This window comes from Nocardiopsis sp. JB363 (genome assembly GCF_900143625.1).
GTDB lineage: Bacteria > Actinomycetota > Actinomycetes > Streptosporangiales > Streptosporangiaceae > Nocardiopsis.
Map to the genome: position 1 here is coordinate 1 of NZ_FRFF01000178.1, position 56,967 is coordinate 56,967.

51 protein-coding genes, 2 tRNA genes, 1 other RNA gene and 2 pseudogenes (1 of these 56 only partly in view) are annotated in these 56,967 nt (G+C 67.9%); 29 read left to right on the top strand and 27 right to left on the bottom strand.

The annotated features are described in order from the left end of the window. The first annotated feature begins 368 nt into the window (after positions 1-368). Positions 369-611: a hypothetical protein gene (locus tag BQ8420_RS27410; protein ID WP_087102699.1), complete on the top strand. Its 243-nt coding sequence runs from the start codon at positions 369-371 to the stop codon at positions 609-611. Between the two features lie 342 nt (positions 612-953). Here the strand turns inward: BQ8420_RS27410 and BQ8420_RS27415 are convergent, their stop codons facing one another. Together BQ8420_RS27415 and BQ8420_RS27420 are read right to left on the bottom strand one after the other, a co-directional pair. Then, positions 954-2,903, bottom strand: a complete 1,950-nt coding sequence (locus BQ8420_RS27415) for a heavy metal translocating P-type ATPase (RefSeq protein WP_200816121.1) — start codon at positions 2,901-2,903, stop codon at positions 954-956. A gap of 376 nt (positions 2,904-3,279) precedes the next feature. Further along, on the bottom strand, positions 3,280-3,996 hold the full coding sequence (locus BQ8420_RS27420; RefSeq protein WP_235006523.1) for a phosphatase PAP2 family protein: 717 nt from the start codon (positions 3,994-3,996) through the stop codon (positions 3,280-3,282). Positions 3,997-4,775: 779 nt separating this feature from the next. On the opposite strand from BQ8420_RS27420, the gene BQ8420_RS27425 reads away from it, so the two are divergent. The 4 genes from BQ8420_RS27425 to BQ8420_RS27440 all read left to right on the top strand — a co-directional run bounded on the left by BQ8420_RS27425 (position 4,776) and on the right by BQ8420_RS27440 (position 9,373). Continuing rightward, a complete protein-coding gene (locus BQ8420_RS27425; protein WP_087102705.1) occupies positions 4,776-5,453 on the top strand; it encodes a GntR family transcriptional regulator in 678 nt (225 codons plus the stop codon). Positions 5,454-5,932: 479 nt separating this feature from the next. Beyond that, positions 5,933-7,036: a pyruvate dehydrogenase (acetyl-transferring) E1 component subunit alpha gene (gene pdhA, locus BQ8420_RS27430; protein ID WP_087102707.1), complete on the top strand. Its 1,104-nt coding sequence runs from the start codon at positions 5,933-5,935 to the stop codon at positions 7,034-7,036. A gap of 16 nt (positions 7,037-7,052) precedes the next feature. Further along, positions 7,053-8,066, top strand: a complete 1,014-nt coding sequence (locus tag BQ8420_RS27435) for an alpha-ketoacid dehydrogenase subunit beta (RefSeq protein WP_087102709.1) — start codon at positions 7,053-7,055, stop codon at positions 8,064-8,066. Between the two features lie 11 nt (positions 8,067-8,077). After that, positions 8,078-9,373 carry a dihydrolipoamide acetyltransferase family protein gene (locus tag BQ8420_RS27440; protein ID WP_087102711.1) on the top strand — a complete coding sequence of 432 codons (1,296 nt, stop codon included), beginning with the start codon at positions 8,078-8,080 and terminating at the stop codon, positions 9,371-9,373. Positions 9,374-9,480: 107 nt separating this feature from the next. Here the strand turns inward: BQ8420_RS27440 and BQ8420_RS27445 are convergent, their stop codons facing one another. The 3 genes from BQ8420_RS27445 to BQ8420_RS27455 form a co-directional block, all read right to left on the bottom strand. Continuing rightward, positions 9,481-9,807 (bottom strand): hypothetical protein, encoded by a 327-nt coding sequence (locus BQ8420_RS27445; RefSeq protein WP_235006521.1) that lies wholly within the window; start codon positions 9,805-9,807, stop codon positions 9,481-9,483. An 80-nt stretch (positions 9,808-9,887) separates the two neighbouring features. Next, positions 9,888-10,346 (bottom strand): ATP-binding protein, encoded by a 459-nt coding sequence (locus tag BQ8420_RS27450; protein ID WP_235006524.1) that lies wholly within the window; start codon positions 10,344-10,346, stop codon positions 9,888-9,890. Positions 10,347-10,620: 274 nt separating this feature from the next. After that, complete coding sequence (locus tag BQ8420_RS27455; protein ID WP_087102717.1) at positions 10,621-11,172, bottom strand: ATP-binding protein; 552 nt, start codon at positions 11,170-11,172, stop codon at positions 10,621-10,623. Between the two features lie 304 nt (positions 11,173-11,476). On the opposite strand from BQ8420_RS27455, the gene BQ8420_RS27460 reads away from it, so the two are divergent. The 4 genes from BQ8420_RS27460 (at position 11,477) to BQ8420_RS27475 (ending at position 14,228) form a co-directional block, all read left to right on the top strand. Beyond that, positions 11,477-12,349, top strand: coding sequence for a helix-turn-helix transcriptional regulator (locus BQ8420_RS27460; protein WP_087102719.1), 873 nt, complete (start codon positions 11,477-11,479; stop codon positions 12,347-12,349). Then, the gene (locus BQ8420_RS27465; RefSeq protein WP_087102721.1) at positions 12,342-12,533 is read left to right on the top strand and encodes a DUF397 domain-containing protein; all 192 of its coding nucleotides are present in this window, start codon (positions 12,342-12,344) and stop codon (positions 12,531-12,533) included. The genes BQ8420_RS27460 and BQ8420_RS27465 overlap by 8 nt, the downstream gene beginning before the upstream one ends. A 209-nt stretch (positions 12,534-12,742) precedes the next feature. Next, complete coding sequence (locus BQ8420_RS27470) at positions 12,743-13,834, top strand: hypothetical protein (RefSeq protein WP_087102723.1); 1,092 nt, start codon at positions 12,743-12,745, stop codon at positions 13,832-13,834. A gap of 22 nt (positions 13,835-13,856) precedes the next feature. Then, positions 13,857-14,228 carry a DUF952 domain-containing protein gene (locus BQ8420_RS27475; protein ID WP_087102725.1) on the top strand — a complete coding sequence of 124 codons (372 nt, stop codon included), beginning with the start codon at positions 13,857-13,859 and terminating at the stop codon, positions 14,226-14,228. Positions 14,229-14,378: 150 nt separating this feature from the next. Here BQ8420_RS27475 and BQ8420_RS27480 read toward each other — a convergent pair whose 3' ends face one another. After that, complete coding sequence (locus BQ8420_RS27480; RefSeq protein ID WP_087102728.1) at positions 14,379-14,762, bottom strand: PLD nuclease N-terminal domain-containing protein; 384 nt, start codon at positions 14,760-14,762, stop codon at positions 14,379-14,381. Positions 14,763-15,102: 340 nt separating this feature from the next. On the opposite strand from BQ8420_RS27480, the gene BQ8420_RS27485 reads away from it, so the two are divergent. Further along, positions 15,103-15,837, top strand: a complete 735-nt coding sequence (locus BQ8420_RS27485) for a GntR family transcriptional regulator (protein ID WP_087102730.1) — start codon at positions 15,103-15,105, stop codon at positions 15,835-15,837. A 115-nt stretch (positions 15,838-15,952) separates the two neighbouring features. Here the strand turns inward: BQ8420_RS27485 and BQ8420_RS27490 are convergent, their stop codons facing one another. From BQ8420_RS27490 to BQ8420_RS27510, 5 genes are all read right to left on the bottom strand, one after another. Then, a complete protein-coding gene (locus BQ8420_RS27490) occupies positions 15,953-17,014 on the bottom strand; it encodes an aspartate-semialdehyde dehydrogenase (RefSeq protein WP_087102733.1) in 1,062 nt (353 codons plus the stop codon). Then, positions 17,011-18,282 (bottom strand): aspartate kinase, encoded by a 1,272-nt coding sequence (locus BQ8420_RS27495; RefSeq protein ID WP_087102735.1) that lies wholly within the window; start codon positions 18,280-18,282, stop codon positions 17,011-17,013. The genes BQ8420_RS27490 and BQ8420_RS27495 overlap by 4 nt, the downstream gene beginning before the upstream one ends. A 181-nt stretch (positions 18,283-18,463) precedes the next feature. Then, positions 18,464-19,063 carry a recombination mediator RecR gene (gene recR / locus BQ8420_RS27500; RefSeq protein ID WP_087102737.1) on the bottom strand — a complete coding sequence of 200 codons (600 nt, stop codon included), beginning with the start codon at positions 19,061-19,063 and terminating at the stop codon, positions 18,464-18,466. A gap of 187 nt (positions 19,064-19,250) precedes the next feature. Further along, positions 19,251-19,589, bottom strand: coding sequence for a YbaB/EbfC family nucleoid-associated protein (locus BQ8420_RS27505; protein WP_087102739.1), 339 nt, complete (start codon positions 19,587-19,589; stop codon positions 19,251-19,253). Between the two features lie 120 nt (positions 19,590-19,709). After that, positions 19,710-20,078, bottom strand: coding sequence for a MerR family transcriptional regulator (locus tag BQ8420_RS27510; protein WP_087102831.1), 369 nt, complete (start codon positions 20,076-20,078; stop codon positions 19,710-19,712). Positions 20,079-20,151: 73 nt separating this feature from the next. On the opposite strand from BQ8420_RS27510, the gene BQ8420_RS27515 reads away from it, so the two are divergent. Both BQ8420_RS27515 and BQ8420_RS27520 read left to right on the top strand, forming a co-directional pair. Next, a complete protein-coding gene (locus BQ8420_RS27515; protein WP_087102741.1) occupies positions 20,152-21,282 on the top strand; it encodes an alkene reductase in 1,131 nt (376 codons plus the stop codon). Between the two features lie 137 nt (positions 21,283-21,419). Further along, complete coding sequence (locus tag BQ8420_RS27520) at positions 21,420-22,568, top strand: methyltransferase domain-containing protein (RefSeq protein WP_087102743.1); 1,149 nt, start codon at positions 21,420-21,422, stop codon at positions 22,566-22,568. A 46-nt stretch (positions 22,569-22,614) separates the two neighbouring features. On the opposite strand, the gene BQ8420_RS27525 is transcribed toward BQ8420_RS27520, so the two are convergent. Continuing rightward, positions 22,615-22,809 (bottom strand): DUF6243 family protein, encoded by a 195-nt coding sequence (locus BQ8420_RS27525; RefSeq protein ID WP_087102745.1) that lies wholly within the window; start codon positions 22,807-22,809, stop codon positions 22,615-22,617. A gap of 115 nt (positions 22,810-22,924) precedes the next feature. Between BQ8420_RS27525 and BQ8420_RS27530 the strand changes: the two genes are divergently transcribed. Continuing rightward, positions 22,925-23,536 (top strand): TetR/AcrR family transcriptional regulator, encoded by a 612-nt coding sequence (locus tag BQ8420_RS27530; protein WP_087102748.1) that lies wholly within the window; start codon positions 22,925-22,927, stop codon positions 23,534-23,536. 37 nt (positions 23,537-23,573) lie between these two features. On the opposite strand, the gene BQ8420_RS27535 is transcribed toward BQ8420_RS27530, so the two are convergent. Both BQ8420_RS27535 and ffs read right to left on the bottom strand, forming a co-directional pair. Then, positions 23,574-25,802 (bottom strand): DNA polymerase III subunit gamma and tau, encoded by a 2,229-nt coding sequence (locus tag BQ8420_RS27535; protein ID WP_087102750.1) that lies wholly within the window; start codon positions 25,800-25,802, stop codon positions 23,574-23,576. A 118-nt stretch (positions 25,803-25,920) separates the two neighbouring features. Continuing rightward, positions 25,921-26,016: signal recognition particle sRNA small type (gene ffs / locus BQ8420_RS27540), an RNA gene on the bottom strand. Positions 26,017-26,124: 108 nt separating this feature from the next. Here ffs and BQ8420_RS27545 point away from each other — a divergent pair. After that, a tRNA-Ser gene (locus BQ8420_RS27545) sits at positions 26,125-26,209 on the top strand. Between the two features lie 178 nt (positions 26,210-26,387). Here the strand turns inward: BQ8420_RS27545 and BQ8420_RS27550 are convergent. After that, positions 26,388-28,127, bottom strand: coding sequence for a pyruvate dehydrogenase (locus BQ8420_RS27550; RefSeq protein WP_087102752.1), 1,740 nt, complete (start codon positions 28,125-28,127; stop codon positions 26,388-26,390). Between the two features lie 187 nt (positions 28,128-28,314). Here BQ8420_RS27550 and BQ8420_RS27555 point away from each other — a divergent pair, with 187 nt between their 5' ends. The 3 genes from BQ8420_RS27555 (at position 28,315) to BQ8420_RS27565 (ending at position 31,850) form a co-directional block, all read left to right on the top strand. Continuing rightward, complete coding sequence (locus BQ8420_RS27555) at positions 28,315-29,091, top strand: SGNH/GDSL hydrolase family protein (RefSeq protein WP_087102755.1); 777 nt, start codon at positions 28,315-28,317, stop codon at positions 29,089-29,091. A 121-nt stretch (positions 29,092-29,212) separates the two neighbouring features. After that, entirely contained in the window at positions 29,213-31,228 is a 2,016-nt protein-coding gene (locus tag BQ8420_RS27560; protein WP_087102758.1) for an NADPH-dependent 2,4-dienoyl-CoA reductase, read from the top strand. A 55-nt stretch (positions 31,229-31,283) separates the two neighbouring features. Then, positions 31,284-31,850, top strand: coding sequence for a PadR family transcriptional regulator (locus BQ8420_RS27565; RefSeq protein WP_087102760.1), 567 nt, complete (start codon positions 31,284-31,286; stop codon positions 31,848-31,850). A 50-nt stretch (positions 31,851-31,900) separates the two neighbouring features. Here the strand turns inward: BQ8420_RS27565 and BQ8420_RS27570 are convergent. The 4 genes from BQ8420_RS27570 to BQ8420_RS27585 form a co-directional block, all read right to left on the bottom strand. Continuing rightward, positions 31,901-31,988: transfer RNA gene (locus BQ8420_RS27570), tRNA-Ser, on the bottom strand. A gap of 10 nt (positions 31,989-31,998) precedes the next feature. Then, positions 31,999-32,454, bottom strand: a complete 456-nt coding sequence (locus tag BQ8420_RS27575; RefSeq protein WP_087102833.1) for a nucleoside deaminase — start codon at positions 32,452-32,454, stop codon at positions 31,999-32,001. Positions 32,455-32,498: 44 nt separating this feature from the next. After that, a complete protein-coding gene (locus BQ8420_RS27580) occupies positions 32,499-32,987 on the bottom strand; it encodes a tRNA adenosine deaminase-associated protein (RefSeq protein WP_087102762.1) in 489 nt (162 codons plus the stop codon). A 42-nt stretch (positions 32,988-33,029) separates the two neighbouring features. Further along, entirely contained in the window at positions 33,030-33,530 is a 501-nt protein-coding gene (locus tag BQ8420_RS27585; RefSeq protein WP_087102763.1) for a tRNA adenosine deaminase-associated protein, read from the bottom strand. A gap of 323 nt (positions 33,531-33,853) precedes the next feature. Here BQ8420_RS27585 and upp point away from each other — a divergent pair, with 323 nt between their 5' ends. The 6 genes and pseudogenes from upp to BQ8420_RS27610 all read left to right on the top strand — a co-directional run. Continuing rightward, a complete protein-coding gene (upp, locus tag BQ8420_RS27590) occupies positions 33,854-34,507 on the top strand; it encodes a uracil phosphoribosyltransferase (RefSeq protein ID WP_087102766.1) in 654 nt (217 codons plus the stop codon). A 434-nt stretch (positions 34,508-34,941) separates the two neighbouring features. Further along, positions 34,942-35,187, top strand: coding sequence for a hypothetical protein (locus BQ8420_RS27595; RefSeq protein WP_087102768.1), 246 nt, complete (start codon positions 34,942-34,944; stop codon positions 35,185-35,187). 360 nt (positions 35,188-35,547) lie between these two features. Beyond that, positions 35,548-35,712: a hypothetical protein gene (locus BQ8420_RS32480; protein WP_200816123.1), complete on the top strand. Its 165-nt coding sequence runs from the start codon at positions 35,548-35,550 to the stop codon at positions 35,710-35,712. An 18-nt stretch (positions 35,713-35,730) separates the two neighbouring features. Then, a complete protein-coding gene (locus BQ8420_RS27600) occupies positions 35,731-36,246 on the top strand; it encodes a PH domain-containing protein (RefSeq protein ID WP_087102770.1) in 516 nt (171 codons plus the stop codon). 239 nt (positions 36,247-36,485) lie between these two features. Then, positions 36,486-36,716 carry a hypothetical protein gene (locus BQ8420_RS27605; protein WP_087102772.1) on the top strand — a complete coding sequence of 77 codons (231 nt, stop codon included), beginning with the start codon at positions 36,486-36,488 and terminating at the stop codon, positions 36,714-36,716. 465 nt (positions 36,717-37,181) lie between these two features. Continuing rightward, a pseudogene (locus BQ8420_RS27610) lies at positions 37,182-38,427 on the top strand (ATP-binding cassette domain-containing protein); the annotation flags it as partial. A 74-nt stretch (positions 38,428-38,501) separates the two neighbouring features. Here BQ8420_RS27610 and dnaB read toward each other — a convergent pair. Further along, a complete protein-coding gene (dnaB, locus tag BQ8420_RS27615; protein ID WP_087102774.1) occupies positions 38,502-39,854 on the bottom strand; it encodes a replicative DNA helicase in 1,353 nt (450 codons plus the stop codon). Between the two features lie 349 nt (positions 39,855-40,203). On the opposite strand from dnaB, the gene BQ8420_RS27620 reads away from it, so the two are divergent. Continuing rightward, a complete protein-coding gene (locus BQ8420_RS27620) occupies positions 40,204-41,553 on the top strand; it encodes an MATE family efflux transporter (protein WP_087102776.1) in 1,350 nt (449 codons plus the stop codon). 204 nt (positions 41,554-41,757) lie between these two features. Here BQ8420_RS27620 and BQ8420_RS27625 read toward each other — a convergent pair whose 3' ends face one another. The 6 genes from BQ8420_RS27625 to BQ8420_RS27650 all read right to left on the bottom strand — a co-directional run bounded on the left by BQ8420_RS27625 (position 41,758) and on the right by BQ8420_RS27650 (position 47,804). Next, positions 41,758-42,591, bottom strand: a complete 834-nt coding sequence (locus BQ8420_RS27625) for a peptidoglycan recognition family protein (protein WP_087102778.1) — start codon at positions 42,589-42,591, stop codon at positions 41,758-41,760. Between the two features lie 175 nt (positions 42,592-42,766). Further along, positions 42,767-43,213: a 50S ribosomal protein L9 gene (rplI, locus tag BQ8420_RS27630; RefSeq protein ID WP_087102780.1), complete on the bottom strand. Its 447-nt coding sequence runs from the start codon at positions 43,211-43,213 to the stop codon at positions 42,767-42,769. Positions 43,214-43,240: 27 nt separating this feature from the next. Further along, positions 43,241-43,477, bottom strand: a complete 237-nt coding sequence (gene rpsR / locus BQ8420_RS27635; protein WP_087102782.1) for a 30S ribosomal protein S18 — start codon at positions 43,475-43,477, stop codon at positions 43,241-43,243. Between the two features lie 118 nt (positions 43,478-43,595). Then, positions 43,596-44,195, bottom strand: a complete 600-nt coding sequence (locus BQ8420_RS27640) for a single-stranded DNA-binding protein (protein WP_087102784.1) — start codon at positions 44,193-44,195, stop codon at positions 43,596-43,598. A gap of 117 nt (positions 44,196-44,312) precedes the next feature. After that, the gene (gene rpsF, locus BQ8420_RS27645) at positions 44,313-44,603 is read right to left on the bottom strand and encodes a 30S ribosomal protein S6 (RefSeq protein WP_087102786.1); all 291 of its coding nucleotides are present in this window, start codon (positions 44,601-44,603) and stop codon (positions 44,313-44,315) included. A 291-nt stretch (positions 44,604-44,894) separates the two neighbouring features. Continuing rightward, complete coding sequence (locus BQ8420_RS27650) at positions 44,895-47,804, bottom strand: transglycosylase domain-containing protein (RefSeq protein ID WP_200816124.1); 2,910 nt, start codon at positions 47,802-47,804, stop codon at positions 44,895-44,897. A gap of 860 nt (positions 47,805-48,664) precedes the next feature. Between BQ8420_RS27650 and BQ8420_RS27660 the strand changes: the two genes are divergently transcribed. The 3 genes and pseudogenes from BQ8420_RS27660 to BQ8420_RS27670 all read left to right on the top strand — a co-directional run bounded on the left by BQ8420_RS27660 (position 48,665) and on the right by BQ8420_RS27670 (position 51,925). Continuing rightward, entirely contained in the window at positions 48,665-49,735 is a 1,071-nt protein-coding gene (locus BQ8420_RS27660; protein WP_087102788.1) for an inositol-3-phosphate synthase, read from the top strand. Positions 49,736-49,825: 90 nt separating this feature from the next. Continuing rightward, a complete protein-coding gene (locus tag BQ8420_RS27665) occupies positions 49,826-51,121 on the top strand; it encodes an MFS transporter (protein ID WP_087102790.1) in 1,296 nt (431 codons plus the stop codon). Positions 51,122-51,218: 97 nt separating this feature from the next. Beyond that, a pseudogene (locus BQ8420_RS27670) lies at positions 51,219-51,925 on the top strand (class I SAM-dependent methyltransferase). A 58-nt stretch (positions 51,926-51,983) separates the two neighbouring features. Here the strand turns inward: BQ8420_RS27670 and BQ8420_RS27675 are convergent. Further along, entirely contained in the window at positions 51,984-53,477 is a 1,494-nt protein-coding gene (locus BQ8420_RS27675; RefSeq protein ID WP_087102792.1) for a CCA tRNA nucleotidyltransferase, read from the bottom strand. Positions 53,478-53,817: 340 nt separating this feature from the next. Between BQ8420_RS27675 and BQ8420_RS27680 the strand changes: the two genes are divergently transcribed. Together BQ8420_RS27680 and murJ are read left to right on the top strand one after the other, a co-directional pair. Next, on the top strand, positions 53,818-56,340 hold the full coding sequence (locus BQ8420_RS27680; RefSeq protein WP_087102793.1) for a DUF6049 family protein: 2,523 nt from the start codon (positions 53,818-53,820) through the stop codon (positions 56,338-56,340). Positions 56,341-56,500: 160 nt separating this feature from the next. Further along, positions 56,501-56,967 carry the beginning of a murein biosynthesis integral membrane protein MurJ gene (gene murJ, locus BQ8420_RS27685; RefSeq protein ID WP_087102795.1) on the top strand. Its footprint extends 1,462 nt past the window's final position, so 467 of the gene's 1,929 nt are visible here — the first part of the coding sequence; its start codon is at positions 56,501-56,503; its stop codon lies beyond the right edge, outside the window.

Genomic DNA, 56,967 nt, shown 5'->3' on the forward strand with positions numbered 1-56,967 from the left:
GATTTCCACCCCAGGCCGACTGACCAGCGAAGATCCCACAAACTTAGCGGCATTGCGCCCATGCCTGCTTCCCCCTATGGCTGAGCGGCCTTACGCCGGGATGCAACCCATCTCCGCGCGCCCTAGCGGCACTCCCTATGCGGGCAAATACGAATGTATCTCTTTACCTCGACTTGATGCGGTCTTCAGTTAGCCTGGCGACGTCGGTCTTGGCACGAAGCGATCGGCTCAGATTCGATTCAGGGCCCCCGAGCGCCGCCCTGCGAACTATTGGGAAGCGAGACATCGAGGCTTCTCACTGTTCGATGGTGCATTTCTCTTGATTGCACCGGCCGCTACCCCTTCGTATAGCACCAGAGTGAGGTTTTATGAAGTCCTGGCGTTCTCTTGCCGCCGCCGGTTTCGTCGCAGTCGCCGCCGCGGTCGTTCTTCCGCTGAGCGCGGGCACCGCGTCCGCCGCGGAGGCCGATTGGGACGTGGTCGGCGGCGCCCCCGGCACGATGGACGAATGCATCGCCGAAGCCAAGGAGTACCTGGCTGAGCCGTACGTGGACTACACCGAGTGGAAGTGCGAAACCAGTGATGGCTCCTGGACGCTCTTCGCTCGCTAGTCGCGCTGGTTCGAGAACAGCCGATCTCTCGTGAAAGCCTCTGCTGCGATGTGCCTTCGCAGCAGAGGCTTTTCATTTCCTCCAGTATTTCCCGGACAGTGGGGTCGGACGGATACCGGCAGGACGAGGGCCGACGTCCTGTTGCGCCGAGGCCATCGAAGTGTGGGCAGCGCGATGCCGGCGGAGACCGGACTCCCCCGATACAGCCACGATGCGCCATAGGAGCAAGGCGTGTCACCTCTGGTTTCCACAGGCTGTGGATAACTTCGACTCGCCACCCAATGCGCTGGGTACATCACGAAGGCATCGGTCTCCAGCCCTGGAAACCGGGGTTCGGCGGGGTCAGTCGGCGGGGCGCAGGTCGAGCCCTCTCAACAACTGCGCGTTGAGCGCGACGATGATGGTCGACAGGCTCATCAACACCGCACCTACAGCCGGCGCCAGGACGAACCCGATCGGGGCCAGGACACCGGCGGCCAAGGGCACCGCGACGACGTTGTACCCCGCCGCCCAGACCAGGTTCTGGATCATCTTCCGGTAGCCCGCCTTGGACAGTCTCCGGACGGAGACCACACCTCGCGGATCATCCGAGGCCAGCACCACCCCGGCGGACTCGATGGCCACGTCCGTACCCGCACCGATGGCGATACCGACATCGGCACGAGCGAGGGCGGGAGCGTCGTTGACCCCGTCCCCCACCATCGCCACCCGGTGGCCGCGCTCCTGAAGATCGCGAACGACCGCGTCCTTCTGGTCGGGCAACACCTGAGCGAACACCTCATCGAGACCGAGCTTGGCCGCGACGGTGTCGGCCACGTTACGAGCGTCACCGGTCACGATGGCCACCCGCACTCCCTGTTCCTTGAGCTGTCGGACGGCGGAGGCGGATTCGGGTCGGATCTCGTCGGCCAGGGCCAACGCCCCGATGACGGCGCCATCGTCGATCACGTGCAGCACGGTCGAACCCTGGTCCCGCCAGGGGCGGGTGCGTTCGGCCAGGTCCTCGGGTTCGGTGAGACCCAGTGACTCCAGCAAGGCGGGACCGCCCACGTGCACGTCGATCCCGTCCACGGTTCCCCGAACGCCACGTCCGGGCAGCGAGTGGAAGTCCGTGGCCCTGGGAACCTCGCCGGCCTCGCGGGCCGCGTGGACGATCGCCTTCGCCGAGGGGTGCTCCGAGTCGGCCTCGACGGCGCCGGCCAGGGACAACATGCGCTCGGGTGACTCGCCGTCCAGGGCGGTCAGGCCCAGGACCGCGGGCGTGCCCTTGGTGAGGGTGCCGGTCTTGTCGAACAGCACCGTGTCCACGAGGCGGGTGCGCTCCAGGGACAGCCGGTCCTTGACCAGGATGCCGTTGCGCGCGGACAGGGTCGTGGAGATCGCGATGACCAGCGGAATCGCCAGGCCCAGCGCGTGGGGGCAGGCGATCACCAGCACCGTGACGGTCCGTTCGACCGCCTGGCTCGAATCCCCGAGGAGCAATCCCCAGACGAGGGCGGTGATGACCGCCGCGGACAGGGCGAACCAGAACAGCAGCCCGGCGGCCCGGTCGGCTAGTGCTTGGGAACGCGAGCGTGACTCCTGCGCCTCGGAGACCAGCCGCTGGATGCCGGCGAGGGTGGTGTCGTCGCCGACGGCGTCCACACGAACCCGCAGGGCGGAGTCGGTGGCGACGGTGCCCGCGACCACACGGTCGCCATCGGTACGAGTGACGGTGCGGGACTCACCGGTGATCATCGATTCGTCGACGGCCGCACGCCCCCGGACGACGGTGCCGTCGGCGGGCACGCGTCCCCCTGAACGGACCAGGACGGTGTCGCCGGTCGCCAGGTCCGAGATGGCGATCTCCTCGACCTCGCCGTCGGCGCCGACCCGTTCGGTCTGGTCGGGCAGGAGTTCGGCGAGCGCCTCCAACGCGCCCGAGGCCTGACCGAGTGCCCGCATCTCCAGCCAGTGGCCGAGCAGCATCACCACGACCAGGAGGACGAGCTCCCACCAGAAGTCGAGCTCCATGCCGACCACACCGAACGTGGCGAGCAGGCTGGAGCCGAAGGCGACCGTGATCGCCATGGCGACCAGCGTCATCATGCCCGGCTTGCGGTCGCGCAGTTCGGAGGGCACGCCGGCGAGGAAGGGCCACCCGCCGTAGAGGAAGACCACGGTGCCCAGGAGCGGAGGTATCCAGGTGAGCGTGTCGGGAACGTCGTAGCCGAGCCATCCGGCGACCATGTGACTGGTGAACACCACGGGGACGCTCAGGAGCAGGCTCCACCAGAACCGGTTGCGGAACATGGCGGCGTGGTCGCCATGGCCACCGTGACCGCCGTGACCGCCGTGGGACCCGTGCCCACCATGGTCACCCTGGGTTCCGTGGCCATCGTGGGCTTCCTGGCCGCCGTGATCACCGTGGTCCCCGTGACCACTACCGTGATCGTGACCCGTGTGGTCGGGGTGGTCGTGGTCGCCTGTGTTCATAGGTACCTTTCTTCCCCCGAGAACCCCCGACCATGGGTGGTTTCGGGACGAATGTCCGCGATAGCGCGCTCTTCCCTCTACAACAGATACCCCTAGGGGGTATTCCGAATCCAGGGGTGTGGACCAGCGAAAGGGGCGCCCGTCGATCTCCTCGACGGACGCCCCCACGTTTCCCTGTGCTCTGCTGTCCGGTCTAGGCCGCGACCTCGGATTCCTTGCCGTACCAGGGCCACCATTGCGTGGTGTGCCCGTGCGGGATCATCCGGTCCAGGCGGATCGTCAGCCGCAACGCGAACGCTCCGGCGATCATCCCGGCCAACAGGTCCGTGAACCAGTGGAATTGCAGGTAGATCGACACGGTCGACTGGAGTAACGCGATGCCCACGATGCAGTACGCCAGGCGTTTGATGATGTGCGGTCGGGCCGCGCCGAACCTGATGATGAGGAACAGCACCAGCCCGTAGATAAGGATCGCGTTGGCCCCGTGCCCCGAGGGGAAGGCCACGTTCCCCGCACCGGCGAAGAAGTCCGGGTCGTGGTACTTGGCGTGACCCCGGTGGATGAACAGCTTCATCACCGAGACCATCGACATCACCCCGAAGACGCCGCCCGCCCCCAGAATGATCGGCCGCCAGCTCCGGTGCCAGTAGGCCAGCTGGACCGCGGTCACGCCGAGGACCGGCAGGGCCACGTAACGGGAGGCCACGTTGTCGGGCCAGTAGATCAGTGGTTCGCGCAGCGCGTCCCAGTAGGGCCGATGCGCCTCGTTGAGGAAGTTGTCGACCGGGTGGAGCGGCCCCGCCGCGAGCATCGTCACGACGATGAGCGCCACGAAGAACATGATCGCGAGACGGTCCGAGGCGAGCCCCCAGGCGATCTCGCTCACACTCGGCCACTTCACCGCGCGCACGACGGGCGGCCCCGGGGCGAGCTCATTGGCCGGTACCACGGGTATGGGGCCGCTGTAGGGGCCGGGCTCGGGTCTGCGCCGTTCCGGCTCGTCGGGCGAAGGTGTCTGTTTGGACCGTGCGTGCCGGGTCCTCGAAGAATGCGTCATGTGCTCAGTGCTGTCTCACACGTCGTGGGCTTGCCTGTGGCACTTCTGAGGCGTGGGGGGACGGGCTAGCCGCGGTTGTCGGGACTGGTTCTGACGTCCTCGGGGTCGACTCCTGGTGCCGGTAACGTACCGAGGGGTATTTCTCCCCCGCACCTGGTTCGACGACCGAACCTTCAGGCTGGTTCACGATGTTCGCGACCGGCTTTTCACAGGTTCGGTATTCCGAGACGAAAACAGATCGTCGTCGATGTATCCCACCCGCGCCAGTCCCCACTCCCGTTCTGTTCACGCAGGTCAGTCGGCATCTTGGGCCATGGTCGTGACGTCCACTACTTTCCATCCGACCTTTTCCAGATATCGCCGACAAACGAGCCTACCCGGACAGACCATGTTATTGGCGCTACCACGTCCCAAGTGTGATCCTTCTACCTTGGACTTTGCCGGAGTCCCCCCTGTCCGATCCGACCGCTTCACCTGGGCGCGATCCGTTCGTGAGGTTTTCGTTAGCGTGCTGTGCCCGAGCGTCCGGTCGACCCGTCCATGTGTGGCACTCTTCAAAGAGCTTGTCAGACAGTGGTGTGCGTAGGCCTGAACGCCGGTCGCACCCGGGACGGAGAATGGAAGGGCCCTGGATGGTCGACCTCCCGCAGTTGCCGGATGATCCCTCGAAACTGGCCCGTGAGCCGTTGAGGGAGCAGATCCGGCAGGTTCTGGTCGAGGGCCTGTTGTCGGGTCGTTGGCAGCCGGGCGAGCGCATCGTCGAACGTCGGATCGCCACCGAGCTCAAGGTGAGCCAGGCCCCGGTCCGCGAGGCCCTACGCGAGCTGGAGACCCTGCGTCTCATCGAGACGGTGCCCAACAAGGGGGCCAGGGTCAGGGCGTTCGGTGCCCAGGACATGGCGGAGATCTACCCCGTGCGCGCCGGCTTGGAGCTGGTCGCCGCGCAGTTGGCCGCGCCACGCCTGGCCGAGGATCCGTCCCCACTGGAACGCGAGGTGGAGGCCCTGCGCGGCGCGACCGCCAGGGGCGACGTCACCGACCAGATCCGGCACAGCGTGGAATTCCACCGCGAGGTCGTGCGGGCCGCGAACAACAGCGTGCTCCTGCACACCTGGGAATCCCTGGGCGTGGAGGTGTGGACCGCGCTCTCGGTGCGGTGGCTCGACATGGAGCTGCACGCCAAGGCGGCCGACCACGCCCAGATCACCCAGGCGTTCCGTGACTCGGACCCGGCCGTCGGCCAAATGCTCAGCGACCACGTCATGAACTACGTCGAGGCGGCGCTGAAGACCCACGAGGGCCGACGCTGAGCGTCGCCGCTCCCCTGTGATCGCCGCCCGGGATCTGGGACCAACCGGGTGTTGTGCACCGAACTTCGGGTATCTCCCCTAAAGTTGTATTGATCGATCATCGATCAGAACGTAGAGTGTGCGCGACACACGTCACACCGCTACACGCGTACGCCCTGGTGGTACGAGGTCGTTCATCCGGCCGGTGAACGAACTCGGACGACCTCACGGCGCATGCTTACCGCCCTCCAGACCGGGAAGCAATGCCCTCAAGGGTTTCGGCGCGACAACTGCACACGCGACCCGACTCGCTTCGCGTCCACACGCGGGCCCAGCCACGGCCCCGGCGGACGCTCCCCGCAACAGCCACGGTGTCGCCACCGAATGAGCCCGGCGGCGACACACGCTCGGGCCACGCCTGACAGCGGGGCCCGAGCGGGCCAGGCCACCCGACCCACAGGCCGGGAGGGCGGGCCTTCTCGTACGTAGAAAGGCACAACATGGCTGACACGGCCAAGCCGAAGGGCGGCAGCGCCCGGGCCTCCACGGCCAAGCGGCGTACCCGCAAGGACACGACCGGTCTCGAAAACGAGAAGCCGGAGACCCTCCTCGACTACTACCGCCAGATGCTCTTCATCCGGCGCTTCGAGGAGCGCACCGGCCAGGCCTACACTCAGGCCCGGATCGGCGGTTACTGCCACCTCAACCTCGGTGAGGAGGCCACCGTCGTCGGTCTGATGACGGCCCTCCAGCAGCGCGACTACCTGTTCACGAACTACCGTGACCACGGGTACGCGATCGGCAAGGGCATGGACCCCAAGCGGGTCATGGCCGAGCTCTACGGACGCGTCGACGGCGTGGCCAAGGGCTGGGGCGGATCGATGCACATGTACGACACCGAGACCCGCATGCTCGGTGGCTACGGCATCGTCGGCGGACAGTTGCCGCTGGCCGCCGGCGCGGCCCTGGCCGTCACCTACCGCGGTGGCGACGAGGTCGTCATGTGCCAGATGGGCGACGGCACCACCAACATCGGCGCCTGGCACGAGTCCCTCAACCTCGCCAAGCTGTGGAACCTGCCCGTCGTGTTCGTGGTGATCAACAACTTCACCGGCATGGGCACCACCGTGGACATGGCCTCCGCCGAACCCGATCTGTACAAGCGCGGCGCCGCCTTCCGTATGGAGGGCGAGCGGGTGGACGGCCGCGACGTCCTGGCCGTGCGCGACACCGCCGCCAAGCTGGTCGAGCGCGCCCGCGAGGAGCAGACCCCGTTCCTGCTGGAGGCCTGGAGCTACCGGCAGAAGGGCCACTCCGTCGTCGACCCCGCCAAGTACCGCACCGAGGAACAGAAGGACGAGGCGCGGTCCGACGAGAACGACCCGATCACGATCTTCGACGCCCAACTGACCAAGGCCGGCATCCTCACGGACGAACTCCGCGACGAGATCGCCGCCTCCGTCAAGGCCGAGGTCGCCGAGGCCGCCGACTTCGCGGAGAACAGCCCGAAGCCGGACCCGTCCACGCTCTTCGATTACACGTACGCCACCCCGGTTCCCAACGAGTCGCGGCGCATGCCCGCCGACCCGGTGTTCGCGGAGTAGGGAAGGAACCAGTCACATGTCCGTGATCACATACCGTCAGGCTCTGCGGGACACGCTGCGCGCCGAGATGGTGCGCGACGAGAACGTCCTCGTCATCGGCGAGGAGATCGGCGTCTTCGAGGGCTCCTACAAGATCACCGAGGGCCTCCTCAAGGAGTTCGGCCCCCGGCGCGTCAAGGACACCCCGATCGCCGAAGAGGGCTTCGTCGGCGCGGCCGTCGGCGCCGCCATGCTCGGCCTGCGTCCGGTCGTCGAGCTCATGACGATCAACTTCTCCCTGATCGCCATCGACCAGATCATCAACCACGCCGCCAAGATCTACGGGATGTTCGGCGGCCAGACCAGTGTTCCCCTGGTCATCCGCACCCCCGGAGGCGGCGGCCAGCAGCTGGGCGCGACCCACTCCCAGAACATCGAGCTGTTCTACTCCTTCATCCCCGGCCTCAAGGTGATGGCTCCCAGCACCCCGGCCGAGGCCTCCTCGATGCTTCGCGCGGCCATCCGCGACGACGACCCCGTCCTGTTCCTGGAGAACCTGGGCCTGTACAACTCCAAGGGCGAGGTCCCCGACGACTACGCCGAGCCCGAGAACACCAAGGCCGCCACCATCGGCCGCGCCGCGGTGACCCGTGAGGGCAGCGACATCACGCTGATCGGTTACTCCCGGATGGCCACGGTGGCCACCAAGGTCGCCGAGCAGCTGGCCGAGGAGGACATCAGCGTCGAGGTCGTCGACCTGCGCAGCCTGCGTCCGCTGGACCGGCAGACCTTCGTGGACTCGGTCAAGAAGACCGGTTCCGCGGTCATCTGCGAGGACGACTGGCTGACCTACGGGATCGGCGCGGAGATCGCCGCCTCCATCCAGGAGGGGGCCTTCGACTACCTGGACGCACCGGTCCGTCGAGTGGCCATGGCGGAGGTGCCGATGCCCTACGCCAAGCCGCTGGAGACCGCGGCCCTGCCATCGGTCGAGTCGATCAGCACCGTGATCAAGGAGACCCTGAGCGCCGTCGGCAAACGGGTCGGGTAGAGGGAGATTCAATGAGCGAGATCCACATGCCGCGCCTCTCCGACACCATGGAGGAAGGCGTCATCTCCACCTGGGTGAAGAAGGTGGGGGACAAGGTCACCTCCGGTGACGTGCTGGTCGAGATCGAGACCGACAAGGCCGTCATGGAGTACGAGGCCTACGAGGACGGCTTCCTGGTCAAGCAGATCGCCTCCGAGGGCGACACCGTGGCCATCGGTGAGGTCATCGGTCACATCGGCGACTCCCCGGACGCGGTGCCCGAGGAGTCCGGTGGCTCGGACGCCCCCGCGGCCGAGGAGAAGGCCGCCGAGCCCGAGGCTCAGGAGGAGAGCGAGGAGAAGCCCGCCGAGGCGGCCCCCGCCGCTCCCGCCGCCACGGAAGGCGACGGTGACGGCCCGCGTCCGCGCACCTCCCCGCTGGCCCGCAGGTTGGCCAAGGAGTACGGCCTGGACATCACCAAGGTCCAGGGGTCCGGTCCCAAGGGTCGGGTCGTGCGCGCCGACATCGAGGCCGCCGCCAAGGACGGGTACGCCGCTCAGGACGCCCCCGCCGCCGAGGAGAAGGCCGCCCCGAGCGCGCCCGCCAAGGCATCCCCGGGTCAGTCCTTCGACGACGGTCGCGATTCCGAGGAGCTCAAGACCAGCAACGTGCGCAAGGTGATCGCGCGCCGGCTGACCGAGAGCAAGCAGACGGTCCCGCACTTCTACCTGCGCCGTGCGATCGACGCCGAGGCCCTCAAGGCCTTCCGTGCCCAGATCAACGAGCAGCTGTCGAGCACGGGCGTGAAGATCAGCTTCAACGACCTGATCGTCAAGGCGTGCGCCACCGCGCTCAAGCTCCACCCGGCGGTCAACACCTCCTGGATGGACGACAAGCTGGTCCAGCACCACCGCGTCAACGTCGGTGTGGCGGTGGCGGTCGAAGCCGGTCTGGTCGTTCCGGTGCTGCACGACACGGACAAGTCCACGCTGTCGGACATCTCCACCCGCACACGTGAGCTGGCCGGCAAGGCCCGCGACAACAAGCTCAAGCCACAGGAGATGAGCGGCGGCACGTTCAGCGTGTCCAACCTGGGCATGTTCGGCGTGGACAGCTTCTCCGCGGTGATCAACCCGCCCGAGGCCGCGATCCTGGCCGTGGGCGCCATGCGTCCGGAGCCGACTGTCGTGGACGGTGAGGTGCGGGTGCACAACCGCATCTCCCTGGAACTGTCCGTGGACCACCGTGCGGTGGACGGCGCCGTCGGCGCCGCGTTCCTCAAGGACCTCGCTGAGATCCTTGAGCAGCCCATGCGGATCATCCTGTAACACGTGGTACGCAGAACGTCCCGACCGGAGTTTCTTCCGGCCGGGACGTTCTGCGTTCTGCGCCACCCAGAACTTATCCACACCCTGTGGACGAAGTTCCAACGCGCCTACAGCAGCAGTCCAGCGACCTGGCTGATCACCATCCCGGCGGCCAACGCCATCCCGTAGGTCAGCGTCGCCGCAGCCCAGCCACCCCGCCAACGCGGAGCCCGGTGACGACCGCGAGGCTTGCGTGGCGGGAACGGATCGGGGTCGACCTCGACCCGGTTCGCCGCCCTGACCTCCCGCTCGGCCTGTTCCCGGCGTTCCTTCGCCACGATCATCCAGTGCGGGAGCTGGCCGTGTTCGAGCCGGTAGGCGACCCTGGGGTTTCCCACCATCTGCCGCAGGAGGCGCTGTTCCCGTTCTTCCCGGGTCTCCGGAAGAGCACTCACCCGGGTAGGTGCCGGAGTTCGGGTGAAGCGGGCTCCCCGAGGTGCGTCCAGCACTGACCGAACCCTCATGTCCACGGCGGTCACCGCTCACCACCGCCCAGCACGAACTCGGCCCACACGGCCGTGCCCAGATCCGAGCAGAACGGGAGCGGGACGACCGGGTAGCTGCCCCACCTGTCGGCGAGCGACTCCACCATCAACAGGCCACGGCCGCGCTCGGCGCTCAGCCACTCCTGCCCTGTGCGATGGATCGGGATCTCCGGAGCGGACTCACGGGTTCCGTCGTCCACGACCACCAGGCGCAGCACACCGGGTTCGGACTCGAAGAGCGCCCGCAACACCCGGCCGCCCCTCTCACCGGAGCGCGTGTGCTCGATCGAGTTGGCGGCGATCTCGCTGACGCACAGCGTCGCCGTCTCGACCAGGTCCTCTCCGAACCCGGCCAGGTCGGTGCGAAGATCCGCGCGCACCGTACTCATCAAAGAGAGGTGTCCCGGGTAGATCCGTGCCTGCCAGCGGGCAGGGCTCAGATAAGGCATGATGGTCATGTCGACAACTCGCTTTCTTAACGGATCTGCTTGTCGGCCTGCTCTGGGGGTGTTCGCGCACCCGCCAGAGCTTTTCTCTTCCGTCTCCTCGGCTACGAGGCGTCGGTGTGCAGGTCAGCGCCTGGCCGTGATCGTGTGCCCACAGTGGCGGCAGGTGGCTGTCGCCGTGTTGCCGCGTTTCACGGGCGGTTGGTCAGGGATGTAGTCGTGCCCAGAAGTGCTCGTGCACCGGGTCTGGTTGTCCATACCGCTTCCGGGGCTCCCTTTAGCGGTGGTTCCAGGGGCTGTCCGCCAGGTCGTAGGGCAGGGTGAACCACACCTTGCGGGTGAAGGGAATGCCGTTGTCTCCCCACTCCGAGGCCAGGGCGTCGATCAGCGCCAACCCCCGCCCAGCCTTGACCTGGGCGTCCAGGCCACGCGGATCAGCCTTCAGGTATCGGGGGTCGTCAGGGTCGAATGACTCCACCGGTCTGCCCAGGTCCCGGCAGGTCAGCCGAAGCCCGTCCCGCAGGCGCTCGCACGTGAGGGTGTAGTAGCCGAACCTCTCTCCCGAGCGCGTGTGCCGGATCGCGTTGGCGGCCAGCTCGCTGCCCAACAGGGTGAACAGATACCGGTAGTCGGCGTCCTGCCGCTCGGCGCAAGCGGCCAGAAAGGCGCGCACCAGCGGCATCTGGAGCGGACCGCCCCCGAACTCGTAACGCCGATTCCGGAACGGGGCCCGTCCGGAGTTCGGATCGAAGTAGTGCCGGTACTTGGACTGCACCATCGCCAGCAAAGGCACTGTCACCTCGGGCAGGTCCAACGTCGCCCCGTTCATACCCCCACCCCCGAAGCCCGTTGCCAAGGCTCCCCGGTCCCAGAGGCCATGGCCACACCGCACCAGTCCTGAATGACGAAGCGGCGCACCCTGGAAGCCCGCCGCCTCCAGAACAGATTTCTCAGAACACCGAAGACTGGCACTAGGGACGGGCTAGCGTCTCCACCATCAAAGAAGTACACCTGACGATCACCTCACTGTGCGTCTTCACTTGAACACATGAAATCATGAAGTAAAATCGCTTGCAATAGAAAACATGTAATCTTCATGGAACGCGGACAGTCATCGGCGTTACACTCGCCGCATGGATCGCCGCACACACTCCCCAACCGTCCGCCTGCGCAGGCTCGCCAGGCACCTGCGCCGAGCCCGAGAAGACACAGGACGCGGGCTCACCGAAGCCGCCAAGCTCCTCGGCTGGTCGGGACCGAAGCTCGGGCGCCTGGAATCCGCGAGCACCCGACGCATCACCCCGGGCGATCTTGACAAGCTCGCTGAGCTCTACGGCATCGACGCAGGGATGCTTGCCGAGTGGCACGCCCTCGCCACCCAGGCGAAGGAGCGGGGCTGGTGGGCGAAGTACAAGAAGTCGGGAGTGTTCACCGACGACCTACCGGACTTCGAAGCTGAGGCGTCCGCGATCCGAACCTACGAGTCCCAGGTAATCCCCGGTCTCCTTCAGACTCCGGACTACGCGGAAGCCCTGCTGCGTGGCGGACAGGCGCACGAAGATGACGCCATCGCGGCGCGCGTGGACGCCAGGATGCAACGGCAGCAGATTCTGCACCGGCATGAGCCCCCCACCTTCTGGGCGATCATCGACGAAGCCGCACTCCGTCGCGTGGTCGGGTCACCCGAGGTCATGCACGCCCAGTTCGATCACCTTGCACGTATGGCCACCCGATCGGGTGTGACGATCCAGGTGCTTCCGAACTCTGTTGGGGCACACGCTGCGAACACCGGCGCCATCCTCTTGATGGACTACGCCGAACCTCTCGACCCGTCATTGGCCTATGTCGAAACCTACGCTGCAAGCCTGTTCCTTGAGGAGCCGGACGAGGTAGCCCATATCCTGGAAGTATTCAGCCATGCCTCAGCCTCCGCCCTTACGGGGGATGTGTCCGCTGAAGCCTTCCGGACCCACCTCGCCACGCTAGGAAACACTGCTGATGAATGAGACGACGTCCTTGAACTTCCGCAAGTCGAGCTACAGCGGTAGCGGGAACAACTGCGTCGAGATCGCGGACGTCCCCGGGGCCTCGGCAGTACGCGACACCCAGAACCGGCAGGCCGGGCACCTGCTCTTCCCCGGCACGGAGTGGACGGCCCTCCTCACCGCTGCCCGCACCGACCACGCCTGAAGCCGCCCACCCCAACGTGGACGGCGCCGTCGGCGCCGCGTTCCTCAAGGACCTCGCGGAGATCCTCGAAGAGCCCATGCGGATCATCCTGTAGGTCATCGGCGACGCTTCGTGCGTCGGCGAAGTCGAACGCCCCGGTCGGGCCCTCCGGCCGGGGCGTTCGTCATAGCCGGCATGATCGACGCATCACCATGGAAAGGCCGCACAGTATGACGAACCACCTCTGGTCCGCCGAGCGGATCAGCGCCCTCGGCACGCTGCTCTGGAATGTCGACCCCGGGAAGTGGACCGAGGCCGACCTGTCTCGGATGGCGGTCGAACAGGGCTGGCGCTGGGAGGCCGGAGAGTGGGGGCCGATCCTGCGCACACGCTCCTACGGTGACGCGTGGTTGCGCCCGGTCGACGACTTCATGGAGATCCACGTGACCCGCGAGGAGTACGTGGGCCTGCACTTCCCGTTGGGGCGGGTCGGAACCGGGGCACGGGAACAGGTCGAGGCGTTCCGTGACGCGGGCCGTGCCCTGCGCCAGGGGTTGGGCGAACCGAACGTCATCGGTTCCGACGACGAGAGCCCCTTCCATGGTGAGATCCCCTACTGGGGCGCCCCCTTCCTGCGCTGGCGCCGGAGCGATCACAGCCTGGACCTGCGAGCCGGCCGCGATGGCCCGATCCTGTGCCTGGTCCCGACCTCCCCCGCCGAGGGTTGGTACTGGTACCAGCGTGAGCACGGGGGTGATGTGACCGCCGGTTTCCTCGGGGTGTCCATGACCGGCGACGTCGGCGGCATGTCCATCGCGGGAATCACCCGATTCGACGACTGGAAGCCCTACGCGCGCCGGTTGGTCGACGTCTTTCGCGACATGCCGGCGGAACTGACCGCGATGGACCACGAACGTTCCTTCGGCTTCCACGGTCGCTTCCCCGGTGAGGAGGGCGGGCCCTGGGTCTTCCACTTCGAATTCGGCGAGCACGTGTGCCTGGGCCTGGACCAGGTCGCGGCCGACGCACTGCGAAACGATCCCGAGGCGCCCGACCCGGAAGAGTTCGGCTGGGTCGAGGCCACCGCGGAACGCCATCTGGAGATGGACGTCACCCACGTCTCTCCCGCCTACCGCTTCGACGAGGTCAACGCGGTGCGCCTGGCGATGCTCGTGTTGGAGACCGCCGAAGCCCTGGGGATCCGCACCCCCGAGGACCTCTCCCTGACCGACAGCGGCGACACCGTCCCGATGCCCGGCGGTGGGTGGCGTGAGGCCTATCGGGTCAGCGACTACGGGCTCTGTGTCACCGGCAACCCCTGATCCGGGCGGGTACCGTCCGCCCATGAGCCTTGTACTGCACCTGACCGAGCTCTCCCGGTGGTCGACCGGCGGGGACATCGAAGCCGCGTCCTTGGACACCGAGGGATACCTCCACGCCTCCCCCGACGAGGCGACCATGCTCGCCGTGGCGAACGCCTTCTACACCGCCCCCGCCGAGCCCTTGGTGGTCCTGGTGGTGGAGACCGACCTGGTGGACGCCGAGGTCCGGTGGGAGGCCGCCGCCCCCGAGCCCCCGCCCGGTGTGGGCTCCGACGTGCGCTTTCCCCACCTCTACGGTCCGATCCCCCGCCGCGCCGTGACGTCGCTGCTGCGACCCGTCCGTGACCCGCGGGGGCGCTACACGGCGTTGACGGAGAGCCATCCCACCTCGTGAGTGCGAGGTCGACCGGTCAACGACACGGGAAGTCGACATGGGGACACAGTGACTTGGCGACTCGGAGACACGACGACGTGCCGACATGACGAAGGGCTTGTCCACAGGCTGTGGACAAGCCCTTCGCTCCAACACTCGGGTCGGGTCGGCTCAGACGCGGCCTAGCCCGACCTGGTCGGGCACGATGTTGCTGTGCTGGCCGACACTGGTGGGGATCGTGTGGCGGGCCAGCCCCCTGTCGATCCCGAGGAACCGGTTCAGGTGGCCCTTCTTGCCGACCACGAACCAGGCGATCGCCCCGAACAGGGGGAACCAGAGGATGAAGATCACCCACAGGAGCTTGCCCCCACCCGAGGTGTCCTCGTTGGTGAGGGCTGAGACGACCGCCGCGATCACCATCACCACGGCCGCGATGAAGGCGAGACCGATGAGGACACCGGTGATCCCGCCCATCCAGGCGATCATCGGGCCGTTGCTGTCCGCCAGTTGGGCCAACCGCTCCAACCGCGGCGACTCAGACAGGTTCGTGATCATGGCTCCCCCAAGCATGATGTGGCTAACCTGATACACAGGGTAATAATCAGGGTGATCGGGGGAGTACATTCCTTCGGTTACGGGCGTTTCCTCTCCCCGCCCGCACGGGTTCCGATTCCGTCGTTCCCTCGCGGTCGGAATCCACAACTTTTCGGTAGCGCCCCCCACCAGGCCTTTCCACTGCTTTACTGGTGCCATGGGCGAGCTTCGGCGATCTGGCAGCTTCATTCCGTCCCTCCGACCCCCGTCCGGCACCGCCGGGGAAACCGACACCCACGACCCCCGAATCACAAGAGCCCGCACTCACCCGGGGACCTCCACCCCAAGGGTCCGGTGAACAGTGGCCAGGCGACCCCGATACCTCTGGCTGGCCGAACAACTGCGCACCCCCATCCTCAGCGGGGAGATGACCCCGGGAACCCGGTTGCCCTCACGCACCCGCCTGGCCCGCTCCTACCGGGTCAGCGAACAGATCTCCCGCACGGCGCTACGGCTCCTGGTCACCGAGGGCCTCGTCGAGTCCCGCCCCGGATCCGGGTACTTCGTCCGCGCCGTACCCGAGGTGTTCCGGCTCTCGCGCACCGACGCCACCTCCGGCTCCGGGCTGGGCGGACTCAGCCGCGAACGGGTCGGCACCGCACAAGAGCGCAGCTCCGGTCGGCTCAGCGCCCGACTGCGTCTACGTGACGGCGACCCCGTGTACCGGACCACCTCTCGCGGCCTGACCGGTGACCGATCGGTCACCCTGCACCTCTCGTGGGAACCGGCGGTCCTGACCGCCGGAACCCTGCGCACCCCCTTCGACTCCGTCGACGTGGGCCCCCTGGACCGGCTCGGCGCCGTGGGCCACCGCGTCGACCGCGTCGTGGAGGAAGTCGGGATCCGCACCCTGCACGACTCCGAGGCCGCCCTGCTCGACATCCCGCCCGGGGTTCCCGTCCTCGTCGTGGAACGGACCCACTTCAGCGGTGACCGCCCCGTGGAGACCTCCGACCTCATCGGCTCCGCCGAGCAGTGTCGACTTCTCTACAAACTGTCGCTCGCCCGTCCTCGCGGCCCCGGCCCCCCGACCTGACCCGGACACGACGAAGGGCGGTGGCCCGTCTCTCCCACAGGAGGAACGAACCACCGCCCTCAGGTCACACCCGCCAGGTCCGGCGTCCGGAAAGGACGCCCGAACGGGCCGTCGGTCAGGCCTGGCCGAACTCCTTGGCGACGACCTCGGCGATCTGCGCGGTGTTCAGCGCGGCGCCCTTACGCAGGTTGTCCCCGCACAGGAACAGGTCCAGCGACTTCGGGTCGTCGATCGACTGGCGGATACGGCCGACCCAGGTCGGGTCGGTGCCCACCACGTCGTTCGGGGTCGGGAACTCGCCCTTGGCGGGGTCGTCCAGGACCTCGACACCCTCGGCGGCACCCAGCAGCTTGCGGGCGTCGTCGGCCGCGACCTCGCTGTCGAAGGTCGCGTGCACGACCAGCGAGTGCGTGGTGATCACCGGAACGCGGACACAGGTCGCGGAGACCTTCAGGTCCGGCAGGCCCAGGATCTTGCGGGACTCGTTGCGAACCTTCAGTTCCTCGGAGGACCAGCCGTCGTCCTTGAGCGAACCCGCCCACGGCACGACGTTGAAGGCCAGCGGTGCCGGGAACGGGCCGAGCTCGTCCACGGCCGCACGCATGTCGCCCGTGTTGTCACCGAGGGTGCGGTCCCCCGCGGCCTTGGCCATCTGGTCGCGCAGGACGTCGATGCCCTCCTGGCCGGCACCGGAGGCGGCCTGGTAGGAGGAGACCACGAGCTCCTTGACGCCGTAGGTGCGGTGCAGGGCACCGATCGCCACGATCATCGAGAGGGTGGTGCAGTTCGGGTTGGCGATGATGCCGCGCGGACGGTCGCGGACCTGCTCCGAGTTGACCTCGGGCACCACCAGCGGGACGTCCGGGTCGAGCCGGAACGCGCCGGAGTTGTCGACGGCGACCGCGCCACGGGAGGCGGCGATCGGCGCCCACTCCTTGGACACCTCGTCCGGTACGTCGAACATGGCGACGTCGACGCCGTCGAAGACCTCGGGGGCCAGGGCCTGGACCACGACGTCCTCGCCGCGCACGCTCAGGACCTTGCCGGCGCTGCGCGCGGAGGCGACCAGACGGATCTCGCCCCACACGTTCTCGCGCTGGGTGAGGATCTCACGCATGACGGTGCCGACCGCGCCGGTCGCACCGACCAGGGCGAGGGTGGGAAGACGGTTGCTCATCGGCCGGTACCTCCATAGACGACAGCTTCGACCTGGTCGGCGTCGAGCTGGAACTCACTGTGCGCGGCCTGGACCGCGGCGTCGACCTGGTCTTCCTCGACGATGACCGAGATGCGGATCTCCGAGGTGGAGATCATCTCGACGTTGGTGCCGGAAGTGGCGATCGAATCGAAGAAGCGGGCGGTCACACCCGGGTAGGAACGCATGCCGGCGCCGATCAGCGAGACCTTGCCGATCTTGTCGTCGTAGCGCAGGGAGTCGTAACCGACCTTGTCCTGGACCTTCTTCAGCGCGTCCACGGCCTGCTTGCCGGATTCCTTGGGCGCGGTGAAGGAGATGTCGGTGCGGGAGGTGGAGACCGCCGACACGTTCTGCACGATCATGTCGATGTTGATCTCGGCGTCCGCGAGCGCCTTGAAGATCGTCGCGGCCTCACCGACCTTGTCGGGGACACCGACGACGGTGATCTTGGCTTCGCTCCGGTCGAAAGAGACCCCGGAGATGATCGGCTGTTCCATGCCTTCGCTTTCCTCGACTTCCGAAACGATCCACGTGCCGGGCTTCTGGCTGAACGACGAGCGGACGTGCAGGGGAATGTTGAACTGGCGCGCGTACTCGACGCAGCGCAGGTGCAGGATCTTGGTACCGCTGGCGGCCATCTCCAGCATCTCCTCGTAGGAGATCTGCGGGATGCGCTGAGCGGTGGGCACGACACGCGGGTCGGCGGTGAAGACGCCGTCCACGTCGCTGTAGATCTCGCAGGCGTCGGCGTTGAGCGCGCCCGCGAGGGCGACGGCGGTGGTGTCGGAACCGCCGCGACCCAGGGACGTGATGTCCTTCGTGTCCTGGGAGACGCCCTGGAAACCGGCGACGATGCAGATCGCACCCTCACCCACGGCTTCCTGGATGCGCCCGGGTGTCACGTCGATGATCTTGGCGTTGCCGTGCAACGACGTGGTGATGACTCCGGCCTGGGAGCCGGTGAAGGATCGAGCCTCGTACCCGAGGTTCTCGATGGCCATGGCCACGAGTGCCATGGACATGCGCTCACCCGCGGTGACGAGCATGTCGAGCTCGCGGGCGGGCGGCATCGGAGAGACCTGTTCGGCCAGGTCCAGCAGTTCGTCGGTCGTGTCGCCCATCGCGGAGACGACGACCACGACGTCATGTCCCGCCTTTTTCTGAGCCACGATCCTTTGGGCTACTCGCTTGATGGCTTCCGCGTCTGCCACGGAAGACCCACCGTACTTCTGCACGATTAGGGCCACGATCGATGCTCCTGAGGAGTTGGGATCAAGACAATTCACAAGGGAGTGTAGTCGGCGACGCCGCACCGTACCCGGTCCGACCTGCGGTGGAAGGGCGTGGCGTCTTGACACACCAGCGATCGGGCCTACCCGCTCGAACGGAGGTTACTCATATTTCGCCCCCATTACGGGCAAATGTGAGTTAGAACTCCAGGCTTCGGCGACCTTCGAAGGCACGACCCAGGGTGACCTCATCGGCGTACTCAAGGTCGCCGCCGACGGGCAGACCGCTGGCCAGACGGGTGACTTTCAGGCCCATCGGTTTGACCAACCGCGCCAGATAGGTCGCGGTGGCCTCCCCTTCCAGGTTGGGGTCGGTCGCCAGGATCAGCTCGGTCACCTGGCCGTCGGCCAAGCGGGTCATGAGCTCCTTGACGCGCAGGTCGTCCGGGCCGACGCCCTCGATGGGGCTGATGGCGCCCCCGAGCACGTGGTAGCGGCCCCGGAACTCCCGGGTGCGCTCGATGGCGACGACGTCCTTGGACTCCTCCACGACGCAGATGATCGCGGCGTCGCGGCGAGCGTCACGGCAGATTCGGCACTCGGTCTCTTCGGCGACGTTGCCGCAGATGGAGCAGAAGCGGACCCGCTCCTTGACCTCGACGAGTGCGTTGACCAAGCGCTTGACGTCCGCGTGTTCGGCGGACAGCAGGTGGAAGGCGATGCGTTGCGCGCTCTTCGGACCGACGCCGGGCAACCGCCCCAGCTCGTCGATCAGATTCTGAACCGCGCCTTCGTACATGCCTACCCACTCGGTCGGAACCGGGACTGACCCGGCGGGGCCGTTGCCGCCCCTTGTCACCCCCACCGTATCGGGGGGCGATGACCTCTTCGGACCGTGGGCCGAGGAAAGGGTGTGTCACGGCCGCACCGCCCCGGTTCTGTCACCGGAGCGGTGCCTGCGAACGAGTTCGGCCGTTTCGACTCCTCTAGAAGCCGGGAAGTCCGGGGATGCCCCCACCGCCGGGCATGCCCTCGGTCAGCGGGCCCATCTTCTCCTGCTGGAGACGCTCGACCTGCGCCTCGGCGTCGCGGATGGCCGCCAGGACCAGGTCCGCGATGGTCTGGGCGGTCTCCTCCGCGTCGGTGGGATCGACGGCCTTGGGGTCGACGGTGATGTCCTCGACCTGACCGCGTCCGCTCAGCTTGACCTTGACCAGGCCACCACCGGAGGTGCCCTCGACTTCGGCCTCCTCCAGGTCCTGCTGAGCTTCCACAAGCTGCTGCTGCATCTGCTGGGCCTGCTGGAGCAGGGCCTGCATGTCCATTCCGCCAGGGTTCACGGCCGTCTCCTCGCCGCACTCGAGGTGCTGGGTCTTTCCGGATGTCACTTGTCTGTGAGCGTAGTCGGTACATCCGGCGCCGTTCGCGCGCGAACGGCGCGAATCTCAGGCACCGGCCACGGCGACCCGCCCCCCGTTCCGCTCGATGACCCGGTCGAGGGCCTCCCTGGTGCGTTCGAGTTCGTGGATGGAGCGGGACATGCGTTCGCGTTCGGCGCACAGCCAGTCGAGAAGGTCCGGCGCCGGGCCGCCCTCTTCCCGCGAGTACATGCACGGCAACAGCCTTCGGATGGTGTCCGTTCCGATGCCGGCGCCGAGAAGGCACCGGATCCGGTCAACTCGTTCGACGGCTTCCTCCCCGTACTCCCGATGACCACCCGTGGTGCGCTCGGAGGAGAGCAGCCCCTGTTCCTCGTAGTAGCGCAGGGAACGGGGGCTCGCCCCGCTCCGCGTGGAGAGCTCCCCGATCCGCATCGATCCCACCATCATGTGACTCCGCCCACGAACCCTTGAAACTGACATTGATGTCAGATTCTACGCTCCGGACATGGACACCGAACGACAGAGCACAGGACCGCTTCTCGACACCTACGAACTGGGTGGACTGCACCTTCCCAACCGGGTCGTCATGGCCCCGATGACCCGCCTGCGCGCGGACCACCACGGGGTACCCACCGACCTCATGGCGACCTACTACGCACAGCGCGCCGGAGCCGGACTCATCGTCTCCGAGGGTGTCGCCCCCAGCGTCGACGGACGGCAGTACCTGACCGAACCCGGCCTCCACACCGAGGTGCAGGTGGAGGGGTGGCGCCGAGTCACCGACGCCGTCCACGGCGCGGGCGGCCGGATCTTCGCCCAGCTCATGCACGCCGGTCGCGGCGGGCATCCCGCCAACCGGCCCGATGGCGGAACCCCCGTGGCCCCGTCGGTCGTGCCGCGCACCGACCTCGTCCACACTCTCGACGGCAAGGTGGAACCGGTCGCCCCACGGGCCATGACGATCCCGGAGATCACGGCGGCCGTCACCGACCACGCGGAGGCGGCACGGGCCGCCATGCGCGCAGGCTTCGACGGCGTGGAGATCCACGGGGCCAACGGGTACCTGCCGCACCAGTTCCTGGCCGACAACACCAACCTGCGCACGGACGCCTACGGCGGCGATACCACCGGCCGGATCCGGTTCACGGTGGAGGTCACCGAGGCGGTCGCCGACGCGGTGGGCGCCGATCGAGTGGGGTTGCGGCTCTCGCCCGGCAACCGGCAGTTCGAGATGGTCGAGCGGGATCCAGGTCCCGTGTACCGACGGCTATTGCGGGCGATCTCCCCGTTGGGCCTGGCCTACCTGCACGTGACCGAGGACCGGGACCATCCCGCGCTGGCCGAGGCTCGCCGGAACTGGCACGGCACCCTGGTGGGCAACACCGGGGAGCACGTGGAGACCACCCCGGAGGGAGCCGCCGCCCTGATCACCGAGGGGCGCGCCGACCTGGTCTCGGTGGGCCGGCCCTACATCTCCAACCCCGACGTGGTGGAACGTGTCGCGGCCGGTGTCCCCTGGGCAGGGATCAGGGAGAAGGAGTTCCGCTACACGTCCGGCCCGCGCGGGTACGTGGACTATCCGAGGCACGGGGAGCGACCCCGTCACGGGGAGGACTTGGTCGCACCGTTGACCTGATTTCACCTGCGAAAAGGCCGAAGAGAGGCACGAGGGGCACCGTCGGTTGACATGATGGCCGACGGGGCCCTCGACCCCTTCGGTGTTCTCCTACACCACATTCGACCAGCGACGACGACCAGGGGACTGAGGAAGTGTTGACCGCAAGGGAGCGCAACTCGGCACTGATCGAGGCGATCATCGCGGACGGCACGTTGAGGGACGCCGCCCTCGTGGAGGCGTTCCGCTCCGTGCCCCGCCACCTGTTCATCCCGGAATCGGGCGCGGTGACCGCGCGCGGCGGCAGGCTGAGCGCCGAGGGGAATCCGGATCGTTGGCTGGCCGCCGTCTACGCGGACAACGCCATCGTCACCCGTTTGGAGGGGCCGGAGGTACCTCGGCAACGCGGCTCCCAGCAGGGCCCCGCCACCTCGTGCAGCTCGGCGCCGACCGTGCTCGCACGGATGCTGGAGCTGGCCGACCTCGCCAACGGTCAGCGGGTGCTGGAGGTGGGCACCGGAACCGGTTGGAACACGGCGTTGCTCGCCCACCGGCTCGGCGATCGGGCCGTGACCTCGCTGGAGATCGACGACCGACTGCTGGCGGCGGCCCGCCAAGCCCTGCACGGCGCCGGGCTGTCGCCCGCCACCCACCTGTCGGACGGCCACGACGGGCACTCCGGCGACGCACCCTACGACCGGATCATCAGTCTCTGCGGGGTGCGCCGGGTACCGAGGGCCTGGTTGGAGCAGGTGACCGAGGGCGGACTGGTCGTGTGCCCGTGGGGTCTGTTGGAGAGCGCGGGGGTGCTCATGCGCCTCGAACGTCGAGCCGGGGGCACGGCGCTGGGTCGGTTCCACGGAGGTGTGGGGTTCATGGCGCTGCGCACGCCGGGCTCCTCGCCGTCACCGGTACGCGACGCCGGGCAGCAACCCGACGAATACCGCCTCACCCAGGAGGACCCGGTCTCGCCCCTGCTGACCTTCGCGCCCGCGTTCGCCCTGTCGGTGATGGTGCCGGACTGGCGGATGCGGCGGCGCTGGATCGGCACCGGGTCGGGGCTGTGGCTGTGCGACCGCCGGGGCGAGTCCTGGGTGCGGATCTACCCCTACGGCACCTCGTGGATGGTCGAACAGGGCGGTCCGCGAAGCATCTGGGACGAGTTCGAGGACGCCTTGGAGCTTTGGGCGGGCCTGGGTCGACCGGAGCCGAACCGGTTCGGGCTGGCGGTGGACCCCGACGGCGGTCAACGGTTGTGGTTGGACGACCCCGACGGGCGCTCCTGGCCGTTGGGGCCCCCGATCTGAGGCCCATCGGTCCGTGGTTCGCCCACCCGAGGCCCATCCGATCCGGTCACGAACGCTCTTCGGAGGCCTCGTTCCTCGGAGCGATGTTCTTCTCCCGGAACCTGCGCAGCAGTTCCTCCTTGTTCTCACGGGCATTCCCCGTGGGCCCGCCCTTGGCTCCGGCCTTGCCACCGCGCAGCGTGGAACGGGCGACGTTGGTCCGTTGCCCGCCCATGCCGAGCATGTTGTTGTTCTTCGCCACGGTGTCCTCCTATCCGAATAAGGCGAGACGTTGCGTCTCGCGTAAAGGATTCCCCTTGATCATAGCGACGTCAAGACGAGACGTCTCGTCATTTTCGAGCCACTACCTTGGAACCATGGCCGACAACACCGCCGAACGCACCCGACGGACACCGGACCCCCGTCGCCGCAGCCAACGCGCGCGCAACGCCATCATCGACGCCGCCGCCGACCTCTTGGGCGAGGTCGGTTACGCCAGGCTGACGATGGAGGCCATCGCCGCCCGCGCCCGGGTCGGTAAACAGACCATCTACCGATGGTGGCCCTCCAAGGCCGCCGTGGTCTTCGACGTGTTCACCCGGCTCACCGGAGCCGTGGCCGGAGATCCGCTGCCCGACACCGGTGACCTGGCCGCCGACCTCAAGACCGTCTTCCGCGCCACCGCCGACGAGTTCGCCGATCCCACGATGGACCGCACCACCCGGGCCTTCACCGCGGAGATCCAGAACGACGAAGAGTTCGCTCATGCGGTCCATGAGCGCCTGACCAGGCCCAACGCCGAAGCGTTCCGGGAGCGCCTGCGTGCGGCGCAGGACCGCGGCCAGATCCGCACCGACGTCGACCTGGACCTGGCCGTGGAGATGTTCAACGGACCCTTCCAACACCGGTGGCTGCTGCGCACCGGGACGATCGACCACGCGTACAGCGACGCCCTGGTCGACACGGTCCTGCGCGCGTTGCGGCCCTGACCCTCCGCCGGCGGGGCACCCACCGGCGAAGCGAGGATCACAGCCCTCCGGGCGCCCCGTGTTCGATCTCCTCGATCAGCTTGCCGCCGAGTTCGGTCTCGATGAGGACGGTTCCGCCACCGGTTCCGCCCGTGGCGTTGGAGGCACCGTTGGACGCGGCGCCCTGGTGCGGGCCGACCGCCGAAGGAGCGGCGTTGGTCGACGCGTTGTTCATGGACGGGCCGCCGTCGGATTCGGCCGGTGACGGACGCGGTCCGGACGTCTCCTCGGGACGCGCGCCCCGATCACCCTGGCCGTTCCCACCCTGGGCGCCACCGCGGGTCGGCGCCGTGGCCCCGTGGTCTTCTGGAGGCGGAGCGGCCGCCGCGTCCTCATAGGGGTCCGGCGGCGGTTCCGGACGGTCGCTGAGCAGCCGTTCCGGTGGAGGGCCCGCCGGTCGCGCCGACCCCGCGGCCTGCTCCGGCGGCGCCGCCGGGGCAGCGGACCCGGACGGGGGCTGCCCGGGGGAGGCGTCCCATCCGGCGGGTTCGGCCGGTCGCGGTGCGGGCTGGGGTCGCCGTGCCTGTGCGGCACCACCCGCCAGCGAGGGGGCCACACGCACCTCGGCGCCCAACACCTGCTGGATCGCCGCGGCGACGACCTGGTCGCTGCCGCTGTTACTGAAGCCCTTGGCCTCGTTGGGCTTGTTGAAGCCCAACAGCACGGTGTTGCCCTCGACCCCGACCGGCTGCACGTCGCTTCCGTGCAGCATCATCCAGGTGAACCGCCGACGGCCCTTGACCGCTTCCATGATCTGATGCCAGGCGCCCTGGAGGCGACCGAAGTCCACGGGGCCACCGCCCCCACCGGCGGGCGCGTTCTGCGAGGCCGCCTGGGGACGGGAGGGCGCTGGGGCGTCCCAGCCCGAGGGCTCGTTACTTCCGGACGGGCGCGAGGCCGGTTCCGCGGGCCGCGCCGGTTCGGGCCGCGCGGCCTGCGGGGCCGGGGCGGCCGGGGGCTGCTGAACCGGTGCCGGGGCCGGTGCCGGTGGAGCCGGGGCCGCGGGCACCTGAGCCGCCGGTGCCGCCGGAGCCTGCGCCCCGGACGTCGCCGGAGCCACCGCCCCGGAGGCCAACCTGCGCTCCATCTGTTCCAGCCGGGCCAGCAGCGCGGTCTGGTCGCCGTCGGTGGCGGGCAGCAGGATGCGTGAACACAGCAGCTCAAGGAGCAGGCGCGGCGCGGTGGCGCCCCGCATCTCCGTGAGCCCCTGGTTGAGGACCTCCGCGGCCCGGGACAGCTCCGCCGGCCCCAGCCGCGAAGCCTGTTCCTTCATCTGCTCCACCGACTCCGGAGAGACGTTGACCAGGCCCTTGTCGATGGCGTCCGGAACCGCGGCGAGCACCACCAGGTCACGGAAGCGCTCCAGCAGGTCGGTGGTGAAACGGCGCGGATCGTTACCGCCCTCCACCACCCGGTCCACCAGACCGAACACGGCGGCGCCGTCGCGTGCGCCCAAAGAGTCGACCATCTCGCCGAGCAGACTGGAGTCGGTGTAGCCCAGCAGGGACACGGCGCCCTCACGGGTGATGCCGCCCTCGTCCGAACCGGCGATCAGCTGGTCCAGGACGGAAAGGGTGTCGCGCGCCGAGCCCGCGCCCGCGCGCACCACCAGCGGAAGCGCGGCCGGGTCGTAGGACACCTCCTCCTGCTTGAGGAGGTCCTCCATGAGCTCCTTGAGGGTGCTCGGCGGGATGAGACGGAAGGGGTAGTGGTGGGTCCGCGAACGGATCGTGCCGATGACCTTCTCGGGTTCGGTGGTCGCGAACACGAACTTCAGGTGCGGCGGGGGTTCCTCGACGAGTTTGAGCAGCGCGTTGAAACCCTCTCGGGTCACCATGTGCGCCTCGTCGATGATGTAGATCTTGTAGCGCGAGCTGACCGGCGCGAAGAAGGCCCGTTCGCGCAGGTCACGTGCGTCGTCGACACCACCGTGGGAAGCGGCGTCGATCTCGATCACGTCGAGGCTGCCGCCGCCGTCGGGGGCGAGCGCCACACAGGAGCCGCAGGTTCCGCAGGGGTCCGGGGTCGGTCCCTGCTCACAGTTGAGGGAGCGCGCGAGGATGCGCGCGCTGGTGGTCTTGCCACAACCACGCGGTCCGCTGAAGAGGTAGGCGTGGTTGATGCGTCCGCTCCGCAGCGCCTGGCGCAGCGGGTCGGTCACGTGTTCCTGGCCGCGCACCTCACCGAACGTCGCGGGACGATACTTGCGGTACAGCGCGATGCTCACGGTGTGATCACTCCCCTGGTCCCTGCCACGATCCCATTCAACCCTCTGGGAGTGACAACTCGCGCCGGGTCGGGGAAACCGGGAGGGGGCGGATCCGGGGCGGGTACCCCCGAAAACAAAAAAGGACCCCCCGCGCACCCGCCAGAGCCCACTTATCCTTGCTGCCTTCCGGCCCTGGGGAGGTTCATAGGGTGACGCCGCACGAGGGGTCTGCCTCAGAGTGTATCCGAAGCCGGCACTGCTCCCGCAACCTCCATCGAAGCGAGTTCCCACGAGGATCACCCGTTCGAAGCACCCGCCCAAAGCCTGTACAGTTGCTCTCGGAGGATTCGCCTAGTGGCCTAGGGCGCACGCTTGGAAAGCGTGTTGGGGGCAACCCCTCAAGGGTTCGAATCCCTTATCCTCCGCCGAGCGGCCCGTTCTGGTCGACGACTCACGTCGTCTTCCCGGACGGGCCGTAATTTTTTCCCAGGGGGACGACCCCCTGGAACCCCCGCCAAGCAGGCCCATCAGGGCGGACGAAGGCCCCGATCGCAACGCGATCGGGGCCTTCGTCGTTTTCGGAGCCGATCCGGGGCCGGACGGTCAGGGCCGGGGGATGTTGCGGAGGTTGGATCGGGCGAGGTCGATCATCGCGCCCACTCCGCCCTGGAGGACCGTTCGTCCCGCCGAGAGGGCGAACCCGGTGATCTGGTCGGCGGTGATCCGCGAGGGCACCGACAGCGCGTTCGGGTCGGTGATCACGTCCACCAGCACCGGCCCGTCGTCCGACAGGGCGTCCTCCAGCGCCGCTCGTACCTCGCGGGGGTCCTCCACCCGGATCGACCGCATGCCCACGGCCTCGGCCACCGCCGCGTAGTCCACCGGCGGATGGTCGGTCTGAAAGGCCGGCATGCCGTCCACCATCATCTCCAGCCGCACCATGCCGAGCGAGGAGTTGTTGAACACCACCGTCGTGATCGGCAGGCCGTGCTGCTGGACGGTGATCAGCTCACCGAGGAGCATGCTCAGGCCGCCGTCCCCGGACATGGAGACGATCCGGCGGCCCGGGGCCGCGTAGGCGGCGCCGATCGCGTGCGGCAGGGCGTTGGCCATGGTGCCGTGGGTGAAGGAACCGATGACGCGCCGGCTGCCGTTCGGGGTGACGTACCGGGCCGCCCACACGTTGTTCATGCCGGTGTCGACGGTGAAGACGGCGTCGTCGGGCGCGGCCTCATCGAGGTGGCGGGCCACGTACTCGGGGTGGATCGGGGTGTGGTCCTCGATGTTCTTGGTGTAGGCGTCCACCACCCGGGTCAGGGCGCGTTCGTGCCGGCGGAGCATCTCGTCGAGGAAGCGCACGTCGCTCTTGGCACGGACCACCGGACGCAGGGCACGCAGGGTGGCGGCGACGTCGCCCTGCACCCCCAGTTTCAGGGGGACGCGACGGCCCAGCCGACGCGGGTCGTGGTCCACCTGGACGACGTTCTTCTTGGGCAGGAAGTCGTCGTAGGGAAAGTCGCAGCCCAGCAGGATGGTGAGGTCGGCCTCTTGGAGGGCGTCGTAGCAGGCCCCATAGCCGAGAAGGCCGATCATGCCGACGTCGTGGGGGTTGTCGTACTGGATCCATTCCTTGCCGCGCAGGGTGTGCCCGACCGGGGCCTTGAGCTTCCCGGCGAGCTCGATGACCTCCTCGTGTGCGCCGCGGACCCCGGCACCGCAGAACAGGGCGACCTTGTCGGCCTCGTTGATCCGCCGGGCAAGCTCGCGCACGTCGTCCTCACCGGGCCAGGCCGTGGCGCTGCCGGCGGTGACGGGGGTGTCGTCGGCGGGACCGTTCGCCTTCTGCCCGGCGACGTCACCGGGCAGGACGAGGACGGCCACGCCGGGAGTTCCGAGGGCGTGCTGGACGGCCACACGTGCCAGACGGGGCATCTGGTCCGGATGGGTGACGAGTTCACGGAACTCGGTGACGTCGGCGAAGAGCCGCTCGGGGTGGGTCTCCTGGAAGAAGCCGGTACCGATCTGGTGTGAGGGGATGTGCGAGGCGAGGGCCAGCACGGGCGCCCCGCTGCGCTGAGCGTCGTAGAGCCCTTGGATCAGGTGGGTGTTGCCGGGGCCGCAGGAGCCCGCGCACACCGCGAGCCGACCGTCGATCTGCGCCTGAGCGGCGGCGGCGAAGGCCGCGGTCTCCTCGTTGCGGACGTGGATCCATTCGATGCCGTCGACCTCACGCACCGCGTCCACCACCGGGTTGAGGCTGTCCCCCACCACCCCGTAGATCCGGGTGACCCCGGCGGCGATCAGGGTGCGGACGAGCTGTTCGGCGACGGTGTTCCTGCTCAAGACGGACCTCCCGGAGACGCGGTACGACCGGGGACGCGCGCCCCCGTCCAACGCTAGGAGTGCCCTACCCCGATCGCCCGCACCGCCACACCACGAGGGAAGGCCCGCCCGCGTCGCCCCTCCCCCCGCGAGACGACTCCGAGACGGAGGAGTAGTTTGCCTGAGGACCGAAGAAAGGGGACCCGGTATGCGGTGGGACGGGGATCTGCGTTATGTCGCCCTCGGCGACAGCCAGACCGAGGGTGTCGGCGACGGTGACGAGAGCACGGGTTATCGGGGGTGGGCCGACCGGTTCGCCGAACACATGGTCGAGGCCGGAGCCCGGGTCGAATACGCCAACCTGGCGGTACGCGGCCGCTTGGCCGGACAGGTGCGCGCCGAACAGTTGGAACAGGCGCTGGCACTGCGTCCGGACGTCGCGACGGTGTTCGCGGGGGTCAACGACCTGATCCGCCCCGGGTACGACCCCGACATCGTGGTCGGTCACCTGGAGACGATGTTCGCCGAGCTGACCGCCGCGGGCGCCAAAGTCGCCACCCTGACCTTCCCGGACATCACGAAGATCGCCCCTCTGACCAGGCCGCTGCTGCCGCGGGTCCTGGACTTCAACGACCGGGTGCGCGCCGCCGCCGCCCGCCACGACGTCGCGGTGGCCGACTGCTTCCGCCACGCGGTCTCCACGGACCGCCGGCTGTGGGCCCCGGACCGGTTGCACTGCTCCTCCGAGGGACACCGGAGGATCGCCGGGGCGGTGGCCCACGCGATGGAGCTGCCGGGCGCGGACATCACCTGGGCCGACCCGCTTCCCCCGTTGCGCTCTCCGGCCGCCGTGACCCGGATGTACGACGAGGTCACCTGGTTGGGTTCGTTCCTGGGTCCCTGGGTCGCACGCCGGATCCGTGGTCGTTCCTCCGGTGACGGTCGTGTCGCCAAGCGTCCCGAACTCCTTCCGCTGATTCCCTGACCGACCCTGGTCGGTCCCCGTCCTTTCTCGGAGGCGGAATCTCGATATCTTTTGCAACTTGTTGCATAATGAGGAGAGGTCGGCCGGACACCGACCGAGAGGCCCCGCGCGAGGAGAGACGATGAGCGACTACCCCCACCTTCTGGAACCCCTGGACCTGGGTTTCACCACCCTTGAGAACCGCGTGATCATGGGTTCCATGCACGTCGGATTGGAGGAGGCCCCCAACGGTTTCGAGAGGATGGCCGCCTTCTACGCCGAACGTGCCCGCGGCGGCGTCGGCCTGATCGTCACCGGTGGCATCGCCCCCAACCCCGAGGGCGCCACCTACACCGGCAGCGCCAAACTCACCAACGACGAGGAGGTCGCCGAACACCGCCTCATCACCGAGGCCGTGCACCGCGACGGCGGCCGGATCGCCATGCAGATCCTGCACACCGGCCGCTACGCCTTCAGTGAGGACTCCGTCTCCGCCAGCGCCGTCCAGGCGCCGATCAACCCCTTCGTGCCGCACGCCCTCACCGATGAGGAGATCGAGCGCACCATCGAGGACTTCGCCCGCTGCGCCGAACTCGCCCAGCGCGCCGGGTACGACGGCGTCGAGGTCATGGGCTCCGAGGGCTACCTCATCAACCAGTTCATCGCCCCCGCCACCAACAAGCGCGAGGACCGCTGGGGCGGCTCCTTCGAGAACCGGACTCGTCTGCCCCTGGAAATCCTCCGCCGGGTCCGCGAGCGCGTGGGCACCGACTTCATCGTCATCTACCGTCTGTCCATGCTGGACCTGGTCCCCGACGGATCCACCTTCGACGAGGTCGTCGAACTCGGCCGTCTGGTGGAGAACGCCGGCGCCGACATCATCAACACCGGCATCGGCTGGCACGAGGCCCGCGTGCCCACCATCGCCACTTCCGTGCCGCGCGGCGCCTACACCTGGATCACCGAGCGGCTCAAGAAGGAACTGTCCGTCCCGCTGGTGGCGGTCAACCGCATCAACACCCCCGAGGTCGCCGAACGCATCATCGCCGACGGCCAGGCCGATATGGTCTCCCTCGCCCGTCCGATGCTCGCCGACGCCGACTTCGTCGCCAAGGCCGCGGCGGGCGCCGCCGAGGAGATCAACACCTGCATCGGCTGCAACCAGGCCTGCCTGGACCACACGTTCAGCCTCAAGATCACCTCCTGCCTGGTGAACCCGCGCGCCTGCCACGAGACCGAACTCGTCCTGTCCCCCACCAAGACCCGCAAGAACGTCGCCGTGGTCGGCGCCGGTCCCGCCGGTCTCGCCTTCTCCGTCTCCGCCGCGAGCGTCGGCCACACCGTCACCCTGTTCGACGCCGCCGCCGAGATCGGTGGCCAGCTCAACATGGCCCGCCGCGTGCCCGGTAAGGAGGAGTTCGACGAGACCCTCCGCTACTACCGCGTGCAGCTCGACAAGCACGGCGTGGACGTACGCCTGAACACCTGGGTCGCCGCCGCCGACCTGGAGGGCTACGACGAGGTGGTCGTCGCGACCGGCGTCGCCCCGCGGACCCCCGAGATCCCCGGCGTCGACCACCCCAGCGTGGTCGGCTACGTGGACGTGCTGCGCGGCGGAGCCGAGGTCGGTGAGAAGGTCGCGATCATCGGCGCCGGCGGCATCGGCTTCGACGTCGCGGAGTTCCTCACCGACACCGGTGAGGAGGCGAGCCAGGACCCCGAGGCCTTCTTCCGCCAGTGGGGAGTGGACCTCGACTACAAGGAACGCGGTGGCCTGCGCGCCCCCGAGCGCGTCACCCCGCCCCGCAAGGTCCACTTGCTACAGCGCAAGACCACCAAGGTCGGCAAGGGTCTGGGCAAGACCACCGGGTGGATCCACCGCCTCGAACTGCGTCACCGTGACGTGGAGATGGTCGCCGGAGCCGAATACCACCGGATCGATGACGACGGCCTGCACCTGACCGTGGACGGCGAGGAGCGCGTGCTCGACGTCGACACCGTCGTGTTGTGCTCCGGGCAGGACCCGCGCCGCGATCTCGCCGACGAGCTCGTCGCGGCCGGCCGCACCGCGCACGTGATCGGTGGCGCCGACGTGGCCGCCGAACTCGACGCCAAGCGCGCCATCAAGCAGGGCACCGAACTCGCCGCCGCCCTGTGACCCCCGTGGCCGCGGACCCGACCGGTCCGCGGCCACCCCTTCCTAGAATGCGCACATGTCCCTGCCCCACGCGATCCTCACCGCCCTGTTGGAGAAGCCCTCCTCGGGCCTGGAACTGACCCGACGCTTCGACCGCTCCATCGGGTACTTCTGGTCCGCCACCCACCAGCAGATCTACCGCGAACTGGGGAAGTTGGAGAGGGCCGAGCTGATCCGGGCCCTGCCCACCGACTCCCCCACCCGAGGGCAACGCAAGGCGTACGAGGTGCTGGCCGCGGGCCGGACCGAGCTGGAGCGCTGGGTGCACGAGGCCGAGCAGCCCCGTTCCCTGCGCGACACCTTGATGCTGCGGGTGCGCGCCACCGGGGTCGTGGGGGTGGACTCCGGCTTCGTGGCCGAGCTGCGTCGGCACCGTGAACTGCACGGCGAACGACTCACCGAGTACCGCGATTTCCAGCGGCGTGACACCGACCGTGGTCGAGGGACCGAACGCGACCGGGTCCAGGGACTGGTCCTGCAGGGCGGTGTCGAACTGGAGGAGTTCTGGGTGAACTGGCTGGACAAGGCCATCGCCGAACTCGGGGAGACCGAGGATCCGACAGGCGACACGAACCCGTCCTGAAAGCCCTTCGGGCAAGAAAAAACCGCCCCCGGCGGACCGGGGGCGGCTGGTGGCGGTGGAGGAGGGATTTGAACCCTCGAAGGGTTGCCCCTTACCCGCTTTCGAGGCGGGCGCCATCGGCCACTAGGCGACTCCACCGAGAGGAACTCTACCGGATCCGACGCCGTGCGAAAAACCGAGTGAGCAGATCCGAACACCTGAGGGCCACGTTTTCACTGATCAGATCGGGTGGAACGACTTCAGGACGGTGGTTCTGCCGGGGGTCGCGGAGCAGGTCCCACATCGAACCGACCGCACCCGCCTTCACGTCCCGGGCTCCGTAGATCAGGCGATCCACCCGGGAGAGCACTGTGGCACCGGCGCACATCACACAGGGTTCCAGGGTCACCACCAGGGTGCAGCCGCTCAGACGCCACTCACCGTGCGCCTCGGCGGCGGCTCGCAGGGCCAGCACCTCCGCGTGCCCGGTCGGGTCGCCCGTGGCCTCACGTTCATTGTGGCCGCGCCCCAGCACCGTCGTCCCGTCGGGCCCCAACACGATCGCGCCCACGGGCACATCATCGGTCTCCAAGGCACGTTCCGCCTCGACCAGGGCTTCGAGCATCGCCGAGTCGGCCGCCGCGCGGTCGAGCCCGGGAAGAGCGCCCGTCACAGCCGCATCGCGTCGAGGAGTTCGGCGAATCCGGTGCGTTCGGCCACCACCGCGAGGACGTCACCGGGCAGCACTCCGCCCCCCGCGGACAGGGATCTCAGTTCTTCCCCCGGCACCCCGAGATCGGTGAGCAGACCTTCGTCGCCGTCGGGACGTGGATCGGGGCGGGCGCCCGCGCTCTCAGCGGGCAGGTGAGCACCCAGGCCACCGGCCTCGGAGAGGATCCCGGCCAACGGGTGATCGTGCACGACCCGGCCGTCGGAGAGGTAGACACGCGGTTCGGAGCCCGTCACGTCCACGCGCACGACTGCGAACCACTCGTCGTCGGCCTCCACCAGGAGAAGGGCCATGTCGCTGCCCCACTCCGTCTCGTAGTCGAGCATGAGTTCGGTGATGTCGTCGATGACCTCCACGTCACCGAGATCGACCTCGGCTCCCTGCCACGTCCGGCCGTTGGGGGCGAAGACGGCTGCGAAGGTCGACACGGCTCTCTCTCCCGTCTCTCCAGGTCACTTCCGCAGGCGTCCTTACCCCATACCGTCGAGGACACGCTGAAAGGCCTGGGCGAATCCGAGTCGCTCGGAGACGCTGGCGAGCACCTCGTCCGGGTACAGGTCCAGATCGCCGGCGAGGGCGCCCAGTTCCATCTCGTCGAGGCCCAGATCCGCGACCACGGACAGGTCGCCCGCGGGCAGGACCTGGTCGAGGTCGTCGTCATGGGGAAGGTCGATGTCCAGGTAGTCGAGGGCGTCCCTGGCCACCTGCCAGTCCACCGAGGCGGTCACGTCGGACAGGAAGAGGGACACGTCCTCTCCGTACACCCGGACGATGATGAAGAAGTCGTCGCCGACGGAGACCAACCCGAGGGAACCACTGATGCTCGGCTGTTGCCGCAGGGCGTGGATCAAGCCCTTGAGGTCGTGTACCAACGCGATGGGGAGGAGGTCCACATCCCAGTACTCCTCTTCCCTGTATGCAACGGTCGCGAAGTCACCCGAGTCGTCGTCACCATGATCGAGCACTGTCATCGTCACCCCAACCCGGAAGGTGTATCGGTGCGGACGAGAGGATCCGGCTCGCCCGTGCGAGTGTCATGGTAGCGATCACTCCCACCTCGCAGCCGTAGTTCGTCCGCCATGGACCGGACCCACGTTCTCATGACAGGCGGCTCCGGCGCTCCCCCGCACGCGATCCCGATGTCCCTCAACGTGACCCGGACACCCGGGGCGGGGACCGGAACACCTTGATGCGCGCCCGAGACGCCCCGGTCCGGGGGATACGCGCGGTTAGACTCGTGCGGGTCCCTCCCCCCACACATCGTCCTGTTGTCCCAGCTCACCCGGAGAACGTTTTGGAAACCCTGGTCGTCGACCATCCCTTGGTCTCGCACAAACTGACCACTCTGCGCGACGTGCGGACCGACTCACCGACCTTCCGGCGGCTGACCGACGAGCTGGTGACCCTGCTCGCCTACGAGGCGACGCGGGACGTTCGAGTGACAGAGGTCACCATCGAGACCCCGCTCGTGCACACCACCGGATCCCAGCTTTCGCGCCCCACCCCCCTGGTCGTGCCGATCCTGCGCGCGGGACTCGGCATGCTCGACGGCATGACCCGCCTGCTGCCCACCGCCGAGGTCGGGTTCCTGGGCATGGCCCGCAACGAGGAGACGCTGCAGCCGGCGACCTACGCGGACCGGCTCCCTCAGGACCTGTCCGGCCGACAGTGCTACGTGCTCGACCCGATGCTGGCCACCGGCGGCACCCTGGCCGCCGCGCTGAAGCTGCTCGTCGAGCGCGGTGCCGATCACATCACCGCGATCTGCCTGCTGGTCGCCCCCGAAGGGCTGGTCGCGGTGGAGCAGAAGTTGGAGCAGAACCTCCCCAAGGGCCATGGGGCCACCTTGCGCGTGGTGACCGCGGCCGTCGACGAGCGCTTGAACGAGCAGGGCTTCATCCTGCCGGGCCTCGGCGACGCCGGCGACCGTCTCTACGGCTGTTCCTGAAGCCCGACCGCGACTTGATCGCGTCCGACCCCCCGAGCGCCCGATCGGATCACCGATCGGGCGCTTTTTCGGCTCTTTTCGGTCGAAGATGAATGAACGCCCGAAAATCGGGCATTGACCTCTCACGGCCGTGCCCCCGCCCGACGTCACCCCTGGTCGAGCCCGCTTGATCGATCGTCCCGGAGACACGGCGCTGCATTAGCCGAATTCATTTCGAGATTGGAACGTAACAGATTAGGGTGATCATGGTTCCTGACCACCCATAACCGGGTGGATCCACCAGGCCGAAACCACCCCGACGGGGGACCAAGCCACCGATACCCAGAGCCCCGCCCCACTTTCGAGGCGGTGATCCGGCGACCCTCCGGTGGCTACGCATAGCCCCCATGCGCACACCCCCCGTGTCGTTCCGCCCGCAGCCCAGAAGGAGTGAGATGCCCGAGAACCCCTCCCCCTCGTCCACCACCCAGGCCGCCAGCGACCCCCATTTCAGTCCCGTCGTCAGTCGCCTGTCCACGGAGTTCTCACACGTTCACCACTCCGCCACCGTTTCCCGTTGCGTGGACGCGGCACGCCACGGAGCCCAGGACGTGACCGGGCGGGCCACTCCCGAACTGGTGGAACGGATCGCCCGCCAGCACCTACAGGTCTTGGCGCTGGCCTTCGCCGAACAACGCTGACCCCGCTGGGGCTGTTTCGGCCCTGCATTACATCGAACTTCGGAAGACCGGGAACCGACGCCACCTTGGCGACGGTGCCCCCCTCCCCGGGATTCGGCTCCGCATCACTCCGCTGAACTTCTCACCCGGAACGCACTCGGCCATCACCTTCACCCCATCTGACCTGCTCCTGAACAGAAAGGATTTCGGACAGTCCTTCACAGGAGCATCAACGTCACCGGAACCGGACACAACCCGCAAGTGTCGAACGTCCGACATACCGCCACGCCGAGGGTGCGCTTCAGGCTTTACGGGCATGATGGTAAATGCAACAATCACTGCTGGGTTGGTGGGTCAGGTGGATTCCAAGGGGAGTCAGTCGTGGCGAAGTTGAAGAAATGGGGCGGCTACGCGCTCATCGGTTTCGTGCTGTTTTATCTACTCACGCAACCGGAAAGTGCGGCCGGGGTGATCCAAGGAGCCCTGGGCGGCCTGGTGGGCGGCGCGGAGTCGATGTCCCGCTTCGTCAACGCACTGCTGCCGTAGCGCGAGGGAGCGGGTGCCATGAAACTCGTAGCCTCCAGTAACGCGGCGCCGGCGTCGGTCAACCGTTACCTCCTGCCACACGAGCAGGACGTGGTGACCATTCGGCGCCATCCCGCGGTCCTCATCGTCCCGGTGGCGGTCGTGCTGGCCGCATTGGTCCTCGCGGGGATCCTGAGCCAGACGATCGGCAGTGGCGCCAACGGTGGCGTCGTCCTCGCCGTCATCTGGTGGCTGTGGCTACTGGTCCTGGTGTGGTTCGTCTGGCGGGTCGCGGAGTGGTCGGTGGACTATTTCGTCATCACGTCGGCCCGGCTGCTGCTGACCACGGGGTTGATCACCCGGCAGGTGAACATGATGCCGCTGGGCAAGGTCACGGACATGCGGTTCGAACGCACCCTGCTCGGCAGGTTCCTGGGCTACGGAACCTTCGTCATGGAGTCCGCGGGTCAGGACCAGGCGCTGAGCAAGATCGATTTCATTCCCTACCCCGAGCAGCTCTACCTCGAGGTCGTGGGACTGATCTTCAAGGAGTGACCGGCACCCGCGTACGACACTTCGAAGCACCCGCCACGGTGGCGGGTGCTTCTTCGTTCCCCACCCGGCCCCGACCTCGGGACGGCCGTGGTTACCGTCCTGTTCACCTTCCGTTCATCTTGAAGGCGGTTCGACCAGGGGACCCCTGCCTGGCCAGACACGACACACCGCATCGAATTGACTTCAAGGTGAACAAAGGGTTAACATGAGTTATATTCACAGGAAACGAGGAGGGCTTCATGGCACGCAGGTCCAACCACGCGCCGCGCCCGTCTCGCTCGTTGACCACCCGTCGGCGCAGTCGATCCACTGCCGAGAGCCGCCGCCTCGCCGGCCTGGCTCCCCAGCCCGCGCAGGTCCCTTCACCGCGCGACGACGCCGACGCGACCACTTCGGAGTACCCGATCATCCACTGGATCCTGATCACCGATGAGAGCGGGCGCACCCGCCCCGAGGCGCGCTGGCTCTGACCGCCGCCCGGACACACACGCCGAAGAGCCACCCGCACGACGCGGGTGGCTCTTCGCATGCCCGGGCCGATCATGGTCGGCACATCGCTTTGTCGATAAATCGGCAAGACCATAAATCTAGATACGGGCAACCGAATATCCGCCCCTAGAGGAACATCAAGAGTGACTCCGGTCTCACGAGAACGGCCTTGACGACCACTAAGACGAGACGGATCGTCTCACATATGCTGCTTTAGAACCTTCCTCGCGCTGGACCGCCACGTTCCGAGCACCACGCGCCCACCGTCCGCACGGTGCGCGCGGCTCCGTCGGCGTCCCCACACCGCGATCAGGAAGGCCGTCGCCACCGGCGACCATCGGCTTTCGGCCGGCAGCGTATATGCGCACCAATGACCGAAACCCACCCCTCCCCTGTCGCGGCACACGACCCTGGCCCACACACGCGACAGGAGGTCCCCATGCTCGGACCACGTCACCCTCACCATCGCACCCGGCGAACGCGTCGGCGTCATCGGTGACAACGGCTCGGGCAAGAGCATGTTGCTGCGGCTGCTCGCCGGTCGGACGCACCCGGACAACGGTGATCTCACCGTCCGGGCCCCCGGCGGCATCGGCTATCTGCCCCAGACCCTGGAACCGGTTTCCGGGGGGCACCCGTCGGCACCGTGGAACCGTCGTCGCGGTCACCCACGACCGGGCCTTCCTCTCCGGGGTCACCGACACCGTCTTGGAGGTGGACGCCGACACCCGGCGGATCCACCGCCACGGCAACGGCTACGACGGCTACCTGGCGGCCCGTGCCGCGGCCAGGTCCCGTTGGATCCGTGAGTACGAGGAGTGGAAACAGGAACTGGACCGGCAACGCAGGCTCGTGGTCAACAACGCCCAACGGCTGGACGCCATCCCCCGCAAGATGGAGAAGGCCGCGTTCGGACACGGGGCGTTCCGGTTGCGCGGCGCCGCGCACGGCACCATGGGGCGGATCCGCAACGCGAAGGAGCGAGAGCAACGACTCGTCGATGACCCGGTGCCGCCACCACCGGCACCGCTTCGGATGAACGCCGGGTTCAATGGCCGAGACTCCGAACGGAACGCGACCATCACCGCTCTGGACGGCGTCCGTGTGGAACGTCGCCTGCACGTCCCGTTCCTGCGGATCGCCCCGGGCGAGCGTGTGCTGGTGACCGGCCCGAACGGGGCGGGCAAGAGCACCCTGCTCAAGGTCCTGGTCGGGGAGATCGAACCCGACGCGGGCTCGTTGTCCTCACCAGGTCGGGTGGATCTACTGCGGCAGGACGATCCGCTCCCCCGCCCGGGGTGGACACTCCTGGAGGCGTACGCGGAGGGCCGGCCCGGAGTCGTCGAGGACCACCGGGACGAACTCGCCTCGCTCGGACTGTTCCGTCCCCGCGAACTCGACCGCCCGGTCGATGCGCTCTCCGTGGGGCAACGCCGCCGGATCGAGGTCGCCCGCTTGGCCTCGGGCACGCACGACCTGCTGTTGCTGGACGAGCCCACCAACCACCTCTCCCCCGGCCTGGTGGAGGATCTGGAGGAGGCGCTCTCCCACTACACCGGCGCACTGGTGGTCGTGACCCACGACCGGCGCATGCGTGAGCGCTTCGCCGGTCGCCATCTTCACCTGGAAGCCGGCGAGATCCACGACGACAAGTCGACGAATCTCTTTGTCGACATTTCGGCCAGCACATAAGTCGACTTATGGATTGACCGATACAACGGGGTGTGACCGAACCGGTCACACCCCGTACTCGTCAACCGCCGAGGTTATCCCGGAGCCATGTCGACGAAGCGACTGTAGTGGCCCTGGAAGGCCACGGTCACGTCGGCGGTGGGTCCGTTACGGTGCTTGGCCACGATGATGTCCGCCTCACCGGCGCGCGGCGACTCCTTGTCGTGCACGTCCTCGCGGTACAGCAGGATGACCATGTCAGCGTCCTGCTCGATGCTGCCCGATTCGCGAAGGTCCGATACTTGTGGGCGTTTGTCGGTGCGCTGTTCGGGGCCACGGTTGAGCTGGGAAAGCGCCACCACGGGCACTTCCAGCTCCTTGGCCAACAGCTTGAGCGAACGCGACATCTCGGAGACCTCCTGTTGGCGGCTCTCCACCCGGCCGGGCGAGCTCATCAGCTGGAGGTAGTCGACGATCACGAGCTTGAGGTCGTGCTGCTGCTTGAGCCGGCGGCACTTGGCCCGGATCTCCATCATCGACATGTTCGGGGAGTCGTCGATGAACAGCGGAGCACTGGCCACCTCGCCCATACGTCTGGCCAGCCGTGCCCAGTCATCGTCCGTCATCAGGCCCGACCGCATGGTGTGCAGTGGCACGCGCGCCTCGGCGGAGAGCAGACGCATGACGATCTCGTTGCGCCCCATCTCCAGGCTGAAGAAAACGGACGTCATTTCGTTCTTGATGGACGCGGCACGCGCGAAATCCAAGGCCAGGGTGCTTTTTCCAACGGCCGGACGGGCCGCGATGATGACCATCTGGCCGGGGTGCAGGCCGTTGGTGAGCGCGTCGAAGTCGGCGAAGCCGGTGGGGACACCGGTCATGCTGCCGTCGTTGGCGCCGATGGCCTCGATCTCGTCCAAGGCGCCCGGCATGATGTCGCCGAGGACGACGTAGTCCTCGCCGGTGCGCTTCTCGGCGACCTTGTAGATCTCCGCCTGGGCGTGGTCGACCAGGTCGTCGACCTCACCGTCGCCGGAGTAACCGATCTGCGCGATGCGGGTACCCACCTCGACCAGACGGCGCAGGACCGCGCGGTCGGAGACGATCTTGGCGTAGTAACCGGCGTTGGCCGCGGTGGGGATGGCCTCGGTGAGGGTGTGCAGATACGGGGCGCCACCGACGCGGACGGCCTCGCCGCGTTTGGTCAGTTCGGCGTTGACCGAGATGGCGTCGACCGGCTCGCCACGGGAGAACAGGTCGACGACGCTCTCGTAGATGATCTGGTGCGCGGGCCGGTAGAAGTCCGCGGAGCGAATGATCTCGACGACCTGGCTGATGGCGTCCTTGGACAGGAGCATGCCGCCCAGGACGCTCTGTTCGGCCTGGATGTCGTGCGGTGGAGTGCGCTCGTATCCGCCTGCTTCAGGTGGTTGCTCGGCGACACTCACGGACTACTCCCCCACACAGGACGCGTGCGCCGACCCGGGTCCGGGCCGACCCTTCCAGCATGCCCCATCCGGGTGACGGGGGACGCCGTGAGGGTGGCCTGTGGATACCCCTTTACCATCACATCCCCAGCACCGTGGGGCATTGCGCGCAGAGGTTATGCACATCACCTGTGGATAACTATGCCATCTGTCGCCCATAACCCACTTGAACTGCGAAAACATGCTTCTCTACCGGGACGTGCAAGATGTCTCACGGGGAGGCTTTCCACAGGTTATCCACAGGCTTCCGGCAGCCTGTGGATAACCTCACCCCGCCCCTCGAACGCCTGTCCGGTACTGTGGCTCTGCCATGGCCACACTGCTCTCGGCGGCTCCCTTCCGACACCGCCACGACCGCGAGATCTTCGCCCTCGCCATCCCCACGTTCTTCGCGCTCATCGCCGAACCGCTCTTCCTGCTCACCGACGCCGCCATCGTCGGTTCACTGGGCACCCAGGCGCTCGGTGGTCTCGGTGTCGCCGGACAGGTGTTGCTGACCCTGGCCGCGGTGTGCATCTTCCTCGCGTACGGAACGACCGCGGCCGTCGCCCGCAAGTTCGGCGCGGGGGACATCCCCGGCGGCATGCGCGACGGGGTGGACGGGCTCTGGCTCGCGGTCCTGCTGGGCATCGCCGCCATCGGCATCGGTTGGCCGCTGGGCCCGTGGATGATCGAGCTCCTCGGCGCCTCCCCCGAGATCGCCCCCTACGCGATCACCTACCTGCGCATCAGTCTGCTGAGCACCCCGTTCCTGTTGATCATCATGGCGGGCACGGGGGTACTGCGCGGGCTGCAGGACGCCCGTACCCCGCTGATGGTGGCGGTCGCCTCCTACATCGGCAACGCGATCCTGTGCGCCACCTTCGTTCTGGTCATGGACTGGGGGATCGCCGGCTCCGCGTGGTCCACCGTGCTCGCTCAGGGTGCGGGCGCGTTCTGGTACGTGGCCACCATCGTCCGCGCCGCCCGACGCGAGGGTGTGTCGCTGATGCCGAGCGTGGCGGGTCTGAAGGCCTCGGCCTCGGCCGGGTTCGCGCTGTTCCTGCGCAGTGTGTCCATGCGTGTGGTGGCGCTGGTGACCACGGCGGTGGCCGCCAGGTTGGGGGACGAGTCGATCGCCGCGCACCAGGTGAGCTACAACATCTGGGCGTTGCTGGTCTTCGCGATGGACGCCATCGCCATCGCGGGGCAGTCGATCGTGGGCCGTTATCTGGGAGCGGGGGACGTGCGGGGCACCAAGGACGCCACCCGACGCATGATCGAATGGGGGGTGCTATCGGGCCTGGTGTTCATGGTCCTGGTGTTCCTCGTGCTGCCGTGGGCCCACGTGCCGTTCACCTCTGATCCCCGGGTGGCCGGGTTGATCATGGCCTCGCTGGTGGTCGTGGCGCTGATGCAGCCGCTCAGCGGCGTGACGATGGTCCTCGACGGGGTGTTGATGGGTGCCGGGGACCAGCGCTACCTCGCGTGGGCCTCCCTGTGGACGATGCTGGCCTTCATGCCGTTCGCCCTGGTCCTTCCGCACCTGGCCGCCTCCCAGACCTGGGGGCTGGTGGGCCTGTGGATCGCCTTCGCCGTGTGGATCCTGGCCCGAGCCGTCACCCTGGGACTTCGTGCGCGCGGAAGCGCCTGGTTGATCACCGGCGCCACCCGGTCCTGACGAGCGGCCGGCCCTGGAAACAGGAAGAGGGCTGACACCGTCGGCCGCCAGGCCGTCCGTTGAGGGCGGTGGCGGGCGACGAAGAGGGCTGACACCGTCGGCCGCCAGGCCGTCCGTTGAGGGCGGTGGCGGGCGACGAAGAGGGCTGACACCGTCGGCCGCCAGGCCGTCCGTTGAGGGCGGTGGCGGGCGACGGGTGGGAAGTCAGTGCGACCTGTCGAGATCCCCGAGTGTGGGGCCGTGATAGAAGGTGGCGACCCGCTCGGCCTCCGGCGCGTCCGGGAAACTCGGCAGCTCTTCGACGCTGAGTTCCTCGCCGGCGTATCGGCTCAGGTGGCTGAGCTGTTCTCGCATGCGACTCCCGACGTCGTTACGGAGCTTCGGGAGCATCGAGTAGAGCTTGTCACCCGGACAGCTGGTGGAGTTGTAGTCGCGGTGGCCCACGATCGCGTCCTGTGGGTCCAGTTGGTACACCAGGCACAGCCAGGTGCAGGTGTCCACCAGCGCGGACATCAGCGACTTCGGCGGGGTCGCCGAGGTATAGGTGCCCTCGTTCTCGATCCCGATGGTGTGCGAGTTGTGGTCGGCGGTGTGCGCGCCCAGGACGTGCTTGCCATCGCCGATCGCCCGGAGGGTCTTGTCGCGCCCCTCCATGATGTGTCCGCCCCGGCTGATGGTGAGCTGCTGCCCGGTGTCGATCCAGCCGTTGCTGTCCATGTGGTAGCTCTGAATGGACCGGGACAGGGCGGCGGCGTGACTGGTGGACGTGTCGGACGAGTTGCCGGTCGCGGTGTGGTGGACGACGATGTGCGTCGGCCCCTTGCCCAGGATCTCCACCGATTCCTTCGGTGATCGGGCCTTCCAGTTCGACCTGGTGTACACCTTGGGCATCGCGGAGGCCGAAGCCTGGCCCACGGCGGAAACCCCCAGTGCACCACCGAGGAGCACTCCCCCGGCGGCCAGGACCGTTCCCCGCAGCATCGTCCTGCGGCCCACGGCCATCGGGTGGTCGATCTCGGGTCGTCTCTCAGCGGCCATCGGTATGCTGTCCTCTCCGTGAGGAGCGTCGCGGGACGCGACGCAACACAGAGAACACGGTAGGTTACAAAGAGTAATCAAAGGGTGGTTTTGTCGCCCGGGCGTGTCCACCGGACGGCAAGAACCCCGCCCCTCAGAGGAGGAGCGGGGTTCCAGGACCGGAAAAGGTCGGCGACTAGGCGCCGGCGATGTCCAGCTTGATCGGGGCGGAGACCTCAGGGTGCAGGCGGACCTGGACCTTGTAGGCACCGACCGACTTGATCGGGTTCTTGATCTCGATGCGGCGCTTGTCCAGCTCCGGGCCACCGGCGGCCTTGACGGCCTCGACGATGTCCGCGGGCGTGACCGAACCGAACAGACGACCACCCTGACCGGCGCGCTGCTTGAGCTGCACGTTCAGAGCGCTGACCCGGCCGGCGACCTGCTGGGCCTCGTCCAGGGTGCGGATGTCACGCGCCTTGCGGGCACGCTGGATCAGGTCGATCTGCTTCTGCCCACCACGGGTCCACCGAATGGCGACCCCACGGGGGAGCAGGTAGTTGCGTCCGTAACCGTTCTTCACCTCGACGACATCGCCGGGGGCTCCGAGACCGTTGACCTCGTGGGTCAAAATCAGCTTCACGACAAAAACCTCCCTCGGATATCGCCGCTAGCGAGCGGTGCTGGTGTAGGGCAGAAGGGCCACCTCGCGCGCGTTCTTGATCGCGGTCGCGACGTCGCGCTGGTGCTGGGTGCAGTTGCCGGTCACCCGACGAGCACGGATCTTGCCGCGCTCGGAGATGAACTTACGGAGAAGCGTGGTGTCCTTGTAGTCGATGTAGGACTGCTTCTCCTGGCAGAAGAGGCAAACCTTCTTCTTGGGCTTGCGCGCTGGGGGCTTAGCCATCGTGGTGCTCCTTCTCAAGAGCCCCGGGGTCCACCCGGGGATGGGCTGGGACATGGAAAGTGTGACTCGGTGCCGCTAGGGACACCGTGTCGGGTGTTACGTGGGCCGTGGAGCCGTACTAGAACGGGGGCTCGTCGGAGAATCCTCCGCCGCCGCCACCGCCGAAGCCGCCACCACCACCGCCGCCTCCGTTGGTCGCCCACGGGTCGTCGGCGGGAGGACCGCTGCGGCCGCCCTGGCCGCCCTGCGGACCACCGAAGCCGCCGCCCTGGTTCCCGTAGCCGCCGCCCTGCTGGGGCTGACCGCCACCGAAACCGCCACCACCGCCACCGCCGAAGCCGCCGCCACCCTGGCGCTGCGTCTTCGTCACCTTCGCGGTGGCGCTACGCAGAGCCGGGCCGACCTCCTCGACGTCGATCTCGTAGACGGTCCGCTTCTCGCCCTCGCGGGTCTCGAAGGAACGCTGCTTCAGACGGCCCTGCACGATGACGCGCATGCCGCGCTGAAGAGTCTCCGCCACGTTCTCCGCGTACTGCCGCCAGACACTGCAGGTGAGGAACATGGACTCGCCGTCTTTCCACTCCCCCGACTGGCGGTCGAAGGTGCGGGGCGTCGAGGCCACACGGAAGCTGGCGACTGCGGCTCCACTGTTAGTGAAGCGCAGTTCAGGGTCGTCGACGAGGTTGCCGACGAGCGTGATCTGGGTTTCGCCTGCCATGGATCGGCTCCGGTTCGAGATAGTTCGGATCAGGCGGTTACGCCTGGTCCCCGCATCATCCCTGTCGCCTAGGACAAAACGAACGGGCGGGGATCAGAGGGACGGGCACCGAAGTGCCTAGTGAACCTCGGGGCGCAGAACCTTGGTCCGGAGCACGGCCTCGGCGATGCCGAACTGGCGGTTGAGCTCCTTGACCGTGGCGGTCTTGGCGGTCAGGTCGATGACCGCGTAGATGCCCTCGGAGTTCTTCTCGATGTCGTAGGCGAGGCGACGCTTGCCCCAGATCTCCGTCTTCTCGACCGAGCCGCCGTCCTCGCGGACGACGTTCAGGAAGTTCTCCAGCGACGGGGCGACGGAGCGCTCGTCGAGGTTCGGGTCGAGGATGACCATGATTTCGTAACGACGCATAGGCGTACGTTCCTCCTCTGGACTGTCGCGGCCATGGAATCTCCATGGCAGGAGGGCAGGAGCCCGGGGTCTCACCGTCCCGATCGGACCGGGGGCGCACCACACGGACTCTGAGCCATACGGGAGGAGAGTTTACCAGCAGCCGAATACCACCTGGGCTGACTCCTGGAAGCTCCGGACACACCCGACGGCGGATCGACGTCCCGAAACACGAACGGGGCCGGTGCCCGAGGTTCTTCCCTCTGGCACCGGCCCCGTGAACCGGCGGCGGACCACCCGTTCAGTCCCGGGTCACTCCCTGGGCCTGATCAGGCTGTTGTTGCCCTGGTTCTGCTGCTCGTTATCGCCCGGCTGTCCGGGCATGGTGGGTTCCTCTTCCTCGCAGTCGTCCTGGTGCGGCCAGGGACCGCAGTCCTCCGGCTCCTCGGGCTGCTCGGTCTGCTCACAGGTCGGGTCCAGAGGATCACAGTCCTCGGGTGGCTCCTCGGTCTCGCACGAGGGGTCCCGCGGGTCGCATTCCGGTTCGCTGGGCTCCTCGCTGGGTTCCTCGCTCGGCTCCTCCTCTTCCTCCGGTGTCTCACTCGGAGTGGGAGTGGGCAGGTAGCTCATGTCCTCACCGACCCACTGGGGTTCGGGGAACTGCTGGTGCTCCTCGCCCTCCATGGCGCCCTCCATGAAGGCCTTCCAGACCTTCGCGGAGGTGGTACCGCCGTAGACGTCACCGAGTTCGGCGCCGAAGTCGAGCGGGTCGCCCTGGGCCCGACTCAGTCCCACCGCGGCCGTCAGCTGCGGCGTGTATCCCACGAACCAGGCCGAGACCGCGTCGGAGGAGGTACCGGTCTTGCCCGCCACGGGGCGGCCGTCGGACAGAGCCGCGTTACCGGCACCACCTTCGAGGACCGCCTGCTGCATGGCGTAGGTGGCGTCGGCGGCGACCGCTTCGCTGAGGACCTCCTCGCCGGCCTCGATCTGCTCCGAGTCGTCGGGGGTGAGCACCGTCCCGTCGGCGGTCTGCAGTTCGGTGACCATGTGGGCGGGGAAGTGCCGCCCCTCGGCCGCGAAGGTGGAATAGCCACTGGCCATGTCGAGCGAGTTCACCTGGTGTGTGCCCAGGGCGACCAGCGGACCGACGGTGGACGTGGTCTGCCGGTCCGGGTGCACGCCCATCTCGACCGCCAACTCATCGACCCGGGACTCGCCGACCTCGATGGCCAGTTCCACGTAGCTGGTGTTGACCGAGTCCGCGGTGGACTGGATGAGGTCGACCTCGCCATAGTCGACGTCGCCGGAGTTGTTCACCGGGCTGGCCAGACCGGGGAACTCGCGTCCGTTGTCCCCGTTGAACTGGCTGCGCAGACCGATGCCGTCGGACAGAGCGCGAGCCAGCACGTAGGGCTTGTACGCCGAACCCGCCTGGGTCTGGTGGACCAGGGAATTGTTGATCACCGTGGTGACGTCGGAACCACCGTTGAAGGCGACGATCCTCCCGGTGGTGGGTTCCACCGCGGTGAGACCGTGCATGGTGTCATCGGCGGCGCTCTCGGGCAGGACGCTGAACGCCTCTTCGGCCGCGGTCATCAGTTCCGGGTCGAGGGAGGTCTTGATGACCAGGCCCTGGGTCGCGATGTCGGCGCCGGTGATGCCCGATCCCTCGTAACGCCGTTCTACCTCGTTGATCACGGCCTGCCGGACGTACCCGAGCCGGGGGTCACCCTCCGTCTCCTCGGGGTTGTAGTCGACCCTCTCCGGGATCTCCAGGGCTTCGGCCTCGGCTCGGGGAAGACCGCGTTCGCCGTCGGTCTCCTCGTGCATCAGGGCCAGCTGTTCCTGGACGTAGGGCCAGCGTTCGTCGTTGAGGTAGGTCTCGGTCCAGGAACCCTCTTCGGGGTTCTCGAAGTTGCTGGGCATCTGGATGATGAGGCCCAGGAAGGCGCCCTCGGCACTGTCGAGGTCGCTCACGCTCTTGTCGAAGTACTTCTGCGCGGCCATCTCGATACCGGAGGCACCACGGCCGAAGTAGATCGTGTTGAGGTAGATCGTGAGGATCTCGTCGTGCTCGACCTGCTGGCTGAGCTTGATCGAGATGAAGATCTCACGGACCTTGCGGGTCAGCGGCTCTTCGCCCTGCAGGTCGTTGTAGTAGCCACGAGCCATCTGCTGGGTGATGGTCGAACCGCCGCCGGCCTCACCGCGGGAGAGCAGGGCGCGACCGATGCCCATGACGTTGATGCCCGGGTCCTCGTAGAAGGTGCGCTGCTCGGCGGCGAGCACACCGTCGACGACCGTGGGCGGGATGTCCTCGCGCTGGACCGCGACGCGCTGGACGTCGCCGGTGGTGCTGGCGAGCTCGCCCTCCTCGTCGTCATCGGCGCCGGCCCAGTAGATCTGGGTGGCGGACATCTGGTTCTCGGCGTTCTCGTCCAACTCGTTGGCGTCGGGGGCCATGGAGTACAGGACCGCGAAGGCGGCCACGCCGCCGATGAACATCAGCCCGCAGAAGGCCAGCGCGGGTTTCCACGCCTTGGACATGAACCGCTTGAACCAGTGACGGTCGTCGGGCTCCTCCTCGCGGGAACGCCGACGTCCACCGCCACCACCACGGCCTCCGGCGCCTCCGGCGGCCCTGCTGCCTCTGCCTGGAGCGCGGCGGCCCTCGGAGCGGGAACCGTGTTCGCGTTCGCGGGGGTCCCGAGGGCCGGATCCGGCCCTGCGACGCCCGCCTGCTCGCGGGTCGTCGGGGCGACGACGGGGACGGTCACCATCCTCGGGGCGGCGTCGCCTGCTCTCGTCCTGGCCGCGACGCGAGCCCTCGGCACCCTCTGGTGGCCGGCGACGGGGACGCTCACCGTCCTCAGGGCGGCGTCGCGGACGCTCACCGTCTTCGGGACGGCGACGCCGTTCTCCCTCGGGGCGCTGGGGTCGGCCGCCTTCGGCGCGACGGCGTCCGCCCTCGGGGCGCGGACGTCCTTCGGCGCGGGCTCCGGCCTCGGGCGGGCGCGATTCACGTGGGGGGCTTTTCTCGTCACCGCTCCCCCAGAAACCTCCGCCGTCCTCGGGTTCGGATCGGCGACGGCCGCCGGCACGCTCTTCCCGGGGCGGGCCCTCGGCCCTACGCCTTCCGCCGTCACCGCGCGGACCGTCGCCCGGGCCATCGGCCCGGCGACGGCCGCCATCGGCACTCCGTCGTCGTTCGGTACTCACGTGGTCCTCGATTGCCTCTCACGGCCGGTCGGCCTGACGATTCCTTGGTGGAAACGGGGGTCTGTCCCCCTGGGGGATCGGTGATTCGCGACCTGTAGCGGTGTACCGGCGGGGTTCTGGGCCGGCTCTGCCTGGTTTCCACCGCTGTTGCCTGTCGTTCAAGGCTTGATAAAGAGACGCCCAACCCCGGGCGCAGGTTTTCAACAGGTCGCGAAGACGTTGGCCGCTACTTCCTCCTGATCGTTGGCCTGCGGGTGCGCATCCCCTGCTCACCGGCGGTTTCGAGCCGGTGCGAACGTCGCCGCGGCGGTGGCTTCGTTCGGGGGTACTACCGGCCGCACACGCAAATCATGAGTCACGGTAGAGCGATCGAACGGTATTGCACAACCCACGCGCGAGGTTATCGCGCACTTCGACCGAGTTGTCACTTTGCGCCGGAATGGGGGAGTCTTCGCAGGTCACAGCACCTACCGCGGCCACTCGGCGGCTTGTGACGGCTATCACTCAAGTGAACAATCGTGGACATCGGCCCAGTTAGGGGCCGTGATGTGACATCACCGCGCGAGTTCTTCGGACCGCAGGACCTTCGCCTGTTCGATGTGGGACATGAGACCACTCAAGCGCCACATGACATGCGCTCTCACAGCGAAAGCGAAGATAGAGTCATAGCAGACAAACCAGCCAGACAAGCATAGTTCGCCCTCGTAGCCGACGGCCCTGAGGGGGAACAGATCCGCCGTGCGCGCTGCTGACCACAACGGAAACGAACGCAGGATGACGAGCCTTGGACCGCCGTCGGCCCGGGCCCGTCGCCGTGCGCTGTGGAATCCATGTTCGCGAAGAAGAAGGAGCAAGAACCAATGGGTTCGGTACGTGTAGCCGTCGTGGGCGTCGGCAACTGTGCGGCGTCACTCGTCCAAGGCGTGCACTATTACAAGGACGCTGACCCGGAGGCCCGGGTCCCTGGTCTGATGCATGTCCAGTTCGGCTCGTACCACGTGCGCGACATCGAGTTCGTCGCCGCCTTCGACGTGGACGCCAAGAAGGTCGGCCACGACCTCGCCGACGCGATCGGCGCGAGTGAGAACAACACCGTCAAGATCTGCGACGTCCCGCCGACCGGCGTGACCGTCATGCGCGGCCCGACCTACGACGGTCTGGGCCTGTACTACCGCGAGACGATCCAGGAGTCCTCCGAGGACGCCGTGGACGTGGTCGCCGCCCTCAAGGCGAGCAAGGCCGACGTCCTGGTCTCCTACCTCCCCGTGGGTTCGGAGGATGCCGACAAGTTCTACGCCCAGTGCGCCATCGACGCCGGTGTGGGCTTCGTCAACGCGCTCCCCGTGTTCATCGCCTCCGACCCCGAGTGGGCCGAGAAGTTCACCAAGGCCGGCGTCCCGATCGTCGGTGACGACATCAAGTCCCAGATCGGCGCGACCATCACCCACCGGGTGCTGTCCAAGCTGTTCGAGGACCGGGGCGTGGTCGTGGACCGCACCTACCAGCTGAACTTCGGCGGCAACATGGACTTCAAGAACATGTTGGAACGCGAGCGCCTGGAGTCCAAGAAGATCTCCAAGACCCAATCGGTCACCTCGCAGATCCCGCACGAGCTCAACGCCGGCGCGGTGCACATCGGTCCGTCGGACCACGTGCCGTGGCTGGACGACCGTAAGTGGGCGTACATCCGGTTGGAGGGGCGCGCGTTCGGTGACGTTCCGCTGAACCTGGAGTACAAGCTGGAGGTGTGGGACTCCCCCAACTCCGCCGGCATCATCATCGACGCGGTCCGCGCCGTGAAGATCGCCAAGGACCGCGGCATCGGAGGCCCGATCCTGGCTCCCTCCTCGTACTTCATGAAGTCGCCTCCGGAGCAGTACAGCGACGCCGAGGCCCACGACGCGGTGGAACAGTTCATCAAGGGCGAGTGACAAGAGGCTCCGCCCGGGGCCGCACCGGTCCCGGGCGCCGCACTCTCTCCCGCCTCCCCCGCGCACGGTGGGCTCTCCTATTCTTGACGAGTGTCCTTCTTCGGTGATCTGCGCGCGGTCCTCCAGGGATCCCGGTTCCGCCGGCTGTTCGGTACCCGGTTGGTCTCGCAGTTCTCCGACGGGATCTACCAGGCCGGGCTGGCCGGCTTCGTCTTCTTCAACCCCGAACAGCACACCGGTGCCGGAGAGGTCGCCGCGGCCTTCGCCGTACTGCTCCTGCCCTTCTCCGTGGTCGCCCCGTTCGCCGGGGTCCTCATCGACCGGTGGCCCCGCCGGCAGGTCCTGTTGCTGTCGTCGGTGCTCAAGGCCGTCCTGGCCACGGTGACCGCGTTCCTGGTCGCGAACGGTGAAGGACCCGCGTTCTTCGTCGCGGCGCTCCTGGTGCTGAGCGTCAACCGCTTCTTCCTCTCTGGTCTCTCCGCCGGGCTGCCCTACGTGGTGTCCCGCGACAAGCTCATGATGGCCAACGCGGTCACCCCCACCTGTGGCACCGTCGCCAGTTCCCTCGGGACCGGTGTAGGGCTCGCCATCGGGATGATGGGCGGTGAACGGGCCCTGGGCACCGGGGTGATCCTGTTCGTGGCCGCGTTGGGCTTCGCCGGGGCCGCCCTGGTCTCGCTCACCCTGCGCTACCGGGAGCTGGGACCGCATCTGGAGGGGGAGCCCGAAGTGGTCCGGGAGGCCCTCGGCAACGTGATGCACGGCATGGTCTCCGGGGTCCGGCACATCTGGGAACGGGTCCCGGTGCGCGCCGCCCTGCTCACCATCGGCGGTCATCGGGTCCTGTTCGGCATCTCCAGCCTGGTGACCCTGCTGCTGTACAACAACACCTTCACCGGAGGCGGGGTCGCCGGCCTGGCCGGGTTCTCCGTGTCCGCGGGGTTGCTCGCCCTCGGGTTCTTCCTGGGAGCCGTGGCCACACCGTCGGCGACCGCGCGGATCGGGGCGAGCGCCTGGATCGCCTCCCTGTTGGCGTCGGCCGCGGTCGCGCTGCTGGTGTTCGCGCTGCCCTTCTCCCCCACGCTGTTCCCGGTGGCCGCGTTCGTGCTCGGTTTCGTCTCCCAGGGGGTGAAGGTCACCGTCGACACGTTGGTTCAGCGACATGTCGACGATGCCTTCCGCGGCCGGGTCTTCTCCGTCTACGACGTGCTGTTCAACGCCACGTTCGTGCTGGGCGCGGCGCTGACCGCGGGGCTCGTTCCCCAGTCCGGGGTGAGCGTGCCGATCATCACGGCGATGGTGTTGGCCTTCCTGTCCCTGAGCTGGGCCTGGGCCTCGCGAGCCCGCCGCCTGGGCCGCTCCGACGTGGAGCGCTCCGCCACCTGAGGTCGACGTGTCGACCCGTCGATACATCTATTCGTAATCAAAGAGTCACTTAATGTAGTGTCCCCCGCAGTGACTCATCGACGAGGAGATGGCGACCATGAGCGTCGGATACGGACTCGGCAACCCCTCCAGCGCCTTCGGGGCGCGCGGGGTCACCAAGAGGATCGGGGCGGTGTGCCGACAGCTTCCCACCCGCGGTGACCGGATGCTCGACGTCGGCTGCGGGGACGGCACCTACACGGTCGAACTCTCCGGGGGATACGTGAGGGTGGACGCCATCGACGTCGAACCCGCCCGTCTCGAAGCCTTCGCCGAGCGCATGGCGGGCACCGACCTGGAGAACCGGATCGGCCTGCACAAGATGTCGGCCGACTCCCTCGCCTTCGAATCCCGCACCTTCGACCGGGTCACCGCGTTCGAGGTGCTCGAACACCTCGACCACCTGGAGGAGAGCCTCGCCGAGATCCAGCGGGTGCTCAAGCCCGGCGGAGCGTTCTCGCTGACCACGCCCAACCGGTGGTTCCCGTTCGAGACGCACGGGGTCCTGTGGGGCGAACGGCGCCGTTCCTGCCGTGGGTGCGCCCACTGCACGATCGGATGTCGGACGCGCGGGCGTTCACCACCCAGGAGATGGGACGCCTGCTGCGCGACGCGGGGCTGCGGGTGCGCGCCATCGACTACCTCATGCCGCCGTTCGACCGCCGGATGCGGGCCCTCCAGCCCGTCTCGGACGGCTTGGAGGGCACCCCTGCACGGGTCTTCGGCATGGCGATGGCCATCACCGCCGTCAAACCGGGGTTGTGATGCCTCGTTCGGGCGGTGGCGGGCGACGAAGAGGGCAGAAACCCGTACCGAGCACCGCTCAGCCCTTGAGGTGGTCGGCTGCCCAGACGCGCAGCTCCGCGGCGGCCTCCTCCTTGGCCATGGGGCCGTTCTCCAGCCGCAGTTCCAACAGGAACCGGTAGGCCTTGCCGATCAGAGGGCCGGGCTTGACGTCGAGGATCTCCTGGATCTCGTTACCGTCCAGGTCGGGGCGGATCCTGTCCAGCTCCTCCTGTTCGGCGAGTTCGGAGATGCGTCGCTCGATGTCGTCGTAGGAACGAGAGAGCACCGCGGCCTTGCGCCGGTTGCGGGTGGTGCAGTCCGCCCGGGTGAGGATGTGCAGCCGCTCCAGCTGGTCACCGGCGTCACGGGCGTAGCGGCGCACGGCGGAGTCGGTCCACTCCCCCTTGCCGTACCCGTGGAAGCGAAGGTGCAGCGCGACCAGGTGGCCGACCTGGGCGGTCACGTCCTTGGGGAAACGCAGCGCGCTGAGGCGCTTACGGGTCATGGACGAGCCCACCACCTCGTGGTGGTGGAAGGTCACCCGGTTACCGCCCTCGAAGGAACGGGTCTTGGGCTTGCCGATGTCGTGCAGCAGCGCGGCCAGACGCAGCACCAGGTCGGGTTCGTGCCCGCGTGAACGCTCCAGTTCCATGGCCTGGTCCAGGACGGTGAGCGAGTGCTCGTAGACGTCCTTGTGCCGGTGGTGTTCGTCGATCTCCAGCCGCATCTTGGGGATCTCCGGGAGCACGTACTCGGCGATGCCCAGGTCCACCATGAGCTCGATGCCCCGGCGCGGGTCCGGGCTGAGCATGAGTTTGGTGAGTTCGTCCCGGACACGTTCGGCGGAGACGATGGAGAGCCGATCCGCCATGTTCCGGGCCGCCTCGGCCACCTCGGGGGCCAGGCTGAAACCGATCTGGGCGGCGAAGCGCACCGCGCGCATGATGCGCAGCGGGTCATCGCTGAAGGAGTCCTCCGGACGCCCCGGGGTGCGCAGGACCTTGTCCCGCAGGTCGGCCAGGCCACCGAAGGGATCCACGAACTCCCCGCTCGGTAGGCGAACCGCCATCGCGTTCACCGTGAAGTCGCGGCGCAGCAGGTCGTCGTGGATGTCGGTGCCGTAGGAGACCTCGGGTTTGCGGGACTTGGGCGAGTAGGCCTCGCTGCGGTAGGTGGTGATCTCCAGCTGGAACCCTCTCTTGCGCAGGCCCACCGTGCCGAACTCGATACCGACGGTCCACACCGAGTCCGCCCAGCCGTCGACCAGCTTCAGGATGTCCTGGGGTACGGCGTCGGTGGTGAGGTCCACGTCGTTGGAGACACGCCCGAGGAGAGCGTCGCGCACCGGACCGCCGACGATGGCGATCTGTTGGTCGTGCGCGGCGAAACGATCCCCGAGGTCCTCGGGGATCGGGCGGATCGAGTCGATCAACGCGGTGATCGCCGCCCGCTGCTCACCGGTCGGCTCACTCACCGACGCGGGCCGGGTGCGGGCGGTGTCGTTCTCACTCGAAAACTCTGTGTTCGGCACACCACGCAGATTAAGCGTCCGCGCGGGGTGACCGCGAATCGCCGACCTGCTCGCGTCACCTCTGGCGCACACCCCACACCGGATGAAAGGCTGTCCCCGCCACGCGCCGGGCGAACGGGCGCACCAGAACCCGGGCTCGGTGAACACGGTATCTTCTGGTGAAGTGGTGGCCCGTCAGGTTCAGCCCACGGCCACCGGCCCCGCCTCACGCCGAGCGCGCCGCGCGGGCACCCCGATCCGCCCCCGCCCCGTCACTCCACGTCCTTGGCGGGACGGACACCTGGCCCCGAATCAGGAAACCGGTCAAGCGTTGCGTCGAACTGCTTCCGCGGCCGCGGTCATGGCCATGACCGCCGCCCTGCTCCCGATCCCGGCCACGCTCTCACCCGTCTCGGCGGAACCAGAGAACGAGGAGTCGGTGCCTCCGATCGTCGTGGACCGGATCACGCCGGACGCCATCGACGAGGACAGCACCCTGCGCGTAGCGGGCGAGGTGACCAACGACACGGACTCCTCGATCGAGGACGTCACCGTCAGGATCCGCTACTCGCGGCACTCCTTCAACTCCCGCGAGGAGATGAACGAGTTCGCCACCGGTGACGGCTGGCAACCCGACGCGGAGGGCCCCGAGGAAGAGTTCGCGGGCGAACTGGAGCCCGACCAAGGCCTGGAATACACGCTCAGCACCCCGGTGAAGGACCTCGACCTGGGGTCCCACGGCGTCTACCCGATGGTCGTGGAAGCCCTGGACGGCGACGGCGAACAGCTGGGCACGCAGTACACCTTCCTCCCCTACACGGGGAACGACGACGTCGACGAACTCGACCTGGCGTGGGTCTGGCCGCTGATGGAAGAGCCGCAGCGCGCCGACGACGACACCTTCCTGAGTGAGGACCTGCACTCGTCCGTGGCCGAGGAGGGGCGGCTGGGCCGTCTCCTGGCCACCGGCGCCCAGGTCCCCCTGTCCTTCGAGGCCGGTGAGGAGGACCTCGTCGAGGAGCTCGGCCTACAGGAGGAAGAGGAAGAAGAGGAAGAGCAGGGGCCCTCGCCCGACGCCGAGAGCCCGACGACCGAGCTGTCCCCCGGCGAGGAGCCTCCCAGCGCGGAGCCCACCGAGGACGGCCCCGGCGGGGAGCCGTCCCCCTCCCCCTCCCCCGAAGCGACCGCCGAGCCGGAGGACGAAGCCTCGGAGACCCCGGACTCCCCCGAGGAGACCGAAGAGGGCGAGGAGGAGACCCCCGAACGGACCGAGGGTGTCCCCATCACGTGGGCCGTCGACCCCGGAACCATGGACGACGTCCTGCGCATCGCGGCGGAGGAACACGACGTCCTGGAGGACCTGTTGGAGGTCCCCGGCGGGACCGAACCGGAACGCCACCAGCGCGCCGCCGACGTGCCCGCCCAGGTGTGGTTGCGCGAGGCCCGCCGGATCCTGCCCGCCGACACCGTCGTGGCCACCCCGTACGCCAACACCGACCTGGTCGCGCTGCTGCGCAACGACCTGCACGTCGACGCCGACGCCTCCCTGACCCTGGCCCAGGAGGCGGTGCGCCGTTCCCTGGCCATGGAGGCCGACTCCAGGTTCGCCTTCCCGGCGCGCGGGCTGATGGACGAGAACGTCCACGAGCTGTACGCGGCGCACGGAGCCCACCGGTTCCTTCTGCGCGAGTCGGCGATGCCGGCCGCGTCCTGGCTCTCCACCACGCCCACCGCACAGGCACCGCTTCCGGCCGCTGAGGACGACGAAGAGGAACCGTTCGCCCTGGTCGCCGACGTCGGCCTGACCGAGGTGCTGTCCATGCCCTCACACGGGCCCGGTGAGTCCGCCTTGGCCCTGCAGCGGTTCGCCGCGGAGACCGCGATGATCGCCGGTGAGAACGTCGGTGACGACCGTGTCGTGGTGGCCGCTCCGCCCGCCGGTTGGGATCCCAGCACGGAGCTGGCCTCCGGTGTCCTCGAAGCCACCGAGGACCTGCCGTGGCTGTCACCCGAACGTCTGGACGGGGTCGAGCTGCCCGATCAGGGTGACCGGGAGGAGACCCGGGAGGATCTGCGCTACCCGGACCGGGCCCGCGAACAGGAACTCGGCTCCACCTACCTCGGTCAGGTCGAGGACGTGAGCCGGGACGTGCGCCTGTTCAACAGCATCCTCGTCGGCGACAGCGACCCCTTCCGTCCCGCCATCGTGCGGCTGGAATCGGTGTACTGGCGTGAACGCGAGGCTCTGGCCGGGGCCACCCGTTCGGTGGTCGGCCAGTCCGTGCAGGACCGGATGCAGGACGTGCGCGTCATCCCGGGTGAACCGGTGACCCTGGCCAGCAGTACCGGGATCACCGGTGTGCTCGTCGCCAACGACCTGGAGGACGAGTCGGTCTACGTCCACCTGTCGATCTACTCGGAGAACTCCGAGCGGCTCGGCATCGGTACCTACACGTCCGACTTCCAGATCGCCCCGGGCGCCAAGACCACCGTCTACGTCCCTCTCTCCGCGCGGATCAACGGCACCACCACGGTCCACGTGAGCCTGCAGAACTCCAACGGTGAGCCGATCAGCCCTCAGGACACCATGATCCAGGTGAACGCCACGGGTCTGGGAACACAGGCACTGCTCATCAGCGGGATCGGGCTGCTGATCCTCATCGTCGCCCTCGCCCCGAGGGCCCTGCGCAAGTGGGCTCGACGGCAGGCGGCCAAGGCCGAGGCGGCCGACGGCGCCGCCCCTGAAGGCGACGAGGACGACAAGGACGAAGAGGTCCGGAGCGACGCCGCGGACACGAAGTCCGACCAGGACGCGAAGGACACCGACTCCGAGGACACCGGCCTCGGCGAGGACCCATCGAATGACGGCGACACCCGCACGTGACGCCGGAAGCCGTGTCGACAAGATGACGGGGCGACATGACGACATGTCGCCCCGTCGACCTGTCCCCTTGTTCACACGTCATCACCCCCGCACTCTTCGCCATGCTCCGGGCCCCGGGGCCGCGACTCGATACCTCCGATGAAAGGAACGCTGATCCACGGTGGTCACCGAATCCCCTAACGGCGACGAACAACCCCCTCGTTACGCGCCTAAGCACGGTAAGCACGCCGACGGTCCCCTCCCCGGCGACAGCGCGATCCGGCCCTACTCGGGCCCGACGTCCTCCTACGAGGAGGGTGAGTTCCCCGCGCCCATGGCCGCCCCACGCGGCCCCGCCCCGGACGGCGGGCACCCCGGCGGTCATGAGCGCGACGGTGGCGAAGGACCGAACGATCGGGAGCCGTCCCGTGGGGACGACCCCGCGCTCGACGCCGGGCCCGTGGGGAACGAGTCGGCCGCGGGCGAGGGTTCCGGCGGCATGATGCGCTCCAGCGCGATCATGGCCGTGGGCACCATGGCCTCCCGGCTGACCGGGTTCGCGCGGACCATCGTGCTGGCCGCCGCCATCGGCACCCACCTGCTCGGTGACGCCTACCACACGGCGCACACGATCCCCTTCATCCTGAA

Bases quoted from the DNA above. Each gene is read 5' to 3' on its own strand.
- BQ8420_RS27490 (WP_087102733.1), bottom strand. From the start codon at position 17,014: ATGAGCAACCGTCTTCCCACCCTCGCCCTGGTCGGTGCGACCGGCGCG.
- BQ8420_RS27575 (WP_087102833.1), bottom strand. From the start codon at position 32,454: ATGCTCGAAGCCCTGGTCGAGGCGGAACGTGCCTTGGAGACCGATGAT.
- BQ8420_RS27585 (WP_087102763.1), bottom strand. From the start codon at position 33,530: ATGACAGTGCTCGATCATGGTGACGACGACTCGGGTGACTTCGCGACC.
- BQ8420_RS27595 (WP_087102768.1), top strand. From the start codon at position 34,942: ATGCCCGAGAACCCCTCCCCCTCGTCCACCACCCAGGCCGCCAGCGAC.
- BQ8420_RS27555 (WP_087102755.1), top strand. From the start codon at position 28,315: ATGCGGTGGGACGGGGATCTGCGTTATGTCGCCCTCGGCGACAGCCAG.
- pdhA (WP_087102707.1), top strand. From the start codon at position 5,933: ATGGCTGACACGGCCAAGCCGAAGGGCGGCAGCGCCCGGGCCTCCACG.
- BQ8420_RS27660 (WP_087102788.1), top strand. From the start codon at position 48,665: ATGGGTTCGGTACGTGTAGCCGTCGTGGGCGTCGGCAACTGTGCGGCG.
- recR (WP_087102737.1), bottom strand. From the start codon at position 19,063: ATGTACGAAGGCGCGGTTCAGAATCTGATCGACGAGCTGGGGCGGTTG.
- BQ8420_RS27625 (WP_087102778.1), bottom strand. From the start codon at position 42,591: ATGGCCGCTGAGAGACGACCCGAGATCGACCACCCGATGGCCGTGGGC.
- BQ8420_RS27605 (WP_087102772.1), top strand. From the start codon at position 36,486: ATGGCACGCAGGTCCAACCACGCGCCGCGCCCGTCTCGCTCGTTGACC.
- BQ8420_RS27565 (WP_087102760.1), top strand. From the start codon at position 31,284: ATGTCCCTGCCCCACGCGATCCTCACCGCCCTGTTGGAGAAGCCCTCC.
- BQ8420_RS27515 (WP_087102741.1), top strand. From the start codon at position 20,152: ATGGACACCGAACGACAGAGCACAGGACCGCTTCTCGACACCTACGAA.
- BQ8420_RS27560 (WP_087102758.1), top strand. From the start codon at position 29,213: ATGAGCGACTACCCCCACCTTCTGGAACCCCTGGACCTGGGTTTCACC.
- BQ8420_RS27470 (WP_087102723.1), top strand. From the start codon at position 12,743: ATGACGAACCACCTCTGGTCCGCCGAGCGGATCAGCGCCCTCGGCACG.
- BQ8420_RS27600 (WP_087102770.1), top strand. From the start codon at position 35,731: ATGAAACTCGTAGCCTCCAGTAACGCGGCGCCGGCGTCGGTCAACCGT.
- BQ8420_RS27440 (WP_087102711.1), top strand. From the start codon at position 8,078: ATGAGCGAGATCCACATGCCGCGCCTCTCCGACACCATGGAGGAAGGC.
- rpsR (WP_087102782.1), bottom strand. From the start codon at position 43,477: ATGGCTAAGCCCCCAGCGCGCAAGCCCAAGAAGAAGGTTTGCCTCTTC.
- rpsF (WP_087102786.1), bottom strand. From the start codon at position 44,603: ATGCGTCGTTACGAAATCATGGTCATCCTCGACCCGAACCTCGACGAG.
- BQ8420_RS27435 (WP_087102709.1), top strand. From the start codon at position 7,053: ATGTCCGTGATCACATACCGTCAGGCTCTGCGGGACACGCTGCGCGCC.
- BQ8420_RS27620 (WP_087102776.1), top strand. From the start codon at position 40,204: ATGGCCACACTGCTCTCGGCGGCTCCCTTCCGACACCGCCACGACCGC.
- BQ8420_RS27450 (WP_235006524.1), bottom strand. From the start codon at position 10,346: ATGCCTTATCTGAGCCCTGCCCGCTGGCAGGCACGGATCTACCCGGGA.
- BQ8420_RS27415 (WP_200816121.1), bottom strand. From the start codon at position 2,903: ATGTTCCGCAACCGGTTCTGGTGGAGCCTGCTCCTGAGCGTCCCCGTG.
- BQ8420_RS27480 (WP_087102728.1), bottom strand. From the start codon at position 14,762: ATGATCACGAACCTGTCTGAGTCGCCGCGGTTGGAGCGGTTGGCCCAA.
- BQ8420_RS27460 (WP_087102719.1), top strand. From the start codon at position 11,477: ATGGATCGCCGCACACACTCCCCAACCGTCCGCCTGCGCAGGCTCGCC.
- BQ8420_RS27640 (WP_087102784.1), bottom strand. From the start codon at position 44,195: ATGGCAGGCGAAACCCAGATCACGCTCGTCGGCAACCTCGTCGACGAC.
- BQ8420_RS27465 (WP_087102721.1), top strand. From the start codon at position 12,342: ATGAATGAGACGACGTCCTTGAACTTCCGCAAGTCGAGCTACAGCGGT.
- BQ8420_RS27455 (WP_087102717.1), bottom strand. From the start codon at position 11,172: ATGAACGGGGCGACGTTGGACCTGCCCGAGGTGACAGTGCCTTTGCTG.
- BQ8420_RS27510 (WP_087102831.1), bottom strand. From the start codon at position 20,078: ATGCGGATCGGGGAGCTCTCCACGCGGAGCGGGGCGAGCCCCCGTTCC.
- BQ8420_RS27505 (WP_087102739.1), bottom strand. From the start codon at position 19,589: ATGGACATGCAGGCCCTGCTCCAGCAGGCCCAGCAGATGCAGCAGCAG.
- BQ8420_RS27425 (WP_087102705.1), top strand. From the start codon at position 4,776: ATGGTCGACCTCCCGCAGTTGCCGGATGATCCCTCGAAACTGGCCCGT.
- BQ8420_RS27530 (WP_087102748.1), top strand. From the start codon at position 22,925: ATGGCCGACAACACCGCCGAACGCACCCGACGGACACCGGACCCCCGT.
- BQ8420_RS27680 (WP_087102793.1), top strand. From the start codon at position 53,818: ATGGCCATGACCGCCGCCCTGCTCCCGATCCCGGCCACGCTCTCACCC.
- BQ8420_RS27410 (WP_087102699.1), top strand. From the start codon at position 369: ATGAAGTCCTGGCGTTCTCTTGCCGCCGCCGGTTTCGTCGCAGTCGCC.
- BQ8420_RS27475 (WP_087102725.1), top strand. From the start codon at position 13,857: ATGAGCCTTGTACTGCACCTGACCGAGCTCTCCCGGTGGTCGACCGGC.